This is a genomic window from Sporosarcina sp. FSL K6-6792, from assembly GCF_038004885.1.
GTDB lineage: Bacteria > Bacillota > Bacilli > Bacillales_A > Planococcaceae > Sporosarcina > Sporosarcina psychrophila.
This window is the reverse complement of the sequence record NZ_JBBOSA010000001.1, coordinates 2,231,028-2,282,500: the sequence shown is the minus strand read 5'-3', so window position 1 is coordinate 2,282,500 and position 51,473 is coordinate 2,231,028. Positions and strand designations below refer to the sequence as shown.

Here is a 51,473-nt window from a genome sequence, read left to right as displayed (position 1 = left end):
AGTGGTAGGAGAGCGTTCCAAGGGCGTCGAAGCTAGACCGTAAGGACTGGTGGAGCGCTTGGAAGTGAGAATGCCGGTATGAGTAGCGAAAGAAGGGTGAGAATCCCTTCCACCGAATGCCCAAGGTTTCCTGAGGAAGGCTCGTCCGCTCAGGGTTAGTCAGGACCTAAGTTGAGGCCGAAAGGCGTAGACGATGGACAACAGGTTGATATTCCTGTACCACCTCCCCGCCGTTTGAGCAATGGGGTGACGCAGTAGGATAGGGTGAGCGCGCTGTTGGTTATGCGCGTCTAAGCAGTGAGGTGTGGAATGAGGCAAATCCCGTTCCTATAACATTGAGCTGTTACAGCAAGGGGATTTATCCCTGAGTCCCTGATTTCACGCTGCCAAGAAAAGCCTCTAGCGAGGCGGGAGGTGCCTGTACCGCAAACCGACACAGGTAGGCGAGGAGAGAATCCTAAGGTGATCGAGAGAACTCTCGTTAAGGAACTCGGCAAAATGACCCCGTAACTTCGGGAGAAGGGGTGCTCTGGTAGGGTGTTAAAGCCCGAGAGAGCCGCAGTGAATAGGCCCAGGCGACTGTTTAGCAAAAACACAGGTCTCTGCAAAACCGCAAGGTGAAGTATAGGGGCTGACGCCTGCCCGGTGCTGGAAGGTTAAGAGGAGAGGTCAGCGCAAGCGAAGCTTCGAATTGAAGCCCCAGTAAACGGCGGCCGTAACTATAACGGTCCTAAGGTAGCGAAATTCCTTGTCGGGTAAGTTCCGACCCGCACGAAAGGCGTAACGATCTGGGCACTGTCTCAACGAGAGACTCGGTGAAATTATAATACCTGTGAAGATGCAGGTTACCCGCGACAGGACGGAAAGACCCCGTGGAGCTTTACTGTAACCTGATATTGAATTCCGGTGCAGCCTGTACAGGATAGGTAGGAGCCTTGGATTCCGGAGCGCTAGCTTCGGATGAGGCGTTGGTGGGATACTACCCTGGCTGTATTGGACTTCTAACCCATGCCCCTTATCGGGGCAGGAGACAGTGTCAGGCGGGCAGTTTGACTGGGGCGGTCGCCTCCTAAAGAGTAACGGAGGCGCCCAAAGGTTCCCTCAGAATGGTTGGACATCATTCGTAGAGTGCAAAGGCATAAGGGAGCTTGACTGCGAGACCTACAAGTCGAGCAGGGTCGAAAGACGGGCTTAGTGATCCGGTGGTTCCGCATGGAAGGGCCATCGCTCAACGGATAAAAGCTACCCCGGGGATAACAGGCTTATCTCCCCCAAGAGTCCACATCGACGGGGAGGTTTGGCACCTCGATGTCGGCTCATCGCATCCTGGGGCTGTAGTCGGTCCCAAGGGTTGGGCTGTTCGCCCATTAAAGCGGTACGCGAGCTGGGTTCAGAACGTCGTGAGACAGTTCGGTCCCTATCCGTCGCGGGCGCAGGAAATTTGAGAGGAGCTGTCCTTAGTACGAGAGGACCGGGATGGACATACCTCTGGTGTACCAGTTGTCTTGCCAAAGGCATCGCTGGGTAGCTATGTATGGACGGGATAAATGCTGAAAGCATCTAAGCATGAAGCCCCCCTCGAGATGAGATTTCCCATTACGCAAGTAAGTAAGATCCCTCAAAGAAGATGAGGTTGATAGGTCTGGGGTGGAAGCACGGCGACGTGTGGAGCTGACGGATACTAATCGATCGAGGACTTAACCAATTTTGAAAAGGGCTTGATTACCCTGATTCGTGTAGCACAATGTCTGTTTTATTCAGTTTTGAGCGAACAAAATTAATTATTTTGTAAAAACGCTTGCAAGTAACAACAAGACATGATATAATTAATCTTGTCTTGTGGAAAATAGTTCAGTGACGATTGCGAAGAGGTCACACCCGTTCCCATACCGAACACGGAAGTTAAGCTCTTCAGCGCCGATGGTAGTTGGGGGTTTCCCCCTGTGAGAGTAGGACGTCGCTGGTCTGTTAGTCCAAAAGAAGATACTTAATGTATGTTCTTAATATTATTCCGCAGTAGCTCAGTGGTAGAGCAATCGGCTGTTAACCGATCGGTCGTAGGTTCGAGTCCTACCTGCGGAGCCATTTAGGAGAGCTGTCCGAGTGGCCGAAGGAGCATGATTGGAAATCATGTAAGCGGCTAACGCTGTTTCAAGGGTTCAAATCCCTTGCTCTCCGCCAGATTCATATAAATGATAAATTAAGGCCCCTTGGTCAAGCGGTTAAGACACCGCCCTTTCACGGCGGTATCACGGGTTCGAATCCCGTAGGGGTCACCATAACTTTTTAGAAATTCATCATTAAGCACGTAGACTTTAATTCAGTAATTCGAGCATAGCACACTCTCGTTGAAATTGAGAGAAGGAAGGAGCGTACATTAGTACGTGACTGACTGAGCGAATGAAGCTGACAAAGAGATGCGACGCTTATCGCAATTTTACCCAGGAGGATTAGCTCAGCTGGGAGAGCACCTGCCTTACAAGCAGGGGGTCGGCGGTTCGAGCCCGTCATCCTCCACCATTATTTAATTATATAAATACTATTGTCGCGGGGTGGAGAAGTGGTATCTCGTCGGGCTCATAACCCGAAGGTCGCAGGTTCAAATCCTGCCCCCGCAACCAAATTTTATCATGATACAGCAGATCATATAGCTGACATGTAAATGATTAGCTCTTTATCAAATGAATACATTATATTGTTGTCGCGGGGTGGAGAAGTGGTATCTCGTCGGGCTCATAACCCGAAGGTCGCAGGTTCAAATCCTGCCCCCGCAACCAAATGGTCCCGTGGTGTAGCGGTTAACATGCCTGCCTGTCACGCAGGAGATCGCCGGTTCGATCCCGGTCGGGACCGCCATTTTTATTTTTCTTATAAGGTTTAGAATAAGCTAATATCTTAATGTAAACCAAATATGTGGCTCAGTAGCTCAGTCGGTAGAGCAAAGGACTGAAAATCCTTGTGTCGGCGGTTCGATTCCGTCCTGAGCCACCATTTTAATATTTGTGCCGGAGTAGCTCAACTGGTAGAGCAACTGACTTGTAATCAGTAGGTTGAGGGTTCAAGTCCTTTCTCCGGCACCATTTACACCTATATGGTGGGGTAGCGAAGTGGCTAAACGCGGCGGACTGTAAATCCGCTCCCTACGGGTTCGGCGGTTCGAATCCGCCCCCCACCACCAGTTTTAGGGGCATAGTTTAACGGTAGAATAGAGGTCTCCAAAACCTTTGATGTGGGTTCGATTCCTACTGCCCCTGCCATTTTTTTTAGTATAATCTAATATTATGGCGATTGTGGTGAAGTGGTTAACACATCGGATTGTGGTTCCGACACTCGAGGGTTCGATTCCCTTCAGTCGCCCCATTTATCTATCCAATTAAAACAAACTTATATATCATGGCGATTGTGGTGAAGTGGTTAACACATCGGATTGTGGTTCCGACATTCGAGGGTTCGATTCCCTTCAGTCGCCCCATTTTATATTCAATTAAAACAAACTAGATATCATGGCGATTGTGGTGAAGTGGTTAACACATCGGATTGTGGTTCCGACACTCGAGGGTTCGATTCCCTTCAGTCGCCCCATTTATCTTTTTGGGGTATAGCCAAGCGGTAAGGCAACGGACTTTGACTCCGTCACTCGTTGGTTCGAATCCAGCTACCCCAGTTTCGCGGAAGTAGTTCAGTGGTAGAATACGACCTTGCCAAGGTCGGGGTCGCGGGTTCGAATCCCGTCTTCCGCTCCATCTTCTACGGCGGCATAGCCAAGCGGTAAGGCATGGGTCTGCAACACCCTTACCACCGGTTCGATTCCGGTTGCCGCCTCCAATTTTCTTATGTATCGTTGTTCGTGAACTAAATAGTGTTATGCCCGAGTGGTGGAATGGCAGACACGTCGCACTCAAAATGCGATGCCGTAAGGCGTGCCGGTTCAAGTCCGGCCTCGGGTATTTCCTGGTCTTTTCCAGTTAAGTTGAGTAAGACCTAAAGCATCTATAAACGTTGATAACACAGCGTTTGTAGATGCTTTTTCTTTTTGGTGAATACGATAGAAAACGATAGGTTTTGAAAAGTTTATGCACAAATAATGCACAAGGATTACACAAACATGTTCTCAAAGATTGAAATTGTTTCTTCTTCATCTTTTTCTCTCATCTCATCTAAGATGTGCGAATAGGTCTTCCAAGTTGTCTCTACATCCTTATGTCCAAGTCGTTCGCTTACATAGTTCATAGAAACCTTTTGATTGGATTCGCCACCATATAGAAGTACACTTGCATGCGTATGACGTAAGCCGTGCAAATTTAATTTTTTAATCTTTAATTCATCTAGTACTTTGTTTAATAATTTATTTACATTGGCATTGCTGATCACTTTATATTTTGAGGCTTGGCTATAGAAGACAAGATCAAAGTTATTTGTGGGAGTCGTGATAAATAGCTGTTCAAAAGTATCCATAGTAAATTTGTTAACTTTAATAACACGTATAGACTCATCGTTTTTTGTTGGTCCAAATCCTTCAGGCGAGTTCTTTGCATAGCCCCAAGTCTTTTCAATGTTAATTGTACTGTCCTCGAAATTGAAATCCTTCCTTGTCAGTCCCACCATTTCACCAAAACGCATACCTGTTGATAGCGCAAGTAACAAAACATAATATCCCAAACCCTTATCCAACCGATTGACAACTTCTTTAAAAAGCGCCTTGCTTTCGTAATAGCTAAGGTGTTTTTCTTCTGATCGCTTTGCTTGAACTTTCCACGTTAATGTAACTTTCCTTGTAAAGTCAAAGGGAATAATCATATCTTCTACAGCATCACGTATACAAGCCCTGCAATGATAATTTAGTTTCTCTACAGTTTCTTTACTGCGTGTGCTGCCGTAGTCATTAATGAACCCTTGATAATCTTGCCGTGTGATTTTTTGTAAAGGGGTATCTTTAAAGTATGCTTCTACTATTTCTAAGGACCGACCATAATGATATTTAGTTTGACCTTTTATATTCTTCTTATATAAATCAATCCACTCTTTGAAGTACCAAGCAAAAGGTTCTTCTTTTAAATTAGCTATAATGCCCCTAAGTAAACTTGCTTCGACTTCTCCAGCAGCCACTTGTGCTTCTTTTTTTGTTCGGAAACCACCTTTTCTAATTTGGTTTCCTTTATTACTAACTATATACTGCCAAGTTTTTCCCCGTTTTTGAAATGACGCCATTATTACTCTATCCCTTCAATTAATTTACTTTATAATCTATCCAAATAAAAAACTTCTTGATTTAGTAACCACTTTTCCAATCTAGCATCTGCAAATGTAGGTTCAACATTGAATAAAGTTGCAATAAATCCAACAGCTTCGCATTTAAGTCTTGGTAACTCTAAATGATTCAACATAAACGTTGGAATACAGAAGTGGAATGCAAATTGCTCTGCCTGCCATTCCTGATACTCCCGGAAAGGCTTGTTCATTGACCACTGATATCCTTCATGGCGCAAGATGTGAGCCAGTTCATGAGCAAAGTCTTGCCAAATTGCCTGTTTAGATTGGTTTTCATTTAAAAAGATCCGATAATCTCCACCTAAATTATTTGCTTCACTTGGTTCATCAAAGTAATAAATTTTTATTTTTAACATGGTAGAAAGATCTTCGATAAGATTGACATGATAAATCTGTGATGGCTCTGAGATTTTCAGAGAATCATAAATCGAAAAAACCTTTTCTTCTAATGAAGATAGATATGATGTTTTCAAATTTAATTCGACACCTTTACAATTTTTAGGAATGTATGTTCGTACGTTGGTTATAATAATACCCTATCTTGAATAAAAAGATAGGGTTAGTAACTCATATTTTAAAAGGTGTTTCATTTGTCCTCATTTTTAATAATATCCCACATTTTTCTCAACTTTTGTAAGTCTTCCTCATCAGAGTTAGGTAATTCTGAGTACCAACGTTTTAAGTCGGGATCTGAAATAGCTTTTTTAAACTCCTCGTCCTCTTTATCAATAGGTGAAGGGTTGTCAGTATTTTCAAGTAGGTAATCAATTGAAACATTAAAAAAGTTAGCTAACTTTTTAGTTGCTTCGTGGTCCGTTTCTCTCTGGTTGGTTGCACTTTCGTAATAACCATAAGCCTGTCTGGTAATACCTAAGTGTTTGGCCATATCATCTTGTGTGAGCTTTTTTTCTAATCTTAGTTTTTTTAATCTTTCTTGAAAACTCATAGTGTATCTCCTCAGAAAGTAATATTAAATATATTATACAGCAACAAGCTGTTGCTTTGTACTAACAGAAACAAAGTGTTGCAATTAACACTTGACAGAAACAAATCGTTGCGTATAATACAGAGTAGGTAATGCAACAAAATGTTGCTAATGGGTGGTGAGGTGAATCAGAATTAGATCATGGCTAAAAAGAGAACGTGAAAAGAAAAGAATTACTCAACAAAGTATAGCCAACAACGTTGGTGTTGAACGGCAATATTATGGAATGATTGAAAAAGGGGAGCGAAACCCTAGTCCGAAAGTGGCCAAAAAAATTGCAGTAGTTTTGGATATAGATTGGACTCTTTTTTTTGAAGAAGAAGGCAACAAATTGTTTCCCGTTGAATAGTGAAGTTAAATGGATAAAAGTTAGAACACGTTCTATAAAAGTTATCAATCCGTACTAGGCTTCAAATAGTGATTTATGCATGTAATTCAAAACAAGGAGGATTAACAAATGGTACAACAACTTTCAGTCAATCTTACAATTCCAATTCCACAAGATTCTGTATTGATTAGAAAGGTGGAACTAGAAGAACTAAGAAAACTAGAACTAAGTGGTGTGTATTGGAACATGAAAGAACTAGAACATCGTACAGGCAAAAAACACGAATGGTTGAAAGAAAATATTCTCTTTCGGCAGCAATTCCGAAAAGAGCTTGATAGCGAGAATGGGGGCTATGTTTATTATCCAAAAGGGAAAGGTCAGACTTGGTCTTTTCAAGCATCAAAGATGTCAGCTTTTCTTGATAAAAACTTTCATAGATTTTTCAAGTAACCGGGATAAGAAAAAATCATTAAGTAGTTGACATGCAATTCACATTACAAACGCAGAAATTAAGAAAGGATGAAGAGACATGACTTACTTTGTAGTTCAGGTTCGTAGCGGAGCGGAAATTGAAGTGAAAGAGATGTTGAATACTGTTTTGAATAGGGCAGGAGATTCAATGGTTAAAGCGATCTATGCAATGGAAACATTCACAGAAATTATTCGTGATGACAATACTGCTGTAGATCTTTCCGAGTTAAACACAAGTGATATTTCTGAACACTTGTATGTAAAAAGAATCCAAGCAGGTTTAAACAATCTTCGCATCGCTTGCGACAAACTGAAAGAATACAAAGATGCCAATTCTCTTGCCTTGCTGGAAACGTACAAAGACAGCATCCGTGAACTTTCTAAAGACTTGAGGGAAGTTCGAAAGAATACGAAGAAAATTAGCAGCGTAATTAGTGGATATATTTTAGTAGAGTTAAATGTAGATTTTTATTACTTCCCAGATAGTTTATGGCACTTAGTAAAATCTGTGCCTAACGTAACAGGAATACCAAGTAAGTACAATGTTCCACAAGAAGAAATCGATGCTTTCTTCCAACAGGTAGATATTACACCAGAAGTGGAAATGCAATTTGAAGAAATTCTATCAAGTGAAGAGTTTGTTGAAGCAAGAAACGAAATCCTGCATGAAGCGAATCAAGTAGTTGGTACTGTTGAAGAAAAAGTTTTACTCGAAAAAATTGATATTATTGCAACTAAAGTTGTTGATTCTGTAAATGAAATGAAAAATGACATTGATTCCTCTAACCCAATTATGAGAAACGTAGAACGATGTAAAGCGTTTATTCGTCGTAAACGTCAAACAGTAGTGATGCCTATGGATTTATTCTTGGCTCTTTATAATGATATTGAAAAACAAAACCTTATCCCAGCCCAAAGTTCTTTTGCATTTCTTAAACGCTTTAGATCCATATTGTATAGAGACGATAAGATGGTGAGTTTGGAATGAATGAATTCATTGGAATAGTTGTAAAGGTTCTTTATAGAAATGAGGATTTTCTGATTGCCAAATTGCAAACGGATAATGAAGAACTCACAATCAAAGGAAGCATTTATGGGGTAAATAAAGGTGAAGAAGTAAAGGTTCGTGGGACATGGGAAAATCACACGCAGTTTGGGAAGCAGTTTGTGGTAGAGTTTTGGGAAAGGCCGATTCCACAAACAAAAGATCAAGTGATTGCATTCCTAGCATCGCCCCTAATAAAGGGATGTGGGCCAAAACAGTCAGTGGTCATTGCTGAAAAGTTGGGTGAAGACGCTTTGATGATAATCAGCCAACAAGGCGAGGCGAGTTTACTAGGGATTAAAGGAATCGGGAAGAAACGCGCTAGTAACATTGTAGAAAGCGTTAGGTCTACGTTTGAGGTACAGAAAATCATTTCGGAACTACTTGTGTTCGGAATATCCGTTCGTATGGCGATGCGGCTGTATAAAGAATACGAGTCTAATACGGTAGCAGTAGTTACAGAAAATCCATATAAGCTAACAGAATTAAACTTGATAGGGTTCTTAAAGGCTGATGAAATTGCTCAAAAGATTGGTATATCACCCTTATCAGGATACCGCATTGATGCTTGTGTGAACTATGTTCTAAAAGAAACATGCTTCAGTTCAGGCCATTGTTATGTGTTGGAAGAAAGTCTGCTTGCGGAAGCTGCACGTGCATTAAACCATAATACGATTGAAGAGAACAAAGTTTCGATGGATGAATTAGCACAAAGTATTTACCGTTTAGAAGAGAAACATATCGTTATTGAAGACAATTGCGTTTACCCAAAGTTTTTATTCACATATGAAGACAGGTTAGCTCGGAAACTTTCAGAAATGAAGGGTTCGCGGGATGGCGTAGCATTGCCTTCGTTAGAAAAACAGATAACCAACTATCAAAAGAAGCAGGGAATCATCCTAGCTGAGAAGCAACGTGATGCGATTAGGCGGTTATTTGAAGAACAGATGTTAATACTCACTGGTGGTCCTGGAACAGGTAAGACAACCGTTATACGTGCCATGATTGACGTGTATAAAGAGTTGTATCCAGAATTGATTATATGCTTAGCTGCCCCTACAGGAAAGGCGAGTAGACAGTTGTCAGAAGTAGCTGGACATGACGCTTCTACAATCCATAGGCTCATAGGGTATCAGCAAGGTGAAATACCTACCTACAATTGGCAAGATAAACTTTCTTGCGATTTATTAGTCGTTGATGAAATGTCGATGGTGGATGTTCAGTTAGCAAGTTTACTGATGGACGCACTTGAAAATGATACGAAAATTCTCTTTGTAGGCGACACGGATCAATTGCCATCGGTTAATCCGGGAAACGTTCTAAGCGACATGATTCAGTCGGGATTACCAACAGTGGCTCTTACAGAAGTATTTAGACAAGCACAAGAAAGCCAAATCATAAGTAATGCCCATAGGGTTAATCAAGGTAAATCACTTCTTATCGATAGCGATAAAGGTGATTTTTATTTTATTCATCAAGAAGATCCAAAACGAATCGCAGGCTATATTGTAAGAAGTGCTTTACGTTTTCAAGAATTAGGTTATTCCATATCGGATATTTTGATTTTAAGTCCCATGAAAAAAGGACCTGCTGGAACAATTGCATTGAATGATCAGTTGAGAGACGCTTTAAACCCTGCTGACTCGACCAAAAATGAATGGAAGATAGGAAAAAACCTATTCAGACTCGGCGATAAAGTTATTCAGATTAAAAATAATCAATCTAAAGGCGTTTTTAATGGCGATATTGGTGTGATTACTAAAATTTCAAAAGAAGTAATTGAAAATAGTGAGACCGTTGAGAAAATGACATGTGATTTCATGGGAATAAAAGTATCATACGAAAAAAGCGAAACCAAAGAATTAGAATTAGGTTACGCAATCACGATTCACAAATCACAAGGCGGTGAAGCACCTATTGTCATAATCCCTGCTACGACAAGCCACTACGTTATGTTGGCTCGGAATTTAATGTATACAGGCATGACTAGGGCAAAAGAAAGACTCGTTTTGATTGGTACAGAAAAAGCGATGGAGATTGCTATAAGAAATAATAAACTGACAGAAAGAAACAGCGGCTTATCAAATCGTATCACCTCGTATACAGAATATAACAGCCGATTCAGTACGGGCAATGCAAGCGGTGAGAGGGGGTGATATAGAAATGGACATGCAGTACGCATTAGAAGCAGCAGAGAAGCATGCTAGACTTCGTGATGGTGAAAGTTTAGTTGATGTGGCTGCTGTAGCAATAGAAGAACAGAAAGCGAATGAGCAAGGTTACGCTCTTTACAAGTTGAAAAATAAAAACAAGGCATTATTTGTTCAAACAATTCAAGAAAACCTCGATGTGCTTATCAGGAAAGAATTCCTGACAAATGCAGAGTTAGGTTTTCTTTTTTCTTTGATGCCGTTGGTCCAACTACATTCAAATGGCATTACCGATAGAGAAACCGGACAATTTATGACAGTCTCAGAAATTGCAAAGTATTTAAATCGTGATCGAACAGGAATCAGTGCAACAATCCAAAGTCTTTTAGTAAAAGGGGTGTTATTCGAACTGGTAGATTCACAAGAGATTAAGGAACATAAAAGAAGCGTTACGCGAAGACCATTATTTATGAATCCCGAAATTATTTATGCCGGAGATCGGAATAGAATAAATGCTACATTATCAAAGTTAGTTATCGAATTTGACAAATTGGAAAGAAAAAAGGTATTGCTTTCCTGGAAATTATGGATAAAAAATGGAGAAGAGTTCGGAAGGTTGTACAGCAGAAAAAGCTATTTGGAATTCAAAAAACTTAAATGAATTAGCCAGGTGTCGAGAAAATACGTCACCCATTATTGTTGATTTATATAGAGTTTCAACACTTCTTTTAGAGGGTGTCGAAAAAAATCTACACCTTCTATGCGCATATTGAAGGGATTAATATGAAAAAGGGGTGTCGAAAAATATCGACACATGTGTAGATAAATCTCTACACGTAAAAGTCTGTGTAAACGTTGTTGTGAAAGGGTTTTTTGGGAATTTCAGGAAGTCTCTCTATCTCACTCTTATATATACAACTGCCATACTAGAATTTCCACCTGTATATTGAGCGTAAAGTTCGGAGGAAATTAGTTGTAATTTAAAGCGTATGATATGTCATTATGTTTTATAAAAGATTGCAAACCCTATTATTTTGCAGTAGTTTTGGAAATAGAAATTGGAACGAATTAAAACCTGGGCTGGAAAAAAGGGAAGGATTGCGATGTCTGCTCTTTCAGCTCTTCAATTATTCAGCCCATGTTTTAACGCATTCAACGCCATGATCCAAATTTATTATAGTGAATATTTATGTGAATCAAACCCGTTCAGTTGAGTGGTATAAAAGTTGAAGTAACGATTCAATTAGCATCAAGTTTAGAATGCTTTTCCTTTTTTGAAAGGTTATTTAGGGTATCTTTGCTATAATGATATTGAGTATTAGAAAAGTTCTTGAAGTTCAACAATCGGGCCAAATCGTGGAGTTTGCCTTCGATTTACATAACGATCAGGTAATTGACGAGGGAGAGCGATCATTTGAAAAAACTGTTACTTGTTTTAGTTATGATTATTGTGATGTTTTTTTTATACTCATATCAGTTACCAATTATGAGTACAGGGGAAGCGATAGATAGTGCAGAAAAACACTTGCAAAATCCACCAAAGGAGTGGGGAAAAACATTTTCAGATTATGATTGGAATGATACTGCATTAGAAAATGTTGTTGTATCACTAAATCAAAAGAATGGTTTCTGGAACAACTTAACAAATAGAATGAATTGGGAAGTCACGATAAAAAATAACGGCTCAGAGCCAACAGTTGTTATAGATGCTTATACGGGTAAACTTATTGATATATATGGACCATTAAACTAAGTATCCTATTTTACTGTTCAAGTAACGGGTTCATTTAAGGAATAAGTTTAGAAGCGACACTTAGTTGATTGGAGTGGAAGGCGGTGACTCCTGCGGGAATAGCATGAGCCTTGAGACCCCACAGGAGCGAAGCGACGAGGAGGCTCAAGCCATGCCCGCGGAAAGCGTCAGGGAAAGATTGAACTTTATCTTTCCGCACTTAGAGCCTGGAACGGAAATCAACGGGTTCATACTGCTATCTCGCTAACGGGCGCTATTGTTGAACATCAAAAGCCTAATTCCCACTAAACATACAAGGGATTGGGTTTTTTATCTTTCAAAATCCATTGACGACAAGTCGCACATTCTTATAACCACAATACAAAAGCAAAAAGACAGGTACAGTTTTCAACCTGTCTCTTTTGCATTCACTTTTTTAATCCAGCCGCAAAAAAAGGTCCGTTGATTGCAATTGTTGAAAGAACTTGTGCCATTTCTTGTGGGGATTCTTTCCTTCCGCTATTCAACCATTGCTGTATGACGCCTATATGAGCAGATGAGATATAGGAAGCTAAATACTGCTTGGGGACAAGTAAGTTATCCTCCTTAATAAATGGGTTTGGAATGTTTTCAAATAGTGTTTTCCACATGAAGTCTTTCAGTTTTGTCTGGAAAGATAAATCTCCTTTTGAACTTAACATTGCTTTCATAAAGCCGCTATTTTCATCCAGGTATTCGAAAATAGACACAGCGATGGGAAATGGGGTAACCGGTGTCGAATTAATTTCAAGTTCGGCAATGACACCTGGAAAATCACGTTCTACAATGTTAAACATGTCTTGCATCACTTCTTCCAAACATTTGTTTATAAGGTCAAACTTATCCTCATAGTGCGCATAAAAAGTGCCACGATTTATTTTTGCTTTATTGGTAATATCTTTGACTGTAGTTGCTTCAAATCCTTTTTCTTCAACTAACACTACTAAGGCATCGCGAATAGCAGTTTTTGTTCGAACCACTCGTAAATCCATTTTATTATCTTCCAAAGTAAAATCCTCCTTCCTTATAACCAACGGATGTATAGAAAGTGTTGTGTAACCAACACTTCTGCGGTTTTTGACTGTTGAATAAGACGCAGTCTCTATATATACTAAATATATAAACAACACGTTGTTCATTATCATAACTTAAATAGAAGGAGGAATAAATCAAAATGTTTAAAAACAGACTTGTTCTTTTAACACCTATCATTGCATTGGCCGTTGTTTTTATTTTCTCGCTCACATTATTCCCGTCAGTCCAAGTTCAGCCGAAAAAATTGCCCATAGCAATCTTTAATGAAGACCAAGGCGTAGAAATTCCTGATCAGCCAAAAATGAATATGGGAGAAACCATTGTCGAGATGATGACAGAAATGGCAAAGGCTGAAAAAGAGCCTGCTGTTAAATGGGTGAACGAAACGAGTATGGCGTCTGTTCAAAAGGGGTTAGATAATCAAAAGTATTATGCAGCCTTCGTGATCCCAAAAGATTTTAGTGCAAAGCAAGTATCCTTGCAGTCACCAGCGCCTGAGTCACCTGAAGTTGAAATCTATATCAACCAAGGAATGAACATGGCCGCATCAACAATAGCAGGTCAAGTGTTAAATGGCGTAGTTGACAACATGAACAATACGGTTCGTACGCAACTGCTAGAAGGATTTGAGGCACAAGGGGGGACTTTAACGGTAGAACAAGCATCAAGTTTAGCGATGCCTATTACAAAAACAGTAATACATGTAAATGAGGTTGGAGAAAACAGTGCAGGCGGTAACGCCCCTGTAACTTTATTCCAACCATTATGGATGGCAAGTTTGATTAGTGCTGCAATCATTTTTATGGTTGTTAGTAAAATGCCAGTCAGGACGAGAAATGAGAATATTAGGATGAAGTTTGGTCAAATTTTGATGGGCGCAATTGCTGCTTTGTTCATTGGATTTGGCTTAACTTGGATAGCGGATGGCATGTTGGGCTTAAATATTCCGAAGTTCATGGATACTGCTTTATTTTTATCAATTACATCCTTTAGTTTCTTCCTGATGATTTTGGCTGTCGTTTCATTAGTCGGGATTCCGGGGATTCCGCTCTTTATCTTAATGCTGTTCTTCGGTGCACCTTTATTGGCCTTGGCACCTGAAATGATGTCTTCATTTTACCAAAACTGGATTTATTCTTGGTTACCCATGCGATTTATGATCGAAGGGCTTCGAGAGTTGTTTTTCTTTAGGAAAGGCTTAACTTGGAGCACGCCTGTTTCCACGCTTGTTTGGATTGGCGTCGTAAGCATGTTAGTCGTAGTAGGTACTGCTTGGAAACAAGATAAGGTAGAAGTTCAAGATAATGAATAGCATCTGCTGCTAAATATTGCTTTGTCTTATGTAAAAGCCGTTTCCTGTATAGGGAACGGCTTTTAAAATTATGTAAAAAAATGATGTACCCCTTCTCCCTTTCCGTCAACTTGGCGTCAGAAACGGTATTGATTTTCAAGTTCGAGTTAACGAACTGAAAAACTATGATGTTGTATATTTGCTTAGAAGTGAATTTAAGTAGTTACTAGGTGTTATTCTACAATCGGGCGCGATTGTTTAAGAAGCACGATAAAATAATAACCAAAAAACGCTGAATAATTTCAGTGTTTTTTTGTTGCAAAAATCCCATGTATCACTCTTCAATTTCCCTTAAGCAGTATTTTGTACAACACAACTGAACGGGAATATGTGAAACGTAAAAACTTTTGTACCTGTCAAAAGCAATCGAAATGTTTTGGTTGTTTTTAAGAGGAACAAAATCATTAATAGGAAGGAAGGGGATATAAATTGGGATATGAAAAAATGAAGGAAGTAAACGATAATTTAGAATCGAGGTTGATTCATGGAATGGTCCACACATGTTTTATCAGGAATTGTAGCCGGATATACAGTTACGGGGGGTGATTGGCGAGGAGCGGTGGTAGGAGGAATTGCAGGTGTGCTGCCGGATCTTGATGAACCGAAGTCTAAGTTTGGAAAGTTGTTCTTCTTTATAGCTATACCACTTAATTCTATATTTGGTCATCGGACTTTTACACACTCCCTGCTATTTACGTTATTAGCAGGGATTTTTATATACCCGTTTACAGAATTATGGGTGGCTTTGTCAGTAAGTGCAGGGATACTTGCCCATATTGCAGGAGACATGTTAACCGGAAAAGTGAAACTCTTCTATCCGTCAGCTAAATCTGTCGGGATTGCAATTCCATCATTCAGTTTTATGTGGATAGACAGAATCACGAGACTGTTGCTTGTTATAGCGATAGGTTGGGTTGTACTTAAAAAAGTAATTTGAATTTATAGGAGGTAAAAAATTGGAAAACGTTGCAGTGGATTTAGGTTATGGCTATGTCAAAGCGATTTCATCATCAGGAAAGAGAATAATTTTTCCTTCGTTGGTTGGGAAAGGATACGACAGGGGAATTACAAATATCCTCGGAGATACACCAAACGACTTAGCGAATATACATGTATCAATCAAAGGTGAAGATTATTTTGTGGGAGAACTAGCAAATGAATCACGTTCTTTATCTCGTATCTTTGAACGTGAACGCTTTAATCATATGTACACACACATTCTACTTAATACGGCTATTCAACTTGTCACCGACGGAAGAGGGGGTTCTGTAAATTTGTCAACGGGACTTCCACTGGATTTCTACCAAGCCCAGGCAAAGGATTTTCAAACGTCTATTACGGGGATCCAATCCCAAATTGAATGGAAATCAGGTCCACTAATAGATGGCGCTAAACAAGTAAATATTGAACGCGCTTTAGTGTTTCCACAAGGTGCTTCAGCTATCTTTTCAGCATTAATTAATCACGATGGGAAATATACCTATCCCCATCTAATGAATCAAGGAACGCTTATCGGATTGGTTGATATCGGATTTAGGACAACGGACTTTGTTGTAGTTGAGATTCAACAGAACGGTTCATTTGTTCCTAAAGCAAAGCTATCTGGAACGGTGGACGACGGTGTAAACAATTTATATAGGGATATCCGTCAAGCCTATAAAACCAAAACAGGTGGTGCTGATTTAAGTGAACATTACATTTCACGCATTTTAAAAGACGAAAAATTGACATACAAAGGAGACAAAATTGATTTCAGTAATATCATTCAGTCGAGTAAGAAATCCATTGCCACTAATATTGTTGACCGATTAAAAAATGTATGGGCTGAAGAATCTGATCTATTTGATGCGATATTCTTGGCCGGTGGTGGAGGAGAACTCTTTGAGCCATTCATCCAGCCTCACTTTGATAATCGATTGGTTAAGATTACTGAAAGCCAGTTTGCAAACACCATCGGTTATTTAAGATTAGGAAAATCAGTATTTGAACAATTAGAGCGTCGAAATTCAGTGATTTGATATGAGTGTTAATTGGGAGAAGCGATATAGCTTTCGTTTGCAAGAAGAGGATAGAGAAATTTATAAATTACTTCAACAAGTCCCGGATAATAAGCGAAGTGAAACAATTCGGCAGATGCTGAGGTTCGCTTTTCGTACGATGTCGGAAGGAAAGAAAACGGAGCAAGGAATCCAAGATCTTTTGGCTGAAATAAAGTCGTTAAAAGAAAATCAAGAATTGCAACATCAGGAGTTGCTAGTGAAGATAGTGAATGCTGTAGCAATTAAAAGTGAAGAAGTAAACAAACCTGACGACAATAAAATGAATGAACAGGCGATTGACGATAGCGCGAGTGCGATGCTATCGTCTTTTGGTGTTAATTTTGATTAATTAAAGGGAGGTGTTGAAATGGGTAGGACAAAAGAAGAGTTGCGTGAAAGAAAAAAGAAAAAGTTTTTGAAAGTATCTGAAACGCTGAGAGTGTGTGACTCCTGTGAATATAGAGGTTTAGTAATGACGGGGGATAGCTCACAAATCAAGACACTTGTCGAAACGATTTGTGGGGGCTGTCCCAACTATAAAAGAATGCGAAGCGTAGGTGACGAGCTATGGCATACAGATACGAACATCGAAGCAATTCTGGAAAAGAAACAAGAGATTACAACTCAAGAAATACGAACGCTGCTTGAAGAAGGCGTAACAAAAAAGAAAATTAGAGAGGCATTAGGGTTCCACTCAGTTATTGAATTTAGGGAGTTCATATTAACGATTGCGAATAAATAAGAGGGGGGATTTTAAAATGAAGTTAGTAGAAGATACCGTAGGAAGCTACCGCAAAGCAGGTAGTACAATAAAACGGCTTTTGAAGGAAATGGATGAACTGATGGATAACATCAATGTTTTTAATTTGAATGCGGAAGATGTGCAAAGGTATTTCACGCTGTATAAAGCTAAATTAGGACTTGAAGAAGCATATGCATCAATTGTTGATTTGAGTAAGGAAATTCAAATTGAAGGCTATTTACGAAGAAATAGTAGGGACAGGTATGAATTAAATAGCTTTGAATTAACAAGTGGTGCTTTTCTTGATCTTTGGCAAGAGGATTTAGAAATGAAAGAAGGAGGCTATTACAAGCTCTGTAGGATTGAGCATCACGGAACAGATTATTACTGCGTAGAAATGCCAGAAGTAAATTTAGAAGGATTGAAAGCGCGTTACAGAGTATCATTATTATCAATTTAAATTGAAAGGAGTAATCTCGTGCTATTGAATATAGAAGAAACCTATAGAACTGTGATACTAAAAGAAATGTTAGAAAATGAATTAGTAGAATTGGAAACAGCTTATAAGAATCCAATGGATGAAAGGACCGTAAGTAAAGCAACAGTACGCAAAATGGTAAAACACCTTTTCATATGGGTGCCGATTTTCATGGTGCTTGTTAATTATATCCGCAATGGTGTGGATCTTTTTATTTTCATCTACACACCTGTTTTTCTGTTCTATACAGCAATATATACTGCGATAATTGTTCTGTTTATTTATGCCTATAACTTTATTGTTAGGAAATATAACAAATCCAGAGCAGGAGCAAATGAAACATCACTTTTCTTTGAGCAAAATATAGCAGCGCTTCAAACAAATATTAAGACGGTAGAAAATGCGTTAATGACTAAATCTACTATAATCCCTTTGTATCATTCAAAAGAGAAGTTGGTGAAAATGATTGAGTATATGAAGAAAGGACGAGCAAGAACAGAAGAGGACGCTATAAAAATATTTAAAAAAGAACATTCGAGTTATATCCAGCCAGATGCTACTAAGCGAAATAAACGTTTTAACAATCAAGAAGGACTAACAAGGAAATTGAATCGTTTTGGTCGTTTCATAAGCATGATATTTTTTGCTTCGTTAATTGCAAAGAGTCTAAATAGATCAAGCTCCCCTAAAAGATAGGTTAACTATTCATATTAATAAAAGGGGAAATCATCGTGCAATTCCTTGAAGGGAGGTGAATTCGTGTTTAAAACAATTATCGGAATCATCCTAATGATATTCTTAATCGCTGTTGTCGGTAGTCTATTATTAGAACAGTTTCCAACCTTAGTCCCGTTGTGGGAGGAACTGAAAATGCACATCGGTACTCTTTATGAATCATCCCTTGTTAAATATGGGACAATCACTACGCTGCTATTAATTGTCGCTATTTTTATTATGGTAGGAAGTTCAAAAAGAATGTGATGGGTCGTGTAAAGTTTGAACAAAAAGAAAAGAAGGAGGTCCACAAAACTTGCGGAAGAAGTTAGGGAAATCCAATGGAAAAAAGGATGGTATTGTAAAAAAGTCGATGGATGTATTCAAAAAGTCATCTGAAAATGAAAAACGTAAAAAAGAGATGCGGAAACTTGAAAAGAAAAGCAAACCGAAAGGGTATCGAGCCAAAAAGCTAGGTGCATTTACTTTCTGGATGCTTTTTTTGTTTATGCTTTTTATTGTTGTCGTAAATGTGTTTTCATCCAGTGGGAGTTCGAATGCCGGCAATGAAGCGGATAATCTACAGGTGAATAAAGCTTTAGCTGCTGAGGGGGTAGAGTTTTCAAAAGGCTTTGTAGCAGAATACTTCACATGGAATAATGGTAATGAAGATCGTGCTCAACGAAAAATGAAGTTAAGTTATTATTTGCCCGAAAAGTTAAGTGATCTTGCCGCAACAGGTGATAAGAAGTGGAATTCAAAGATTTTACGAGAAAATATACATTTAAAAGAAGTTGAAGATCTGGGGGACAATCGAGCACGAGTCATTTTTCAAGTTAAAATAAATTTTGAAAATCCTACCGGTAAAGAAAACAAGGAGAATGATAAAGCGACAGAAGATGAACCCGTTGTGCCTGAAAAGATTGAAACAGTGAAGTATATATCTGTTCCAATCTTATATGACGTTGAAGAAAGTCGTTTCGCAGTTTATGAACTTCCAAGCTTCACGTATATGAATGAAGAGATAGTAGGTAAAGGTATTGAGTCTGAAACGGAGGGGTTAAAACCGATTAATGATGGAAGCATGCAAAACATTCGGGCTTTCCTGGAAACGTTTTTCGAAGCGTATGCAAATGATACAAAAGACAAGTTAACATACATTGTTGAGGACCCTAAACATCAAAATGGTCTTAATAAAACAATGGATTTTGTTAGCTTGAAGAATACAGAAATATTTGAGGGTAAGAAAGTGAGTGAGAAAATTGTAAGAACGGAGGTTGTGTTAGCGGACCCCAATACAGGAATCGAATTTATATCGACCTACATTCTTGTATTGGTTGAAAAGGAAATGCGTTACACCGTGTTATTCATAAACAATAAACAATACATTGATGAGTTAAAGAGCAAGAAAAAAGCAGAAGCAGAAGCAGAAATTGAAAAAGGTATGGAAGTCGAGGAAGATAATCAGGATCAAAATCACGATGCTGAAAGCAATCGACTGGATAAAAATGATACAGAAAATGAATAAGCAGTATGTGGGTGCAGACAATTGTGTCTGTATTTTTTTATTTTAAAGGGAGGTGAATTGTATGAGTTTAGAAGGGTTATTTACATGGTTCTCACAAGAAATCAAGTGGGCATTATTCATCGTTCTTTTTGTTGCATTGATTGTGACAGCATTTAAGAGAGCATGGATTGCGATGATTGGTGTTGTTATCGGCCTTGCGTTCATCGGAATCTTCATTGTACAACCAGAAATATTAATTAACATATCCGAATTTATTGCTGAGAAATTGAATTTAGGTAACTGAATTTATTTGCTTTACATGCAAGAGGGCTTGTACTAATAGAGCGCCTCTTGCCATTTGTTTTGAAGTAGACAGCTTGGAGGTGAAAAGACATAAACAAGATTCCGTTATATGTGCTGAATAACTTCATTCGTTTTGAACGTCAGCTCTATCAAATATTCGGGTTAGAACTAGGCAGACCAATCCGGTTAAAAGCGGTTTTGTATTTCTTTGTGATAGCAATCGTGGAGGCTACTATCTATTTTACCCCTGGAATTGGGCGGTTAGTTAATTGGATACCTGTAGGGATCTTAATTCTTATACCAATAGGATTGGCATGGTTACTTGCAGATGTAGGAACGGAAGGTAGATCACCCGTAAACTTCTTTCGTTCTTTTATTTTGTATCAAGCAAGAAAGATAAAGGACAGCTCGGTTTATAGAGGTAGAGAAGTTGATAAAGAAAAGGATTATCAATTTCATAACTACTTTACTTTTAATGAACTTGTACATCCAGAAAGTGATGATGTATCTATCGCAACAGAGGTTGATGAAAAACGAAAGAACGCAATTGAATATATGAAGAGAATTCCAGATAAAGGAAAAATGGCTAGTGTGGAACAAGTCAATTATAAAAATAATGAAACAGAGGTGGTCGAGAAGGTGGCAGATGAACAACTACCAGAAATAGAAACGGAGCAATTACAAGCAGAAAAGCATCCGGAAAAAGTCGGAAAGCGAATAAATCGGAGCCCACTTGTGACAACTGGTATTACTGTTCTTTTCACAATAGTACTAAGCGTCGCATTGGTTTTCGGTTTCCTTTATACATTGACGGATTTTAAGTTCGGTGAAGCTAATGCCATCGCTAACAATTTGGATTCGCCTCATGAGGTAAATAAGGATGGTACAGAAAAAATAGTTTTGCCTATTGATGAAAACCTCATTTTAGGATTACGGGCTGCGGCTATTCAAAAATATGGTGATGCAGTTAAAAACTTCGATAAATTAGACTTTGATGAATTGGAAAAAGCAGATAGAAATGCCGTGTTGTTTACGTATTTAATGTCAGGTAATACACAAAAAGCATTAGATTATGTTCCAGAGTTTGATAAATCAATTGTTGGTTACTATGTCGTGAAAAAAGAGCTCAAGTTACTACTAGATTTACAAACTGATTCTGCATTAATCACATTTGAAGTTGCTGCGTTAAATAACGATTACGAAAAGGTAATTGAATATCAAAGTGCAGAGAGAATGGAGATGGATGATAGACGAGCTTACATTATTGCTGATGCCTATATCGCTTTAGGACGTGAAGATGAGGCTCTTGAATTTGCGAAAAGCATTGATGATAACTCATTACACTCATATATCAAGGAGAAAACGGATGCCAAAGGCATGGAAGAAGAGAAAAAAGAAGCTGAAGAATCTAAGGGGAAAGTATAAAAAGGTATTTCATAGGAGGAGTTTACTTGTCAATTGAAAATAAAGATATGAAGAAGAAAGTGACGGTGGTTGGAGCAATTGCCCTGTCAGCCGTATTAGCTAGTGGTGTAGGATATACCAGCTATAACATATTGAAAGAAAAAACCACAGAAGAAAAAAATGAAGAGCAGATCAAGAAAGAGGATGATGGTGAAGTCGTTGAGAGGTATACTTTCGACGAGGAATTAACAGAAACTGAAGATGTCCTTGAAGTGATGATTGCACAGGCCGCTAAAAATGAAGAATCTGATGTAACATTCTTTGATGATGAATACTTGGATTTGGACGATTCCATTGCGAATGTTAAAAAGAATGATGTCCAAAACATATCTTTCTTTAATGAGGAAGATGATTTTAAAGAACTGAATGACTCCATTATTGCTGTTGCAAAAGAGGAAAAAACTAAAATATCTTCCAACGATGTAGCAATGACAGAACCTGTGCTAAAGGATTCCGTTGTGCCGGAAGAAAATATAGAGACAGTGGAGCTTGAAAAGCCAATTGAATCCGTGCAATCAACTAAACCAGTAGATTTTAAGAAGCCGATAGAGCAAGAGAAACCATCTAATCCGGTTATTTCGGAACCGGTAGAACAAGAAGAAACAACAAACCCAATTGAATCTCCGAATCCAGAAGAACAAACTGTACCGCAAAAACCGCTAGTTCCAGCAAAGCCAATGGAACCTGAAGTACCGACAATTCCGGAAGAACCAGAAGCACCAACAAATCCAGTGTTACCAACAGAGCCTGAGAATCCAGTAGAACCTGACGTACCATTAGAACCCGAGGATCCTATAATTCCAGAAGACCCAACGGACCCTGTGGAACCAGAAGAACCGGAGGAGCCAGTAGTTCCTGTTGATCCAGCAGAACCAGAGGAACCAATAGAGCCAGCTGAACCAGAAGAACCGACAGACCCGGAAGAGCCAACTAATCCAGTAGAACCTATTGAACCCGAATACCCGACTGATCCGGAAGAAACGGAGGATCCAACTGAACCTATTAATCCCGAGGAACCGGTAGAACCAGTAGAACCGTCAGAACCAGAAATACCTACTATTCCAGTAGAACCTGCCGATCCTGAAGTTCCCACAGAAACAGAAGACCCAACGGAACCTGTACACCCAGTGGAACCGATTGACCCAATTGAACCAGAACTTCCAACAGTTCCAGTAGAACCTGGAACTCCAAATACAGAACTGGAAGAACCAGCAGAACCGACAAACCCTACAGATTCGGAACAACCAGAAGAACCCGTTATTTCTATCGGACCGAACGAGGATGCAGAATAACGATAACGAAAGAAGCTGTGTTTAATTTGCGGCTTCTTTTGTTATTAAAAAACTATGAAGGAAGTGGAACACATTGAAAATCGAGTTTCCGATTAAACATATAGAAAATAATTTAATATTTGCCCATGATAGAACAGTTTGGGCATATTACAAAATAGACGGATTTAATTATGACTTCTTAGAAGACGATGAGAAAATAATCCCATTTCAACAACAGATGTCTTTTCTAACAAACATCGGTCTTGATTTACATTATTTAGTGATTCCTAATCCGACGAATATTACAGGTATTTTGAACGCTACAATTAATGAAATGAATATGAAAAGTTATCCGTTGAAAGAAAATGGCATTCAGTATATAAATCAAGTCAAAAGAGCTTTAGAAAATGAACGAGAATTGAATGAGTCCAGTGAGTATCATCACTACATTGGTATTCAGCTAGATCCCGAGAAAAATAAATATGCTTCAGGTAATGCTGGTATCAACGCCCTTACATCTGTTAAGAAGTTTATTGAAGGCTTCAGTTCACCGTTATATCAAGCGGTCGGTTTGTATCCCGATGACATTTTAGAAAGCCAAATAAAAGCTTTTCAAAGCCAAGCGGTGTCAATCGAATCAACAATAGCTAACTCATTCGGTTCACGGATTCAAAAAGTAACGACGGAAGAATTAGTATTTATTATTGAAAAAAGTTTTAGCACAAGAAATAACAATACGGATGTTCAGCTTCGTAATTCATATGAAATTGGTAAAGAAGTTGAAGGGATTGATAAACAAGGAGAGAAATATAAAGCGATTCGTAATAATAAGAAGGAATTCTTTGATGTGCAAAATACGAATATCAAAGAAATTGGTCCTAAGACATTGATGTTGAGTCGGATTACTGATGCGAATGAGATTGAAAGTCTGTATTGTCAATACTTAACGATTGAATATATGGACGATGTTCAGCATCATCCCGGTAGTGAATGGCTATACCGGATTCAATTGCGAATGCCTTTTCCGTTAACTGTTTCGATTCGCGCGGAAAATCAACCGAATGAAATAATTAAGAAAAAATTAAGTAATGCAAAGTTGGAATTCAAAGATCAACGCAATGAAGCTCAAAAGGGCGGTCAAGACGTGGATATGAGTGTCGATGTTTCACAAAGTGGAACAATCCAAATGGAAAATTATTTTAAGCAAACAGGATTTCCTGGATTTGCTGTATCGTTCGTCTTTAAAGTAACTGCCGAAACCGAAGAACAATTAAAGACGAGGGTTGGTTTGTTGCGAAATGAATTATCAAAGTACGGCCTGAAAATTGTCGCTCCTTATGGTGAGCAAGTTCATTTCTTATTAGAAGCTATTCCCGGTTCAAAAAAGTATCACGATGATTATAAGATGGAAGTTGCTCCTGGTGTGTTAGCTGGAATGATGTTCGGTGCTACTACAAACATTGGGGATAATCGAGGATTCTATATCGGACATACTTCACAGTTTTCAAAGCCAGTCTTCATCCAGCCCGATTTAGCAGCCAAGGCATTTGATGGGCTTGGTAACGTAGTAGATTCAATTTCAGTTCTCGTTGCTGGGATGACGGGACGAGGAAAATCCTTCTTTATGAATTTGTTTATTTATCTTGCAACACTTACTGGCTCCAAAGGGTTAATCATAGATCCTAAAGGTGATAGAACAGGATGGGATAAGGGACTCCCGTTCATTCCGAAAGAGTTCATAGAAGTTTGGACGCTCGGTTCTGATCCCGACGATGCCGGTTCACTTGACCCATTTAGAACAAGTACAAGTATTGAGGAAGCGAAAGACATTACTATGGACATTCTTTCGTATCTGGCAAACATTAATTTGAACGAAGATGCTTACAATATTTTGAGTGAAGCAGTTGAAGAAGTATCAAATGAAGATGATCCATGTATTGGAAGGGTTCTAACCTATTTACATGAGTTGTATGACCGTCGTCCAGAAAGTATGTCGAATAGCCGCTATGAAGCACTAGAACGGCTGAAAGGTACGCTAGAGACGTTGAAACGCAATCAACTCTCCATGTTGTTATTTGGGGAAGTGGGGCAAAACTTTAAAGTGTTAGAACATGACAAACCGATTCAAGTACTTATGATTCAAAACCTTAACTTGCCATCATCTAGTGAGAAGAAGAACGCTAGAACGATTCACAAAATATCGGAAGCAATTATGATTTCAATCACTGCTTGGACAAAGCAATACATGTTTAAAAGCGATAGAGGTACACACAAGTTCATTCTACAAGACGAAGCAAGTGCAATTGAACGAAGTCCAATTGGGGCTGAATTAATGGACTTTATTGTCCGAATGGGTCGATTCTATAACACGACTTTGATTAAGGGGTCGCAAAATGCTTCTGACCATGGAAATGATGTTGCGAACATGGGAATGAAATTTAGTTTTGGATTGCGTAAAACTAGTGAAGCGGAAGAAATGTTAAGTTATTTGAACCTACCCAAAACAAATGCAAATATCGAAACGTTAAAAGCATTGGATCGTGGTGAAGCTTTATTTCAAGATATTTATGGTCGTTCTGCCGTTGTGAAAATTAATCCGGTGTTTGTTGAGTTATTAGATGCATTCGATTCTTCTACGTCATCAGAAGAGGAAAGGGAGCGTGAAAAAGATAGAGTAGTATGATAATATACAACTCAACGAAAGGAAGTGTCATATTGAATAAAAAACGTATACTAAGCCTAGCAGCAGTGTTAGGTATGACTATTCTAATTGCGGGCTGTAATTCGGATGGGAAAGAAAGCGAAACGATAGAAAAAGAAGAAAATGCTAATGCGAAGAAATATGGAGAAGTATTTAAAGAAACTGATGAAATAGCGCATGACTTTATGGTGGTTAAGATAGAACAGAACTATCCTGAGATTCTTAAATATTTATCGGCTGAAGGTATTGAAGAATTGGAAGAAGATAGAGATTACCTTTTAGATAGACATAGGTTGCCAGATGAATTTGAAAAACTCAATGGAATGTATGAATTGAGAAGATACGATAACTTGTATGATGAGGGAAATGGGGAAGTATATTACAGGTATCGTGCTCCAGATGACAAAGATGTTTTAATTAATAGCTGGATAATAGTTAAACAAAATGATGAGGAAAAGTGGACAGTCGAATCGTTTTATGGACAAAAGCCAAAGGTTATTACCAATGATAATACTGAAACAGGTACTGTCCTTCATGAGTTACCGATAAAAGATAAAGAATAAGGATACGAATTAGAAATTAAATACGGAAGGAGGTAACAGGCTATGAGTAACCCTTGCTTTGTGCAAAGGGTTATTTTTTATTGCCTAAAATTATATGAAGTTTAATTACAAAATAATATTCATAGTATTCATGATGATATTTTTGTTTTTTAGTATGGGGGTAACTCATTCCGGTATAGCAAATGATGGTGAAGAAACGAATAAGATGTCTGATATCATGGATATTATTACGGATCAATATGGTGAGTTTAAAGATGATGGAAAATCATATTACCATTTAGATGCAGTATCTGATAAAGATGTGGAATCGTTTGATGATGGGGAAAGTTTTTGGGCAGATACTTATGATAAACTTTTCGGTTGGGCAGATGTTAAAGAAAATGTAGGAAACAAGTTGAGTGAAATGGTCAATTTGATTAACAATATTGTTCTTGATATAAATATATTTTTGACCTACACCATGTTGGTTTTGTATGACTTGGCTTACACTGCTGACTTTACCGAGAAAATAATCGTGGAATTGGAATCTGTAATATCTAATATAACAGGAATTTCTGGTGGAACGTTTAGTATCGGAAACGGTCTTTTTGGAAATTTAGTGAAACTTATCGCGATTATAACAGGGATGTATGCGTTGTATGTATTCATCCTAAAACGTGCTTTCTTTGAGTCGTTTTCAACAATTTTTCAAACAGTTATTGCATTAACAATAGCAATATTAATGTTTGCAAACTATACAGCATTATTAACGGGAGCCAATAAAATAACTACAGATTTGAGTGGATTTGTTGTAAGTCTTCCAAATCAATCTGGTGACCCAGAATCAAATATTAGTGATCCCAGAACCAAAATGAAGGATAGCATCTGGGGAATGTTCGTCGACAGGCCATACCTGTATATGCAATACGGTACACATGATGTAGAGGCTTTAGGCGAAGGAGATAGGAATGCGGGAATTACTCGTGTGAAAAGTATTTTAAAAGAACCGGTTGGTGAGGAAAGACAATCTAAAGTTGTGAAACAAGAAGCTTCGAAGGATAGCTACTCTAATAACATGATGAAGTACTCAGCAGTAAATAGCCGATTAGCTTTCTCATATTTCTACATGATGATTAATGGACTTGTCTCACTACCAATCTATTTATTATCACTTTGTTTAATTCTATTTCAGTTCTGGTTTATGGTCATTGCAGCTCTTGCGCCCTTTGCTTTACTGATTGGTGCAATTCCAGGACAATTCAATGTTTTGAAACGATATTTCATCGAGTTAGGTATCCCGTTAGCTTTGAAGATATTTGTATCATTCATTGCGTTAATTGTATTTGTAATTTCAGATATTATTTACGCTGGTGATTTTAAATCGATAAATGGAGCTTCCAATCCATTTTATAGCTATGTGGGTGCAGCAACCTTTAATTTATTATTGTTCGGAACAATTTTCATCCTACGGAACAGAATTAAAGATATATTCTCGTCTGGATCGAATGCAATTCGTGATCTAAGAGAAAGTTCTGGAACGTTCACAGCTCCATTTAAGAAAGGTGTACAAAACGTTGCTACCGTTGGCGGTGCTGTTGCGGGTGCTGCGGTTGGTGGTCCAGCTGGTGCTATGACAGGTGCAGCAATTGGTGGTTCCGTTGGTAAGGTTGCAACAGGTGAAGGTGGCATAAGTGACGTTGCTGGCTCTGCCATGAAAGCCCAACATCTTGCTCACTTGAGTAAGATGACAAAAACTCAACAAGCTGCAAAGCTATCAGCTACTGACAAGGGGAAGTTAGACGGCTTTATGGATGACAAAAACTTGACCCCTGAAATGAAAGAGGAGACGAAGGAAGCCCTTGAAAAAGAAGGGATAACTAATTTAAGTGATGAAGAACTGAATGAGCAATTTGCGAAAATTAGTAATAAAGGTGATTTAGACGGTAATTTTGCTCAAACGTTTGCTAAAGGTATTTCAGATGACCGAAGAAACAATGCAATCGAAAAAGAAAAAGATTTATTATTTGCCGGAAGAGAACAAAAACGAGAACAAACAAAAGCAGTTCTGTCTGACAAAGGAATCCCGTCAGAAATGGTTGATGCAACAATTACTGCTTTAGATCAGCAAGGTTTGCATGATGTAAGTCCAAAAGAATTGCATTCGCAACACGACAAATTGATGACACAAGGCGAATTGAATGATGACTATGCTACGACATTTGCAAAAGGGATTGCGGATGAAAGAAAAACGATTCAACTACAGAAAGAGAAGCAAGATGTATACGGTGAAGTGGAATATGAACTTCATTTGAATAAATCAATGGTGACAAATGGGCTTGCGAATAAAGGTGTGCCACCCGAAATGATTAATCAAACCCTGGACACATTAGGTGATCGCGGTTTAAACAATGTCAGTCCAAGTGAAATGAACAGACATTTCGATTTGGTAGTTGAACAAGCTGAAAAAGGCGAATGGAAAAATGGTTTTGCAGACACGTTTGCTAGCAACATTGAAAATGAAAGAAGGGCCATCGAATTGGAAAAGGAAAGAAAAGCTATTATTGAAGGCAATAACCTGAAATCGTTAGATGATTTTCCAGAGTAGTAAATGAGTTTTTTGAAACTAGCATAATAACTAGAAAAAGGAGTTGACACTTTCAGTGAGTGAGCAAACAAAAAGAATAGTTTCTTATGGCGTGATGGGTCTAGCTGTCACGCTTTTATTATTGGGTTTTATTATCGGTTTTGTCGATAAAGGAAAAAAGGAAAGTGAAGATGATAATTCAATGCAAACCCCCAATGGAAATGAGGAAGAAAATATTTGGCAATATGCTTCAAAAGAAGGAACCAAAGAAAAAAGTTTAGATGAAAACGAAGGGGCTGATTCCGAGAGGAAAGAAAGTGGAGATAATAGTGTTGTAGAAGAGAATCCTGAAAAGAACTATTTGAAAGTGCCTGAAGAAGTTTCAAAAAAGCCTACTCAAAATGATATGTTCAGCAATAAGGATTTGGAGCAAACAATGGAAATTGCAAATGAATTTGCTTTAAAGTTTCATGAGTTTGATAAGGACTCACCTGTTAAACATTTGGAATCCGTTGAGGGACTGCTGGATCAAGGATATATCAGTTACCTGAGGGATAGTGAAGAAGAAATGATTACGGGGTTAAAAGATGTGAAAGGAATCGTTTCAAGAAAAGTACTGTCAGTGGAGATTAAAGAACCTGTTGCCCCGACATTAATTGCTATTTCATGGGATGCGGTAGTTATAAGTGAAGTGATTACTAGTGATGGAAAAACCAGAAAGGATACAGATATTTATAGTTTGATGTTTGAAAAAGACGACAGCCGTAAATTTCAAATTGTTGAGTATTACTTGAACTATGAAGATAAAAGATAGGGAGGAGGGAGCGAACAAAACCTCTTTTTAAGAGTAAGTAGTTCGGTGAATGATTATGAAAAAGTTGTTATGGATTGTACCAGTTATAGCCAGCCCAGCTTTGCTATTAATGTTTTCGCTTCTTGCCCTTCTTCTTTTCTTCGGGGTATTTGTAATTTTCACAGAAGAAGATGATGAACAGATGAACTTTGGGGGTGGTGCGATATGTCGTGCTGATGGAGAAATTAGTGAAACAGTATTCTTCGCTCAATTTAATGATGCTGGAAAATTTACAGGCAAAGGGCAAGTATTTATTGATGTTGCAGAAAAGTACGGCATAGACCCCGTGTTGATGTCCGCAGTAGCTTTTCATGAAACGGGATTCGGAACATCATCGGCGGTTATGGTGAAAAACAATCCCGGTGGTTTGATGGACCCCGCAACAGGAAGTAAGTATTTATATTCATTCCCTACAATTGAAGATGGTTTAAATGCAATGGGGAATACGCTGCACAATCGTATTATTAAGGACGGTTTAACAACGATTGCAGATTTAGGTAGCGTGTATGCCCCAATTGGAGCAGACAATGATCCAACCGGATTAAATAAACATTGGGGACCAAATGTTACTACGTTGGTAGCTCAATTTGGTGGGCTAACGATGAACTGCGAAGTACATGTTGTAGGCGACTGGATGCTTCCTGTATTAAATGGATTAAGAATTACGAGTCCATTCGGTTATCGAACACACCCTGTGCATGGTGATGTAAGACTGCATACAGGTGTAGACCTTGCTTGCGCAAATAATGACCCCATCCTTTCAGCCCAAAGTGGTAATGTTATTTTTGCCTCTGGAACAGGTTGGTCAAACGGATACGGGCTACATGTAATCGTCAATCACGGTGAAGTCTCTACATTGTACGCCCATCTAAACTCCACGAAAGTAAAAATAAATGATGTAGTTTCTCAAGGTGATGTACTTGGCACATGTGGTTCAACGGGAACCTCAACCGGAAACCATCTGCATTTTGAGATAATTCGTGCCGGTGGAAAAGAAGATCCGATGCCGTATTTGACGGAATACATGGCTGTTGGAAAGTAATAAATATAAAAATATGATTTGTCCGACGTTAATCGGAGGTATAAACGTTGATAGAACAGTTTTTCGGATAAGCAACGTCGGACGTTGAAGAAAATGAACGTCCGACGTGAAAGTGCCCTACAAACGTTGCTGTTATAAGGTTCTGGAATCCTAACGTCTGACGTTAGGTTATTCGTGTTGGAAAAACTTTATAAACGTCCGACGTTGAGTTTCAAGAATGCTTCTGTATTAAGGGTTTAAGAGGTGAATTTACGTCCCCAAACAAGAAAGGAATGGATTTTGTGGAATCTGAAAAGAAGATGCTATTTAAGCAATTAAAAAACATCGAGGAAATGAAGGTGTACCTAATGTTACAAATAAATAAGTTAGGTGGAAATGATGCTGCTATTAAAAGAACATCCGTATACCCAATGGCGAAGGTAAAACCAATGGTTCTCAATGGTTATCCTGTCTTTCAATTCTCATATGAGGGCGCATTACCCGTTTATAAAGAGGATGACAGAGATTACCTGGCGTTGATTAGACACTATTATTACCGTGCAACGTTGGATGCGTATGATTTTTCCAAGATAGATATTAAATTTGATCAATCGGTCATTATTACAGCCCATTACTTTAACAACATGCAGATACGCGATTTAGACAACAGGAATAGAAAACTCATTCAAGATGCTATACGTCAAACGGGTTTAATTGGGGATGATAGCTGGTCCAAAGTATGGAATGTTGATGTAGGATTCCTTGACCCTAAGGAAAACCACGTTCAAGTTTATGTAGTATCGCAAGACAACTTCTCGAACTTCATGTCTTACTTGCAAGACGGGCACCGGAACTTGGTAACTGTTGTAGAAGAGTTCAGAAAAGAAACGATAATCGACGAATATAAAGCAAAGGAAATCAAAAAGAAAAAATTAGTCGAGATGGACAGTGAAGAAAAAGGCGGTGTCTCCGCAGCGGTTTTTTGGGGTTAATCTATGTCTGGAAAACATCATATTGCACCTAGATAATGATGCTAAGATTCATATCCAATATTAAGGAATTTTGAAACCCCTAATATTGGATACAAGAAATCAGCTAATATTGTACCCTGTTTATGCTGTATAAACATTTGTGGATACAGCACAATCATTCATTACTTGCGAATTAAGAAAATCAAAGCAAAATCCAAGTAGTTTAGTTGAATCAATTCGTAGCGCAGTGTAGAAGTGACCGAAAATAAACAGCCGGGGCGAACAATCAAAAAGGAGGGGAACGCATGTCGAAGACGGGTAATAAACAAGCGGTGAAGATTCTGCAAGCTCGTGATATTGAGATACTCACTGGTCTCTACGAACATCGAGCGTTGAGTACGGAGCAGATCATGCGACGCTACGAAATGACGAAGTGGTACACGTACAAGAAATTAACATTGTTGCGAAACAGTAAATTAATCAGCACCCATCCAATCCGTGGATACCTTGCGAATCAGAAACGACAAGGGAACTACCATAGAATTAGTGAAACGGGCATCACCTGCTTACGCAAGCAGGGGGTGGTTGTTGAACGGAGTGCAGACCAACTGCGTGTGAACATACGGCATCTTCCGTTCTTGTTATCCAGTAACGATATAATGATTGACTTAGAAAAATATCAATGGCTCATGAAAGACAGTCGACAGGTCAAAGTAGAGTATGAATTAAACCGTGGGGCCAACGTACAGGGGATGTTAACGAGTCCTAGAGAAGTAGGCTACTTATTTTATATGTTCATGCACGGTATCAGCAAAATGAATCTCAACAAAACAGTAAAAGAGATAAAGGAATCCAATTATCCAAACTATATGGTATTTGCAAAAAGCCAAAACAGTTTTACCACAATCGTCAATGTATTTTCAGCAGATGACGGTTTGATCGTGAAATGCGAGAGTTTGAAAATATTCCCATTTGTCTTTGCCAAATACTATCTCCGTCTATTTGAGGATGAAAATAATGTCATGAAGTTTCTGGAGGACTACGAAATCTACGACTTGTCCTTCAAAACATCTTCTGTAAGTGGAATGAAGCAACATGATGGATTAAAGCGTGTAGTTAGACACAATGGCGAAGAAAAGTATTTGGTGAATTTGCTGGATACAGATTTAGTTAAAGTTTATAACATCAAACAATACCGGAAAGAAATGTACGAATTAGACGGTCGGAAAGTGCTGGTAGTCACAACTTCAAATACACGGGCTTTGCATGAACAGTTATTAGCATCGATTCATCATGTTGATTACCTTGAAATTGATACAGGGGATCTCGTGGATTATCTGTCCGCAATCTAAACGACTATTTATATAGAAGGAACTGTTCTTCAAAAGACATTTTAAAACCAAATAGTATAAACAAGAAAGGGGAAAACATAATGCATAATACTAATCAGGTTATACCCGAACTACTGGAGATGACAAAACTAACGGCACACGAAAAGGGACTTAACAATGAAATAGCGGTGCATCTAGGGGAAGAAGAGCAAAAGAGAATGTACAGAACTATGCGTGAGCTACTAGCTGATGAGCTTGTATTTGTGTTGAATTTGGAAGTGTCGAGTGCCCGAAGCAGAAAGGGGTGATCTAGTTGCAAGTAATTATAGTGGTGATTAGCTTTCTTTCGGCAGCGTTGGGTGTCACAATCATGTACAACGCTGTCTATATTCCCTCAGCAAAATTAATCCTGGTTTCTGGACTGATAGCTCTGGCCACCTACTTCATCGTGAAGCAGTTGCAGCAGTCAAGAAATAAGAAGTTAGACAAACTAATGTCAATCAGTCTGACGTTGTTCGGGGCTATGTTCCTTGCTAGTCTTGTCTATTCAATCTGGGACATGGAAAAATTTCTATCCCGATTGACAATGATGAAATTAACTTTGGTATTGCTTGGCATAACGGGAATATACCTGAATATTGTCTTCATACGAGCCGAGATCTCCTACAAGAAAAAACGGGGGAACCAGCGAATCGAGGAACAGCCGAACAAAAGCTATTTTGAAAAACGGAAAGAGGAAAAGGAAAGAATTGAACGGGGAGAAGTAAGAATCATATTGGGTGCATCAACGGATACCAATGATAATTAAGTTGGAAATGGACTTTTTATGGAGTTATCATAGTCATTTACAATTAACTGATTTACCATTATTTCAACAAAATATGATATTTGCTGTCTAGGAATAGACTTTCGCCATCGATTTGAATATAGATTAGTGATTGTACCGATTGAGGTGTATTTTTCAAAGCTAGACTCTGGGTGTTAACGGGGCAAAAAAGGATATTGACTTTTTATGTCGAAGGATGAATTAAAGGGAGGTGGGCGGTTTAATGGAGTATAATACAGACATATCAGTGACGGTTGAGAATGGCAAAGAGAAATCTGATCATTTATTTAAAAATGAATCTACAAGTATCACGAGAGCAACGAAATTATGGATTAAAAATGTAAGTGAAGAAGAATCGAATTTCTTTGAAACGATAAAGATGTGGTATGGCATTGATAAAAACACAAAAACGACATCATACTATTCGATTACCACAAGTGAGTCTACGCCAGTTGAAAGCTTTAGAAAATACTATGTGGAGAAAATTAATGAAGAAGTCCAAGCGGTAACATTTGCGTGGCATGGCTATTGATTTGTCGGAAAAGAGTTAGTGAATTTTTTAGAACGTTTATCCGAGCGTTTTTTTGAACGCCGAAACGGAGTATGCTTATTGGATATTAGGAGGCTTAAGCTAGTGGTTAAAATTCATGAGACAACCACCAAATCAATTGCGATTATGTCAGATAATGATTTATATAGGTATCAATTAACTAGGTCTTGGGATGATGATAAACAAAAAGCTACGGTGATTATGCTTAACCCGAGTAAAGCAGATATGTTAAAAACAGATAGAACAGTAATGAACGTTAATAACTTTATGGTAGATAGTGATTATGGTTCAATGACCATTGTTAATTTGTTTGCTTACATGACTACGGATCCAAAATTACTTACTCAAAGAGATAATGATTATGAGTCCTTAAATAATGACTATTTAGTAGAGGCATTTAAAAGTTCTGACGTAATAGTTGTAGCTTGGACAAGGAGTAATCATATTAATAGAAAACGAGAAGTAGAAAGATTGTTACAAAGTTTTCAAGAGAAAGTTAAATGTTTTGCAGATGAAACTGGAAAAAAACCCAGACACCCAAGAGATTTGGGGGAAAGTTGGACGCTTGAAGATTATGTTTTTGAGTTTAATTGAATTAAAATAGTTTTTCAGTCAATCAATCCCTAACACGTTTTATTCAGCATTTGAATGAAGCGTGTTATTTTTATTGCCGTTTTTACGAAAGGGGAGTCGTAAAGTGTTTTTTAAGAGTAAGACTAACAGAAATAATCTGTATATCTTCCCGGAAGTAGAAGTTCATATAGCTAAGCAAAGCCCAACCAAATTAATCGAGTTGGGTTTTCTTATACTTGAAACATCTCATTTATTATTGAAGAGAATAAACAGCCGAAACTACAAAAAGGATATGCAATTTTGGATAAAGCGTATTTCGCACAATGTTCATGAGTTGCCTGAATTATTATGGGAAGAAGGTGAACTGACCAATCAGCTGATAATTAGAAAACAGAGTAAAGAACACTTAGAACTACTCAGGTTCAAAATCTCGAAAATAATTCAAACATTGTTCAGCTTTGAAGAAAATGACCACACATTATTCAAAATGGAACAGATCCATGCTTATTTTGGGAAGTGGGATTGGATCAAGAGGTGAAAATGAAAGGAGTTGTGGCAGATGGGAATGCCAATTGTATGGCAAGGGAGCGACTGTTTTACACATATGCTTGCTGTAGGACCCACACGTTGCGGAAAGACGGCAACAATATTGAAACCAATGATTTATCAATTACTACTTCAAAAGAAACGCGGAGTCCCTTTGGGCATATCAGTTGTAGAACCAAAAGGTGATGTAGCAGCGATGGTTGCCGAAATGTGCGAGGAAATGGATATCCCGTGTACGCATGTTGATCCTGAAAAAACGAATTCAGCTAGATTTAATCCAATGGAAGGTGACACGGACACAGTAGCGGAGGCAACAGTCGTTGTATTAAAAGGCTTGTTCGGAAAGCAGGATGCATTTTTCGCTACCGTTCAGGAACTTTCGGCACGTAATGTTACAAAACTACTCAAAGAACTACACGGGAACAACATGGACATTATAGATGTAATGAATACGCTTCGTGATCAAAACGTCTTACAGCAGAAAGTATCGGAATTAAAACATCGTGATGGTATGACGGATTTGGTTCACTTCTTCGAGGCGGAATTACTCGGTAGTATGCGTGAGAAATATCAGCAGTTTGTCATTGGTTTAAGAGCGCAACTCGAAAACATTGTTAGTAATGAATCGCTAAGAACTATCATGACGGGCAAGAGCGACGTTAACATTGACGAGCATCTAGCAACAGGCGGCGTCCTAGCGGTCAATACTGCACTTGGTAAACTACGGAAAGCAGGTGATGCATTCGGACAGTTTATGATTATGCATTTACAGAACGGAACATTTAGGAGGCCAGGAACAGAAGATACACGTATTCCCCATTTTTTGATTGTCGATGAATACAGTCGCTATATTAATCCAGATGTAGAAATCTTCTTATCGCTCGCTGCTGAATATCGGGTAGCGGGTATTTTTGCGACGCAATCTCTTGGCCAACTTGAAATCGAGTCGGGAAGTCTTGGTCCAAAGGCGATGAAACAAGCGATTCTTACGTCATGTCGAAACAAAATCTGTTTTGGAGGTATATCAGCACAAGATGCCCAAGATTTTGCGGATGAATTTGGTAAAGATAAAGTCATTATGCGGCAAAGCACATATAAGAACCGGATATTGTTGCCACGACTATTTCCAGACTCTTATCGAGATACAGAAGATGAAGAATATCGTTTTGATCCAACAGATTTAATGGATGGAATCCCGAAGTTTAACTTTGTCCATAAACTTTTAGAAGACGGCACACCACAGAAACCAGCACTAGCAAAAGGAAACTTTGTTCCACGAAATTGGAAGGAGTTGAGGGAGTGGGAAGACAAAAAGACTTTTAAAAATGCGAAGAGTAAAAAGACGAAGGATGTATCGAAGGATAATCTGTTTGTTCGTTTTCAGGTACGAATGAATAAAACAAAAGTGAAAGGGGCTGATAAATTACAAGAAGAACAATCAACAGATATCGCGAATGTTCCTATCAATCAACCTGAACTTGAAATCCCTAATTCTGAAAGGCCAGATGATTTAACAAAAGTAGAAATAGAATTAATGCCAGAAATACAACCATGTTCATCTGATAAACTGAAAGAGGATGTTAGTCATACCTTTAAAGAAACTCATCTACAGAGAAGGTCTTCTGAGGTTACTGCTACCGTGAAAGGGGATGAAAATACTGTTCGGGAGGATGTAAAACCTGAAAAGAAAGAAACAAGTAATGTCGTCAAATCAAATGATGGATTTTGGGATTAGTTATAGCTAGTTAAATTTGAAACACCTTTCGTTAATCGACTCAAATCGGTTAAGGGGCGGTGTTATTTTATTACAAAAAAATAAACGAATGAAATGGAGAGAATAAAATGACGGAAAATAACATGCAGGTTCTAATTGAAGGTTTTGACCCATCGAAAGTACAAACAGAAAATAAATTTAATAATGACTGGAAAAAAGTTTATGGTGCTTACCAAAACAATTCTATTTTACAGGCTCCGATCACTGGAATTGAAACGTTGCTTGATAAGCCTTGTGCTGTTGTAACCCTTAGCAACATCCGCGGGTTCATTCCACTGGAGTTTACGGGCGCAGCCAACTTGCGTCAGCTTCGAGCGATGACGGGGCAGTCGGTAGCGTTTAAAGTGCTGAATTATGACCGTGAAGCGGAAGTGTTCACTGGATCACGTATCGCAGCATTGGATCAGATGGCATCAATCACATTAAAGAAGATTGATGTAGATGATGAAATCATTGCCGTTGTCCGTAGTGTCAGCCCATCACTTGTTCGGGCAGACATTGGGGGAATAGAAGTAAAAATCCCTCTGGAAGAAATCAAATATGGTTGGATTGACGATTTAACGGAAGAAGTGAAGCAAGGCGATCATCTGAAAGTTAGAGTCTTGGAGATTGATAAAGAAGCGAAGAAAGTCGTGGTCAGTGCGAAGGCGACACAAGAGAACCCGTGGTTGCGGTCAATTGGTCGATATTCGTCAGGTAATGAATACGTGGGTACAGTTTCAGGAGTCCGTGAATACGGTGTGTTCGTCAATTTAGAAGCCGGTGTAGATTCATTGGCCCGTCACTTGAAATTCCAAAACGTTAAGAGGGGTGATCGGGTATTGGTCCGTGTGTTGGAAACGGATGCTAAAAAAGAGCAGATTCGTACACGTATTACGCGTGTGTTGTAAAAGGATATTGTTGAGGGGGTATGTCATAGTGCATTCCCCTTCTAAATTAAAAATAGAGGAGGATAACGATGACAATTAGCCCTTATTCTTTATCGCATGAATGGAACTTGCATTGGACACGGATACCATCGAACATAAAACGTTCAGATTATATCAACGGGGAATCACCGAAAGAACGAGAAGCATTGGACGCACTTGCAGCAGTGGGGGTAATCGAGGGAGCACAACTCTTTCGGTTATTTTCTCTGGATAAGAACCGATTAAAACGAATGGTTGCGGAAAAGAAACTAGTAAGGCATGAATTGAAAAGGAATATACAGGTCATACCGATTTTTACACTTGGGATAAATGGAGCAGTTATTGCGGGTCTAAGTGATTGCTATGAAAGCAACTACTGGGTTGAATACAAAATAGAAGATGTTTTGAAGTGTCTTCTGTTCTTCCAATTGTTTAAACATTTTGCTGGTTCGAAAATATTGCCGACGCAAGAACCTTTTAGTGGAGCGATTGATTATAAAGGGAAGCCTATTTATGTGTATGTGGTAAGGGGAGATGTAAATGATTTGCTTATGTATTTGAAGTGGCGTGGTAAAAAAAATAATGAACGACTTATTGTTATTGTTGAGGCAATTAGACATTTGCAACAAATAAAATCGTTTTTCCAGATGTTTAAGTTAAGGATAGTTGTAGAATCTGATTTATTGAGTGAGGTTAAAGATTTACAAATACTATTTTATAAATTTGATGAATTAGGTGGGTTTTCTAAAGAGATAAGTAACCAATCAAAGTAGGGATGTTGTGTTATAATGTTCTGAATGTTTATGTTTACAAGAAGTTTATTTTGGATTTGCATAAAAGAAACAGAAGCTAGCACAAGAAATTATATTTCTGTATGTAGAACTAGAAATTGTAACTTCCGAAATCGTCATTTCTTGTGTCTTTAATAAATTAATATTTGACGTGAATTTATCGGGAAAGTTGAAAGGGGTAAATTAATTGCTTGGAAGGAACTTAGGAGTAACTGAATTGAATAATCTGTCGTTAGAAAGTGAAATAAATGCTTTTTTAAATTCACTTCCATACTGTGTGAAGTTTTTATCAAGGAAATTGATAATAGGAGAAATGCCAACTGATGAAGAAGTTATGGTTGCTTATAATTACTTTCTTGAAGATTTAGGTCTGAAAGTAAAAAGTAAAAGAGAGGAAATATTATTCGAAATACCAGATATTGACGAAGGAAAATATAACTCCCATTTATACCTTGATGAACTTAAGAACGTAAAAGGTGTAAATGCACTTGTAGAAAATCAAACAATAAAATTTAATCCTAATATTACAGTAATATATGGTGCGAATGGATCTGGAAAAACAGGCTACATAAGAATGTTAAAGAAAGCTTTCTTTAATAGAGCAAATGAAGAAATACTACCCGATGTTTACAATGATAAAAGTGAACAAGAATCTTTATCGGCTGATTTTACTTTTAAAACTGATAACAATTCCTATTCATTAAATATTCCAGGGAATCATGCAGCTCCAGAATTTTCCCGATTTGCTATATTTGATAACAATAGTGCAACAGTTCATCTCAATAGTAAAAATGAGTTTGAATTTAGACCAGCTAGCCTCAATATATTTTCCCGATTAACTTTAGCGTTTAAAAAGATTGAAGAAAAGATTTCTTTAGAAATAACTTCGAAAAGTATAGAAAAGGATTTTTCTGCACTTTTTGATGGAGATTCAGAAATAAAAACATTAATTCAGAATTTAGATGTAAAGACTCAGCTTACGAATTTAGACAGGTATACTCCTTATTCAGAATCTGATAAACAAGAAAAGAAAAGGCTAGAAGAAAAGAAGATTGATTTACTTACTCTGAAAAAAGATGAAGAAGTAAAAGTTCTGAATGAAACAAAAGAACTTATCGGTAAATTAGAAAAATCCATCGAAAATCTTAATGAATATTTTACAACTGAATCGATTACTAAAGTTTATTCTACTATAGAAACTTTAATCGAAAATGAAGATAAATCAAAAAAAGAAGAGATTCAAAACTTTAAATTTGAACGAATTACCAATACAGATGGTGAAGAATGGAAAGTCTTTATAGAGGCAGCAGCAGATTTTTCAAAAAAACAACCCAGTGTGAATTATCCAGAACAAGGAGATAGCTGTTTGTTATGTCAACAAACCCTATCTAACGATGCTGTCAAATTAATTTCAAGTTATTGGGATGTAATAAAGAGCCAAACAGAAAAGGAAGTGAAACAAACGAAAGAAAAGATGAGCCATCTTAAAAGTTTTTATGGAAAACTAGATTTTAATTTATTAAGAGATAATGATATTTTAACGAAATGGCTAATAGAGAAATTTCCAGAAACAGCACAAAAAATGAGAGAAGATTTAAGGACACAGCAAGAACTTCTAAATATGCTGATTATAGATATTGAACAAAAAGTGCCTTTTGTTCGTCAAAGTTTTCAAATTGATAAAACTCTCTTGAATGCCATTGATTTGTATATTGATTCAAATATTATAGAAATAGAATTAAAGGAGCCAAACGAAGAAATAGCATTGATTAACAAGCAAATTATATACCTTACACATAAAGAAAAATTAAATGAACATATCCCGAAAATAAAAGAATACATACAAGATTTACAATGGTTAAAGATAGCGACAGAAGCAAAGAAACAACTTTCTACTAGAAAGGTAACTATCAAAGAAAAAGAGTTATCGGAAAAATATTTTAATCAGTCATATATAGATAAGTTTAATGAGGAATGTTGGAAATTAGATGGTGAATTTGGTGTGGAAATAAATCATTCGAGTAACATTGGAACTTCATATCGTGAGTTGAAGATAAAAGAAAATATGCCATCAAAAGTTTTGAGTGAAGGAGAACAAAAAGTTATTGCAATCGCAGATTTTCTTTCGGAAATACAGCTTTCAGAAATTAACAGGGGTATTGTTTTTGATGATCCTGTTACATCATTGGATGAGGGAAGAAAAAGTGTCATAGCAAATAGGCTTGTCAAAGAAGCTAAGAATAGACAAGTTGTAATTTTTACCCATGATCTTGTATTTGTTTCATCAATATTAAGAGAGTGTGAAGAAAGTGATACATTGTTTGATTGCCATTGGATTGAAAAAATTGAAGGAAGTCCTGGTACTATTTGGTTGAAAAATACACCGTCGTATGAAAAAGATTATAAAAAGTCAGGAAAAGCTCAGAAATATTATGAAGAAGCTTTAAAACTTGGACCTGAAAATAGAGAAAACAATATTAAGAATGGATTTGCATCACTTCGGACTAGCTATGAAGCGCTTGTTGTTTTTGACCTATTCGCAGGTGTAGTACAAAGATTTACAGAAAGAATAAGTCTAGATAGCCTCAAGGGGGTCTATTTTGATAAGGTAATTATAAAAGAGATAGTGGATAGTTATGGACAATGTTGTAGATATATGGAAGGGCATTCGCACAGTGACAAATATGCTTATAAAAAACCAACACTTGAAAACTTTAAAGAAGAAATTGATAGGTTTAATGAAGTTAAAAAGAAATTAAAGGATTTGAAAAAGGAGGCTATAAAAACTTAATGAACGAAGCTTTGTAAAAACTTGTATTCTTTAAATTTGATCAAATACTGACCAAAGATAATATAAATAAATGATTTGCTAACTCGTTTTGAATTGGATATAATAAACACATATTATAGTAAACTTTAAGTCACCATTTATCCTGGGTGAAAGTCGCTAAACCTTTTATTAATTACCAAAGGAGATTCGACACAAATGTTCAGCCTTTGTATTTTCATTCTCTTTGAGAAAAGTTAGGCAGACGTTTTACGTCACAAAACTGCTCTTCGCACACTAGATACTTACGCATTATTTGCGTGAGATATATTTTTTAAAAGCCGATTGATCCCGCTATGGGTGACATCGGCTTTTTTTGTTTCAAAAATTTGAAAGGAGTGCTGCAATGAAATGGCATGAGAACAAAACAATTTTCGTTTTCAGTTACTGTGGGTTACATAAAAGTCGATTGATCCCTTATGGGTGAAGTCGGCTTTTTTATTTATAAAAAATACAAAAGGAGATGGTTTAAGTGGAAAAAGTATTGACGTTTACAAACGAACAGAAGTCGTTGATTTGGAATCGGTTTGTTCAGCCAGCAAAGGGAACTCAAGAAGAGGCCAATCATTTTATTGAAGTGTGTGAAACATTCGGCTTGAATCCTTTGCTTGGTGACATCGTTTTCCAACGTTATGAAACGAAGAATGGCCCGAATACATCTTTCATTACGACTCGTGATGGGTTGCTCCGTGTAGCTACTACACAAGAAGGCTATGTAGGACCCCCAAACGCTAACGTAGTTAGAGAAGGAGATACATTTGAGTTCATCCCTTCGGAGGGAAGTGTACGGCATGAGTTCGGTCAGAAACGTGGCCCAATACTTGGTGCTTATGCAGTCATGCATCATAAACGTTTTAGACCAGTTGCTGTATTCGTTGATTTCCAGGAATACTTTCAAGCGAATTCAGGAGAACTTAATTCGAGGTATAACAATAAAAACGTTTGGGATAAAATGCCCTCGGCTATGATCCAGAAAATAGCTGAAGTCTTCGTCCTTCGTCGTCAGTTCCCGCTGGGTGGTTTGTATACTCGTGAAGAAATGTCACTCGAAGAAAACGATAACGGTAATAGTGGAAATGCAGACATTCCGAACCAGTCTAATCCAGCCCCAGAAAAACAAACCGAAGTGGCTGAGCAGCAACAAACTCCAGTAGCACCTGTTCAACAGCCAAAGGAAAACGCTGTCGAAGGGGTATTCATCCTACAAAGTTTTGAAAAAGGCGTAAGTCCACAAAATGTTCCGTTTGCAAAATTGAACGTAATGAACAAAGCAAGCAGTGAAGTAAGTCTTGTTTTGGTAAAAGAGAACGAAGAAACAATTGATTCTCTAAGCCAGGTTGAGATGGGGCAAGAGTTGTCATTGGTCATTAAAAATGAAAGTGGCTTTAATTTTCTTGAAACGTTCACTCTGGTTCAAATGGAAGAACAAAATGTTCAAGTTGAATCAGCGCCCGAGCAAACAGAACCTGTTCAAAATGAAAGTCAATTAGTTTCTAATTCAGCAGAACCACTTGAAGCATTCATTATGGAAAAATACGAACCAGGTACAACACCAGCTGGCGTATCCTTTGCGAAAATGTATGTGAAAAACATTGCGGACGATAAGCAATCTATGGTTTTTGCACAAGGTCAAGAAGCGGTTGAGAAAACAAAGCATCTTTCCGAGGGTAGCGAATTTGCAATGCAGACTCGTATCGAAAATGGATTTACGTTTTTCGTGAAATTGGAAGATGCAGATAAAAGGAGTGCTTAATTATGCTCCCAGAGATCCTAAGGGTTGCCGAGGAATATGGACTAACATTCAATCCTCGGTATCACGGTAAAAAGGAGACACTTTGCAAATGCACGTTTTGCGAAGAAGATTCTAAGCCTGGAAAAGGTAATAAGTTTTACCTATCTTTAAATACACAAGATCAAGTGTACAAATGTTGGTATTGTGGCGTTTCCGGTGGCGTTTTAGACTTCGAAGCAAAGTTGTCAGGCCTTCCTTATAACAAAGTGCGTGAAAAATACTTTGGTAAAAGGAAGAAACCAGTACATCCTGCCGAAAGTTTAAATGCACGTCAGCTTCGATTAATCGGTTGGGCTGAATACAAACGAAAAGACCGTAACGATTTCAAAAAGAATCGAGAATCGGTTTTAAAAGATTGGAAAAAATATGAGCACGGAGAACTGGTGAAACACTTTGCCATGTTCATGGTGATTGCTCATATTGAAAATCAAACAGAACGCCAAAATGAACTTCTTCAATACGTCATTCAGTCGTGTCATAAAACACGAATTCATTTGTTGTTCAATCAACTGTTGGCTGAATACGTGAAAGATGAAGAGGAACGTAGCGGTTGGGCTAAAGAAGGTACTGAAATAGCACGGGGGGCATGGAAGGCGTCGTTATCAACCTATGACTTCGGAATGGATAAGGTCGTGTACAACGTCGTATTTCTTTATTACATGCTAGAAATGTATAAACTACAAACGCCCATAAAAAGCACACATAAAAATGAAACATTCGTGAATGACAAAATGTCTTTCGCTAATTAAAATATCCGTCACCCTTTACGGAGGAGAAAGAGGGACGTGGCTGTAAAACAGTTACGAGAAATGGAGAACAGTATGAATAACGTAAGTCTAGTGGGTCGTTTAACGAAAGAGCCAGAATTGAAATATACACAAAACGGTGTGGCAGTATGTAACTTTACACTTGCGATCAATCGTCCTTTTAAAAATGCGAATGGTGAAAATGAAGCTGACTTTATCATGGTTCAAGTTTGGAGAAAGTCGGCTGAAAATGCAGCCAACTTTCTTAAAAAAGGTAGTCAAGCCGCTGTGAATGGTCGTATTAATACTCGACATTACGAGAATGACAAAGGAGATCGTGTATATGTTACAGAGGTGGTCGCTGATTTTGTACAGTTCCTAGATCCTAAACCACAAGGTCAGGGCAATCAACCACAGCAAGGACAGGGGAACTACCAGAAACAACCCAATCCATATGTTGGTAACAGTAACGCTCAAAATCAAAATCGTAATCAATTCGAAACAGGTGGAGGTCCTATTGCGGTAAGCGATGATGACTTGCCGTTTTAGCACCTAAGAGTAATTAAGTAGAAGGAGATTGGATATCCAGTCTCCTTTTTTACCTGAGAACAATGAGAAGAAAGGAGAGATCATATTGATTTATTCTTTTTCACGTCTAAATCTTTACACAGCCTGTCCTTACCGATTCTTTAAGAAGTACATTGAAGGATACGAAGAACCGACCACCTATCCATTAGCTTTGGGTAAAGGGGTTCATAAAGCAGTCGAGGATAAAATTAATGGGGTGTCCCATTCAGAAGCCGTTTTAAACGGAATGATTGAAGCTGAGTTTCATCCGGAAGTTACTATGGATGAAATGTCAAAGTTGGTGAGTCATGCACCGATTCAAGAGAATATGGGTAAAACGGAGATTTATTTCCAACTACCTCTTTCTGATGCGGATTCTGCCCCGATGTTGCAAGGTTATATCGACCTCATATCACCAGACGGAAGTAAGATAGTCGATTGGAAAACAAATAGAGTTAGATACGATGTTCGGAATAACCATCAAATAGGATTGTACGCATGGGCTGTTGGTCAATTAAAGAACAGAACGCAGGTTGAGGGAAATTTGTATTTTCTTCGGTTCAGGAGAGTAAGCAAGCATGTATTCAATCAGTTAGATATGGAGAGGTCCAGACAGTGGGCTTTGGGTGTAGCAAACGAAATCAATTCCAAACGAGAGATTTTAGACTTACTACCAGAAGAAGCGGAAAACTTATTCCTGTCAACACCTTCTAGTCATTGTAGGCATTGTCCGTTTGTTATTGAATGCTATCGCAAGTTTAGTAGTTATTAAAAAATGAAGACAGAACAGAATTAGCACCGATGTGGATTATATCCTTCGGTGTTTTTTTGTTCAATTTACAGTAGAGGAGGTACTTACATGACTATGCTTACAATGATGGAGACAGTCGCAGTTATTGCTACAGGCTGTGGTATTGCAATTCTGTCGTTTTTAATGGGATTGAATCAAGGGAAAAAAGAATCGAATAATCATTAAGTAGTAAATCAAGCCTTCAGTTTTCAAGTCGTAAAATTTTGAAAAATAATAGACAATCGATGAAGAGACGGCTGTCTATTTTTGATTTATATGTGTTTGTGGCTAGAAAACATTATTGAATGCGAACTATATTCTTTACTGGGAGATAAATATTTTATAATTTGATGTATCTCTTACTTTTAAGGAGCTATTCAATTGCAACATTTTTAATATTTAAATATGCTAGAATGAAGCTAATATGTATTTCTTTACAATTACATTATGGATTATAGTTGGACAGGCTACATAATTGAGGGGGGAGAAAAATTGGAAAGAATAGATGAGCAGCTTTTGAATAAATCCAAAGAAGCTTTTATCTTAGGTATTGAAATATACAATAAACCTACAATTAAATATCGTGTTGAAGGATTCAGTTTTTTTATTTGTAATGCATGGGAGCTAATGCTTAAATCACATATGATAAAAAAGTATGGAGAAACTAGCATTTACTTTGATGATAATCCTGGAAGAACTATCTCATTAGAGGCTTGTATAAAAAAGGTGTTTACAAATGATAAAGATCCACTAAGAATAAATTTAGAGAAAATAATAGAACTTAGAAATACAAGTACTCATTTTATTACTGAAGAATACGAAATGGTTTATATCCCTTTGTTTCAATCTTGCGTAGTAAATTTCTCTGATAAACTAATGGAGTTTCACAGCTTCGATATTACGACATTAATACCGCAAAACTTTTTAACTTTAACAATTAGTATGAAAGCCATTGAAGACACATCAATCATCGCGAAATATCCTGAGGAAATCGCTAATAAGTTAATAGAAAAAACTGAAGAAATAGAAGAGATGAGTAATATGCAAAATGAAAAATTTGCTTTGAAAATTGTTCATCAACATTTTATAGTTAAGGATGAGAGGCAAGCCACTTCTAAAGTTAAGGTTGATAGTAGCGCAGACGTTGGAGTTAAGATTATTAAAGATGTAAAAGATCCTAATCAAACCCACCCATATAATACAAAACGTGGAATTGAGGTTGTTAACAAAAGGTTAAGAAAGGATAATATTGCTATAAAATTAAATCAGTATGCTTTTTTGCTATTTGTTGACTATTATGAATTAAAAACAAAAGAAGATTATTGTTATGTCTATATGGGTAGTAGTAATCCTTTGTTTTCCTATTCGCAAAAAGCGATTGATTTAATTACCGCAGAAATAAAAAAAGACCCTGAAAATATTATTCAGAAGCTAAAAGAATTAATTAAAAAAAGATAACCCCAGGGGCAAAGGAATTCTAAACGCCTACTCAGCGCCTACTCCCATTCGGGAACCCAGCCGTATCCTTCACGAGTTATCTTTTACTACATATAGTATACACCAAAATTAAATTTATGTGCAAATGTTTTTACTTTTAACAAATTGACTCTCGTCATTTTCCAAAGTGTTGCGACCCCTACTTTGATTTGATAAACTTAAACTATAATTTATTAGTTTCCAAGTCATCGTATTTTGATGAAAGTCGTTATACCTTTTCATTATACAAAAGGAGATACGGCACAAATGTTGCAGCCTTTGAATTCTCGTTTCGGGAAAAGATAGGCAGATGTAATTGTACGTCACAAAATTGCTTTCGAGCATATTCATATGGGTATTTCCGCATTATTGCGTGATATATATTAAAAGTCGATTGAATCCTTCGGGGTACGGTCGGCTTTTTTTGTTTTGAAAAATAAAAAGGAATGGAGTGATTTAAATGGTTGGAAAACAATTAGAAAGTCTTATTTCCAATGTTGAAAAGGGAGGTACAAAGAAATCATTCATCTGCTATGTAGATGAAAAGAAGGAAAGGAAATTCCTTGTCTTTAAATTTGGCGGTATCTACCAACTGGATGACAAAGGAGAAGTTAAAAAGTTAGATTTGCCTACCGATATTCAAGACATTTTCTTAGCCATTGAAAAAGGTGATGTGAAAGTTATTGGGAGCGGAAATATTGGAATCTAAAGGAGGAGTTCAATCATGGTACTGGCAAAGACAGAAGAAGTTAAAAGTATGGATCATGCAATAAGTTTAGGTAAAGAAATTGAACGTGTTGAAGCAGCATTAAAAGCGATGAAAGCGGAATTGAAAGCATTCGTTGATGTAAATGGTCCAGTTGATACAGGTGATGTGATTTGGGATTACAGCATATCCGCATCGTGGAGTTTCAATGAAGAAGGACTGAAAGAATTAGCGCAGAACATGGTTCTTGAAGGCGTCAATCCATGGAAAGTGTTGAACATTACTGCTTCTAACTTAAAGAAATTGGGTTGGGATGATGCTGTTGTAGCAAAAATGGGCGAAAAAAAAGAGACAAGAAGATTCTCGTCTCGCAAAAAGTAAATCTTTAAAACAATGTAGATTGATTATAACATAAAAAACCCTCCACCGGGTAGGAAAGAGTGGCACATGAAAGCTAGTGCCACTCGGCGCTAGCTTTGTGTGAGAAGGGACAATTAAAATGAATACTAAAAAATATATTACATCTGCTCGTGAAGCAGTAGCAACATATGATGCAGTCGGTTCTGAAGCGGTCATAGAGTTACAGGACATTCTTGCTGTCTTAATCGGGCCATCTTCAACGCCTGAATTGACAGGTCGTTTAGCAGGCCGTGGGTTAAGGACTTTGGTAGAAATGACAGTTTCCGAATTAGAAGAGGAAGGCATGACACATAATGAAGCTTTGAAAGTTCATTCGGGCATGCTTCTTGCTAAAAAGGTACGAAACGTTGGCAAGAATGAAACACGTTATACAGTCAGATCCCCAGACGATGCAGCGTCGTATATGATGGCGGAAATGACAGCACTAACGCAGGAGCATTTCGTAGTCTTGTATCTAAATGTAAAGAATGAAGTAATTCATAAAAAGACTATTTTTATTGGTTCTCTAAATTCTTCGATAGTACATCCGAGGGAGGTGTACAAAGAAGCTGTGAAGCATAGTTCAGCCTCAATAATTTGTCTTCACAATCATCCGAGTGGCACAGTTATAAACATAGTATCCTAAACTAGAGTACTCTAAGTACTTAAAGTTTAGGATTTTTTTAATTCAATACTTTAACTAATGAATAAATATAGGTATTATTTATAGGAGTTAAGGTATTTAAAGGTGGTGGAGAAATGAAAGTTCAAAAAGTAGTTGTTGAGGAAAAATCATATCCATTATACATACTATTAGACAAAAATTTTGAAGTGGTAGAACCGGTTAAGAGATATATAAAGTACTTGGATAATACGGGGAAAGCGCCAAATACGATTAAAACATATTGTTATCATCTCAAGCTGTTTTATGAATTTATGAGCCAAAGAGGAATTAGATTAGAAGATTTGAAATTCGAGGAAATGTCAAACTTTGTGGGATGGTTAAGAAATCCAACGGGGGAGGTAAAGGTAATAGATTTACAACCAAAGAAGGCTAAAAGAGAAGAAACATCTGTTAATGCCATACTTAATGCTGTAACTAGTTTCTTAGAGTATTTAAATCGTACAGGAGATTTTAAAGCTATAGATATGACTAAAGAAGCGAGGGGAAGAAATTTCAAGGGGTTTCTTCACCATATTTCTAAAGGTAAATCTTATCAAAAAAATATTTTAAAGCTTAGGGTCAAAAAGAAACTTGTACAAGTATTAGAACACGAACAAGTTAAAGCAATAATCGATGCGTGTCATACAAAAAGGGATAAGTTACTTATTATGCTTATGTATGAAGGAGGACTTCGGGTAGGAGAGGTATTATCCCTTCGTATCGAAGATATTTCTACTTGGGATAATCAGATTAATATCATGCCAAGAGATCACAACGAAAATGGGGCTTATATTAAGCTTAGAAAAGAACGAACAATCGATGTTAGCAAGGAATTAATGGCTTTATACACCGATTATTTAGTTCATGAATATGGGGAAGATTTGGAGCATGATTATATATTTATAAATCTCAAAGAATCTTATTTTGGGAAACCTCTAAAATATCAAAGTGTATTAGATCTTATAAGGCGATTGGTGAAACGGACAGGGATTACCTTCACTGCCCATATGTTGCGTCATACGCATGCCACAGAACTCATTAGAAGTGGATGGGATGCTGCTTACGTACAAAAAAGGTTAGGTCATGCACATGTACAAACAACACTTGATACATACGTTCATCTTTCTGATCAAGATATGAAAAATGAATATAAAGCGTATCTCCAAGGGAGAGAAACATAAAAAATGAAATTTCCAAGCGTTGCAACAAATCGAAAGCTCGTCACTAACACAGAGATTAATAAAAAAATAGCGGATATGACTAGTGTCTTACAAGGGTTTTGGGCAGCAGATAGATGGGATATAAGAATTTGCCCACATCCTAGTGCGATAGAGTTAAGTAAGAATCCTTCGTTAAGAAATCGTTGGGTAAATTTTGATAAAGTAGAAAACATCTGGTTAAAAACAGAATTAAAATACTTTTATTATGTTCTCTTAAATAATGGAACTTGGAGTGCAAAAACTGTTTGGATTAGAAAAGGAACAGTGATAAGTCGAATGTTGGGGTTTTTAAATTTAAAATATCCCGATATTACCTCTATAACTGAAGTACCTATAGTAAAAGCTTTGACGGAATACCGAACTTACTTAGTAGAACAAGGAATAAAATCTACGACTAAAAATTACAAGCTTGATATAAATCAAAATAAAATTTCTGTGCAAGCGAACTCCTACTACGTTACTAATTTAAAACAGTTTATGGAGTTCTATGAGGATTTCTATTTTGATGGTGAAGAATGGGATAAAGATGTTTGGGATCTAAGAAAACTTTCATTGCCGGAAGATAAGATAAATCCAACGTCCTACGAATATACAATCAATTTCAAGGGTTTTGAAAATGATTATTTTAAAGAAATCGTCAAGCGATATTGTAAGTTAATGTTAAATACACGTAGCTTTTCCCATGTAGTTGATATGGCGTCAAAATTAAGAGAGTTTTTTAATTTTATAAATACAAATTGTGAAGGCATACGAAGGATTCATCAATTAACTAGGAATGAAGTTGAGCAATATTTAAATGAAATTAATTTAAAAGGTTTAAAACCTAGTACTGCGACTGGACGAATATCTACTTTAGAAGTTTTTTTCTCTACACTTCAAAGGTTTGATTGGAAGGATTCGCCTTCCCAAATCCTTATCTTTCGAGAAGATTATCCTAAAGTGCCGAAGGCACAACCACGTTATATAGATGAACATGTCCTTGAACAATTAAATGTTAAATTGGATAAATTGGAACCTTATATGGCTGCAATGGTTATGGTACTTCAAGAATGCGGAATGCGTATCGGTGAACTTTGTACATTGAAAAAAGGGAGTGTCATAACAGATAAAGAAGGGGATTGCTTTTTAAAGTATTATCAGTGGAAAATGAAGAAAGAACATACCATTCCTATTTCTAAAGAAATTGCTGCATTGATATTGGTTCAAGAGCAAAGAGTGGCTTATGAACTTGACGATGGATGTGTATATGTATTTCCACGGAAAGATGGTTCTCCATTGAAGCAAGATACCTTTAGAGTTAAATTAAATAAATTAGCTTATGAAGAAAAGATAACGGATAATAAAGGAGAGATTTTCCGATTTCATGCTCATGCCTTTCGGCATACAGTTGGCA

At 37.6% G+C, this 51,473-nt stretch carries 48 protein-coding genes, 18 tRNA genes and 2 rRNA genes (2 of these 68 cut by a window edge); 64 read left to right on the top strand and 4 right to left on the bottom strand.

Translation table 11 applies throughout. The features are described 5' to 3' along the window. The 20 genes from MKZ26_RS11160 to MKZ26_RS11065 form a co-directional block, all read left to right on the top strand. Positions 1-1,705, top strand: a 23S ribosomal RNA gene (locus MKZ26_RS11160); it begins 1,227 nt to the left of the window's first position. Between the two features lie 145 nt (positions 1,706-1,850). Continuing rightward, positions 1,851-1,966: ribosomal RNA gene (gene rrf / locus MKZ26_RS11155) — 5S ribosomal RNA — on the top strand. A gap of 44 nt (positions 1,967-2,010) precedes the next feature. Continuing rightward, positions 2,011-2,085: transfer RNA gene (locus tag MKZ26_RS11150), tRNA-Asn, on the top strand. 4 nt (positions 2,086-2,089) lie between these two features. Continuing rightward, a tRNA-Ser gene (locus MKZ26_RS11145) sits at positions 2,090-2,181 on the top strand. Between the two features lie 23 nt (positions 2,182-2,204). Continuing rightward, positions 2,205-2,279: transfer RNA gene (locus MKZ26_RS11140), tRNA-Glu, on the top strand. A gap of 165 nt (positions 2,280-2,444) precedes the next feature. Beyond that, positions 2,445-2,520: transfer RNA gene (locus MKZ26_RS11135), tRNA-Val, on the top strand. Positions 2,521-2,546: 26 nt separating this feature from the next. Beyond that, positions 2,547-2,621: transfer RNA gene (locus tag MKZ26_RS11130), tRNA-Met, on the top strand. 81 nt (positions 2,622-2,702) lie between these two features. After that, positions 2,703-2,777, top strand: a tRNA-Met gene (locus MKZ26_RS11125). Positions 2,778-2,780: 3 nt separating this feature from the next. Next, a tRNA-Asp gene (locus MKZ26_RS11120) sits at positions 2,781-2,856 on the top strand. A 59-nt stretch (positions 2,857-2,915) separates the two neighbouring features. After that, positions 2,916-2,991: transfer RNA gene (locus tag MKZ26_RS11115), tRNA-Phe, on the top strand. Positions 2,992-3,004: 13 nt separating this feature from the next. Further along, positions 3,005-3,080 (top strand) — tRNA-Thr (locus MKZ26_RS11110). Positions 3,081-3,093: 13 nt separating this feature from the next. Continuing rightward, a tRNA-Tyr gene (locus MKZ26_RS11105) sits at positions 3,094-3,178 on the top strand. A 5-nt stretch (positions 3,179-3,183) separates the two neighbouring features. Next, a tRNA-Trp gene (locus MKZ26_RS11100) sits at positions 3,184-3,257 on the top strand. Between the two features lie 27 nt (positions 3,258-3,284). After that, positions 3,285-3,360: transfer RNA gene (locus MKZ26_RS11095), tRNA-His, on the top strand. Between the two features lie 36 nt (positions 3,361-3,396). Continuing rightward, a tRNA-His gene (locus tag MKZ26_RS11090) sits at positions 3,397-3,472 on the top strand. Positions 3,473-3,506: 34 nt separating this feature from the next. Then, positions 3,507-3,582 (top strand) — tRNA-His (locus tag MKZ26_RS11085). A gap of 10 nt (positions 3,583-3,592) precedes the next feature. Continuing rightward, positions 3,593-3,664: transfer RNA gene (locus MKZ26_RS11080), tRNA-Gln, on the top strand. 4 nt (positions 3,665-3,668) lie between these two features. Next, positions 3,669-3,743 (top strand) — tRNA-Gly (locus MKZ26_RS11075). Between the two features lie 8 nt (positions 3,744-3,751). Continuing rightward, positions 3,752-3,825: transfer RNA gene (locus tag MKZ26_RS11070), tRNA-Cys, on the top strand. A gap of 41 nt (positions 3,826-3,866) precedes the next feature. Further along, positions 3,867-3,947, top strand: a tRNA-Leu gene (locus MKZ26_RS11065). 148 nt (positions 3,948-4,095) lie between these two features. On the opposite strand, the gene MKZ26_RS11060 is transcribed toward MKZ26_RS11065, so the two are convergent. The 3 genes from MKZ26_RS11060 to MKZ26_RS11050 all read right to left on the bottom strand — a co-directional run bounded on the left by MKZ26_RS11060 (position 4,096) and on the right by MKZ26_RS11050 (position 6,214). Then, positions 4,096-5,208, bottom strand: coding sequence for a tyrosine-type recombinase/integrase (locus MKZ26_RS11060; RefSeq protein ID WP_340766235.1), 1,113 nt, complete (start codon positions 5,206-5,208; stop codon positions 4,096-4,098). Between the two features lie 29 nt (positions 5,209-5,237). Further along, complete coding sequence (locus MKZ26_RS11055) at positions 5,238-5,741, bottom strand: ImmA/IrrE family metallo-endopeptidase (protein ID WP_340766234.1); 504 nt, start codon at positions 5,739-5,741, stop codon at positions 5,238-5,240. Positions 5,742-5,854: 113 nt separating this feature from the next. After that, positions 5,855-6,214 carry a helix-turn-helix domain-containing protein gene (locus tag MKZ26_RS11050; RefSeq protein WP_340766233.1) on the bottom strand — a complete coding sequence of 120 codons (360 nt, stop codon included), beginning with the start codon at positions 6,212-6,214 and terminating at the stop codon, positions 5,855-5,857. Between the two features lie 166 nt (positions 6,215-6,380). On the opposite strand from MKZ26_RS11050, the gene MKZ26_RS11045 reads away from it, so the two are divergent. The 6 genes from MKZ26_RS11045 to MKZ26_RS11020 all read left to right on the top strand — a co-directional run bounded on the left by MKZ26_RS11045 (position 6,381) and on the right by MKZ26_RS11020 (position 12,000). After that, positions 6,381-6,602 (top strand): helix-turn-helix transcriptional regulator, encoded by a 222-nt coding sequence (locus tag MKZ26_RS11045; RefSeq protein WP_340767643.1) that lies wholly within the window; start codon positions 6,381-6,383, stop codon positions 6,600-6,602. Between the two features lie 108 nt (positions 6,603-6,710). Next, positions 6,711-7,031 carry a DUF771 domain-containing protein gene (locus MKZ26_RS11040; RefSeq protein WP_009499463.1) on the top strand — a complete coding sequence of 107 codons (321 nt, stop codon included), beginning with the start codon at positions 6,711-6,713 and terminating at the stop codon, positions 7,029-7,031. A 79-nt stretch (positions 7,032-7,110) separates the two neighbouring features. Then, positions 7,111-8,040 carry a transcription termination/antitermination NusG family protein gene (locus MKZ26_RS11035; RefSeq protein ID WP_340766232.1) on the top strand — a complete coding sequence of 310 codons (930 nt, stop codon included), beginning with the start codon at positions 7,111-7,113 and terminating at the stop codon, positions 8,038-8,040. Next, a complete protein-coding gene (gene recD2, locus MKZ26_RS11030; RefSeq protein ID WP_340766231.1) occupies positions 8,037-10,253 on the top strand; it encodes an SF1B family DNA helicase RecD2 in 2,217 nt (738 codons plus the stop codon). Before MKZ26_RS11035 ends, recD2 begins: the two co-directional genes overlap by 4 nt. Before the next feature lie 7 nt (positions 10,254-10,260). Then, positions 10,261-10,908: a MarR family transcriptional regulator gene (locus MKZ26_RS11025; protein WP_340766230.1), complete on the top strand. Its 648-nt coding sequence runs from the start codon at positions 10,261-10,263 to the stop codon at positions 10,906-10,908. 753 nt (positions 10,909-11,661) lie between these two features. Further along, positions 11,662-12,000, top strand: a complete 339-nt coding sequence (locus MKZ26_RS11020; protein WP_340766229.1) for a PepSY domain-containing protein — start codon at positions 11,662-11,664, stop codon at positions 11,998-12,000. Positions 12,001-12,407: 407 nt separating this feature from the next. On the opposite strand, the gene MKZ26_RS11015 is transcribed toward MKZ26_RS11020, so the two are convergent. Beyond that, positions 12,408-13,025 carry a TetR/AcrR family transcriptional regulator gene (locus tag MKZ26_RS11015; protein ID WP_340766228.1) on the bottom strand — a complete coding sequence of 206 codons (618 nt, stop codon included), beginning with the start codon at positions 13,023-13,025 and terminating at the stop codon, positions 12,408-12,410. Positions 13,026-13,192: 167 nt separating this feature from the next. Here MKZ26_RS11015 and MKZ26_RS11010 point away from each other — a divergent pair, with 167 nt between their 5' ends. The 38 genes from MKZ26_RS11010 to MKZ26_RS10825 form a co-directional block, all read left to right on the top strand. Beyond that, positions 13,193-14,365, top strand: coding sequence for a YhgE/Pip domain-containing protein (locus MKZ26_RS11010; RefSeq protein ID WP_340766227.1), 1,173 nt, complete (start codon positions 13,193-13,195; stop codon positions 14,363-14,365). A 523-nt stretch (positions 14,366-14,888) separates the two neighbouring features. Further along, on the top strand, positions 14,889-15,341 hold the full coding sequence (locus MKZ26_RS11005; protein ID WP_340766226.1) for a metal-dependent hydrolase: 453 nt from the start codon (positions 14,889-14,891) through the stop codon (positions 15,339-15,341). 19 nt (positions 15,342-15,360) lie between these two features. Beyond that, on the top strand, positions 15,361-16,422 hold the full coding sequence (locus MKZ26_RS11000) for a ParM/StbA family protein (RefSeq protein ID WP_340766225.1): 1,062 nt from the start codon (positions 15,361-15,363) through the stop codon (positions 16,420-16,422). Position 16,423: 1 nt separating this feature from the next. Next, the gene (locus tag MKZ26_RS10995) at positions 16,424-16,792 is read left to right on the top strand and encodes a hypothetical protein (protein ID WP_340766224.1); all 369 of its coding nucleotides are present in this window, start codon (positions 16,424-16,426) and stop codon (positions 16,790-16,792) included. A gap of 18 nt (positions 16,793-16,810) precedes the next feature. Continuing rightward, positions 16,811-17,185 (top strand): hypothetical protein, encoded by a 375-nt coding sequence (locus MKZ26_RS10990; protein ID WP_340766223.1) that lies wholly within the window; start codon positions 16,811-16,813, stop codon positions 17,183-17,185. A gap of 16 nt (positions 17,186-17,201) precedes the next feature. Continuing rightward, positions 17,202-17,645, top strand: coding sequence for a DUF5348 domain-containing protein (locus tag MKZ26_RS10985; protein WP_340766222.1), 444 nt, complete (start codon positions 17,202-17,204; stop codon positions 17,643-17,645). A 24-nt stretch (positions 17,646-17,669) separates the two neighbouring features. Continuing rightward, on the top strand, positions 17,670-18,359 hold the full coding sequence (locus tag MKZ26_RS10980; RefSeq protein WP_340766221.1) for a hypothetical protein: 690 nt from the start codon (positions 17,670-17,672) through the stop codon (positions 18,357-18,359). A gap of 63 nt (positions 18,360-18,422) precedes the next feature. Continuing rightward, complete coding sequence (locus tag MKZ26_RS10975) at positions 18,423-18,644, top strand: hypothetical protein (RefSeq protein ID WP_099630314.1); 222 nt, start codon at positions 18,423-18,425, stop codon at positions 18,642-18,644. A 49-nt stretch (positions 18,645-18,693) separates the two neighbouring features. Then, on the top strand, positions 18,694-19,905 hold the full coding sequence (locus MKZ26_RS10970) for a conjugal transfer protein (RefSeq protein ID WP_340766220.1): 1,212 nt from the start codon (positions 18,694-18,696) through the stop codon (positions 19,903-19,905). Positions 19,906-19,966: 61 nt separating this feature from the next. Beyond that, complete coding sequence (locus tag MKZ26_RS10965) at positions 19,967-20,188, top strand: hypothetical protein (protein ID WP_340766219.1); 222 nt, start codon at positions 19,967-19,969, stop codon at positions 20,186-20,188. 110 nt (positions 20,189-20,298) lie between these two features. Beyond that, on the top strand, positions 20,299-21,612 hold the full coding sequence (locus MKZ26_RS10960; RefSeq protein WP_340766218.1) for a TcpE family conjugal transfer membrane protein: 1,314 nt from the start codon (positions 20,299-20,301) through the stop codon (positions 21,610-21,612). Positions 21,613-21,638: 26 nt separating this feature from the next. Next, complete coding sequence (locus MKZ26_RS10955) at positions 21,639-22,943, top strand: hypothetical protein (RefSeq protein WP_340766217.1); 1,305 nt, start codon at positions 21,639-21,641, stop codon at positions 22,941-22,943. A gap of 73 nt (positions 22,944-23,016) precedes the next feature. Further along, positions 23,017-25,605 carry an ATP-binding protein gene (locus MKZ26_RS10950; protein ID WP_340766216.1) on the top strand — a complete coding sequence of 863 codons (2,589 nt, stop codon included), beginning with the start codon at positions 23,017-23,019 and terminating at the stop codon, positions 25,603-25,605. Positions 25,606-25,637: 32 nt separating this feature from the next. Continuing rightward, positions 25,638-26,186: a hypothetical protein gene (locus tag MKZ26_RS10945; protein ID WP_340766215.1), complete on the top strand. Its 549-nt coding sequence runs from the start codon at positions 25,638-25,640 to the stop codon at positions 26,184-26,186. Between the two features lie 94 nt (positions 26,187-26,280). Next, positions 26,281-28,770 (top strand): CD3337/EF1877 family mobilome membrane protein, encoded by a 2,490-nt coding sequence (locus tag MKZ26_RS10940; protein WP_445683416.1) that lies wholly within the window; start codon positions 26,281-26,283, stop codon positions 28,768-28,770. 55 nt (positions 28,771-28,825) lie between these two features. After that, positions 28,826-29,563, top strand: coding sequence for a hypothetical protein (locus tag MKZ26_RS10935; RefSeq protein ID WP_340766213.1), 738 nt, complete (start codon positions 28,826-28,828; stop codon positions 29,561-29,563). Positions 29,564-29,612: 49 nt separating this feature from the next. Beyond that, positions 29,613-30,644 carry a peptidoglycan DD-metalloendopeptidase family protein gene (locus MKZ26_RS10930; protein ID WP_340766212.1) on the top strand — a complete coding sequence of 344 codons (1,032 nt, stop codon included), beginning with the start codon at positions 29,613-29,615 and terminating at the stop codon, positions 30,642-30,644. 347 nt (positions 30,645-30,991) lie between these two features. Next, complete coding sequence (locus tag MKZ26_RS10925) at positions 30,992-31,615, top strand: hypothetical protein (protein ID WP_340766211.1); 624 nt, start codon at positions 30,992-30,994, stop codon at positions 31,613-31,615. Positions 31,616-31,899: 284 nt separating this feature from the next. After that, on the top strand, positions 31,900-32,946 hold the full coding sequence (locus tag MKZ26_RS10920; protein ID WP_340766210.1) for a replication-relaxation family protein: 1,047 nt from the start codon (positions 31,900-31,902) through the stop codon (positions 32,944-32,946). A gap of 80 nt (positions 32,947-33,026) precedes the next feature. Next, complete coding sequence (locus tag MKZ26_RS10915) at positions 33,027-33,233, top strand: hypothetical protein (protein ID WP_340766209.1); 207 nt, start codon at positions 33,027-33,029, stop codon at positions 33,231-33,233. A gap of 5 nt (positions 33,234-33,238) precedes the next feature. Then, complete coding sequence (locus MKZ26_RS10910) at positions 33,239-33,733, top strand: hypothetical protein (protein ID WP_340766208.1); 495 nt, start codon at positions 33,239-33,241, stop codon at positions 33,731-33,733. A 241-nt stretch (positions 33,734-33,974) separates the two neighbouring features. Further along, positions 33,975-34,283 carry a hypothetical protein gene (locus tag MKZ26_RS10905; RefSeq protein WP_340766207.1) on the top strand — a complete coding sequence of 103 codons (309 nt, stop codon included), beginning with the start codon at positions 33,975-33,977 and terminating at the stop codon, positions 34,281-34,283. 102 nt (positions 34,284-34,385) lie between these two features. Continuing rightward, positions 34,386-34,895: a DUF1643 domain-containing protein gene (locus MKZ26_RS10900; protein WP_340766206.1), complete on the top strand. Its 510-nt coding sequence runs from the start codon at positions 34,386-34,388 to the stop codon at positions 34,893-34,895. 103 nt (positions 34,896-34,998) lie between these two features. After that, positions 34,999-35,412 (top strand): hypothetical protein, encoded by a 414-nt coding sequence (locus tag MKZ26_RS10895; RefSeq protein WP_340766205.1) that lies wholly within the window; start codon positions 34,999-35,001, stop codon positions 35,410-35,412. Between the two features lie 21 nt (positions 35,413-35,433). After that, positions 35,434-37,155: a type IV secretory system conjugative DNA transfer family protein gene (locus tag MKZ26_RS10890; protein ID WP_340766204.1), complete on the top strand. Its 1,722-nt coding sequence runs from the start codon at positions 35,434-35,436 to the stop codon at positions 37,153-37,155. A 107-nt stretch (positions 37,156-37,262) separates the two neighbouring features. Further along, positions 37,263-38,084, top strand: coding sequence for a S1 RNA-binding domain-containing protein (locus MKZ26_RS10885; RefSeq protein ID WP_340766203.1), 822 nt, complete (start codon positions 37,263-37,265; stop codon positions 38,082-38,084). Positions 38,085-38,152: 68 nt separating this feature from the next. Then, positions 38,153-38,875 (top strand): hypothetical protein, encoded by a 723-nt coding sequence (locus MKZ26_RS10880; protein WP_340766202.1) that lies wholly within the window; start codon positions 38,153-38,155, stop codon positions 38,873-38,875. A gap of 205 nt (positions 38,876-39,080) precedes the next feature. Next, positions 39,081-41,684, top strand: coding sequence for an AAA family ATPase (locus tag MKZ26_RS10875; protein ID WP_340766201.1), 2,604 nt, complete (start codon positions 39,081-39,083; stop codon positions 41,682-41,684). A 508-nt stretch (positions 41,685-42,192) separates the two neighbouring features. After that, the gene (locus MKZ26_RS10870) at positions 42,193-43,473 is read left to right on the top strand and encodes a RecT family recombinase (protein WP_340766200.1); all 1,281 of its coding nucleotides are present in this window, start codon (positions 42,193-42,195) and stop codon (positions 43,471-43,473) included. A 2-nt stretch (positions 43,474-43,475) separates the two neighbouring features. Then, entirely contained in the window at positions 43,476-44,261 is a 786-nt protein-coding gene (locus tag MKZ26_RS10865) for a hypothetical protein (RefSeq protein WP_340766199.1), read from the top strand. A gap of 72 nt (positions 44,262-44,333) precedes the next feature. Next, positions 44,334-44,807, top strand: coding sequence for a single-stranded DNA-binding protein (gene ssb / locus MKZ26_RS10860; protein WP_340767642.1), 474 nt, complete (start codon positions 44,334-44,336; stop codon positions 44,805-44,807). An 85-nt stretch (positions 44,808-44,892) separates the two neighbouring features. Next, positions 44,893-45,597 carry a RecB family exonuclease gene (locus MKZ26_RS10855; RefSeq protein WP_340766198.1) on the top strand — a complete coding sequence of 235 codons (705 nt, stop codon included), beginning with the start codon at positions 44,893-44,895 and terminating at the stop codon, positions 45,595-45,597. Between the two features lie 510 nt (positions 45,598-46,107). Further along, complete coding sequence (locus MKZ26_RS10850) at positions 46,108-47,073, top strand: DUF3644 domain-containing protein (RefSeq protein ID WP_340766197.1); 966 nt, start codon at positions 46,108-46,110, stop codon at positions 47,071-47,073. 478 nt (positions 47,074-47,551) lie between these two features. Further along, on the top strand, positions 47,552-47,800 hold the full coding sequence (locus tag MKZ26_RS10845) for a hypothetical protein (RefSeq protein WP_340766196.1): 249 nt from the start codon (positions 47,552-47,554) through the stop codon (positions 47,798-47,800). A 15-nt stretch (positions 47,801-47,815) separates the two neighbouring features. Next, positions 47,816-48,178 (top strand): hypothetical protein, encoded by a 363-nt coding sequence (locus MKZ26_RS10840; RefSeq protein ID WP_340766195.1) that lies wholly within the window; start codon positions 47,816-47,818, stop codon positions 48,176-48,178. A 118-nt stretch (positions 48,179-48,296) separates the two neighbouring features. Further along, positions 48,297-48,842 (top strand): JAB domain-containing protein, encoded by a 546-nt coding sequence (locus MKZ26_RS10835; RefSeq protein ID WP_340766194.1) that lies wholly within the window; start codon positions 48,297-48,299, stop codon positions 48,840-48,842. A 113-nt stretch (positions 48,843-48,955) separates the two neighbouring features. Then, complete coding sequence (locus MKZ26_RS10830; protein ID WP_340758916.1) at positions 48,956-50,041, top strand: tyrosine-type recombinase/integrase; 1,086 nt, start codon at positions 48,956-48,958, stop codon at positions 50,039-50,041. A 3-nt stretch (positions 50,042-50,044) separates the two neighbouring features. Continuing rightward, a protein-coding gene (locus MKZ26_RS10825; RefSeq protein WP_340758915.1) for a tyrosine-type recombinase/integrase crosses the window boundary here: on the top strand, positions 50,045-51,473 show its 5' portion. 485 nt of this gene lie beyond the right edge of the window; the window shows 1,429 of its 1,914 coding nt (coding positions 1-1,429); it begins with the start codon at positions 50,045-50,047; its stop codon lies off the right edge, out of view.

Coding starts and splice junctions, on each gene's coding strand:
- MKZ26_RS11060 (WP_340766235.1), bottom strand. CDS start 5,208: ATGGCGTCATTTCAAAAACGGGGAAAAACTTGGCAGTATATAGTTAGT.
- MKZ26_RS11050 (WP_340766233.1), bottom strand. CDS start 6,214: ATGAGTTTTCAAGAAAGATTAAAAAAACTAAGATTAGAAAAAAAGCTC.
- MKZ26_RS11040 (WP_009499463.1), top strand. CDS start 6,711: ATGGTACAACAACTTTCAGTCAATCTTACAATTCCAATTCCACAAGAT.
- MKZ26_RS11035 (WP_340766232.1), top strand. CDS start 7,111: ATGACTTACTTTGTAGTTCAGGTTCGTAGCGGAGCGGAAATTGAAGTG.
- recD2 (WP_340766231.1), top strand. CDS start 8,037: ATGAATGAATTCATTGGAATAGTTGTAAAGGTTCTTTATAGAAATGAG.
- MKZ26_RS11025 (WP_340766230.1), top strand. CDS start 10,261: ATGGACATGCAGTACGCATTAGAAGCAGCAGAGAAGCATGCTAGACTT.
- MKZ26_RS11010 (WP_340766227.1), top strand. CDS start 13,193: ATGTTTAAAAACAGACTTGTTCTTTTAACACCTATCATTGCATTGGCC.
- MKZ26_RS11005 (WP_340766226.1), top strand. CDS start 14,889: ATGGAATGGTCCACACATGTTTTATCAGGAATTGTAGCCGGATATACA.
- MKZ26_RS10995 (WP_340766224.1), top strand. CDS start 16,424: ATGAGTGTTAATTGGGAGAAGCGATATAGCTTTCGTTTGCAAGAAGAG.
- MKZ26_RS10990 (WP_340766223.1), top strand. CDS start 16,811: ATGGGTAGGACAAAAGAAGAGTTGCGTGAAAGAAAAAAGAAAAAGTTT.
- MKZ26_RS10985 (WP_340766222.1), top strand. CDS start 17,202: ATGAAGTTAGTAGAAGATACCGTAGGAAGCTACCGCAAAGCAGGTAGT.
- MKZ26_RS10965 (WP_340766219.1), top strand. CDS start 19,967: ATGAGTTTAGAAGGGTTATTTACATGGTTCTCACAAGAAATCAAGTGG.
- MKZ26_RS10940 (WP_445683416.1), top strand. CDS start 26,281: ATGAAGTTTAATTACAAAATAATATTCATAGTATTCATGATGATATTT.
- MKZ26_RS10930 (WP_340766212.1), top strand. CDS start 29,613: ATGATTATGAAAAAGTTGTTATGGATTGTACCAGTTATAGCCAGCCCA.
- MKZ26_RS10925 (WP_340766211.1), top strand. CDS start 30,992: ATGTTACAAATAAATAAGTTAGGTGGAAATGATGCTGCTATTAAAAGA.
- MKZ26_RS10920 (WP_340766210.1), top strand. CDS start 31,900: ATGTCGAAGACGGGTAATAAACAAGCGGTGAAGATTCTGCAAGCTCGT.
- MKZ26_RS10915 (WP_340766209.1), top strand. CDS start 33,027: ATGCATAATACTAATCAGGTTATACCCGAACTACTGGAGATGACAAAA.
- MKZ26_RS10905 (WP_340766207.1), top strand. CDS start 33,975: ATGGAGTATAATACAGACATATCAGTGACGGTTGAGAATGGCAAAGAG.
- MKZ26_RS10890 (WP_340766204.1), top strand. CDS start 35,434: ATGGGAATGCCAATTGTATGGCAAGGGAGCGACTGTTTTACACATATG.
- MKZ26_RS10885 (WP_340766203.1), top strand. CDS start 37,263: ATGACGGAAAATAACATGCAGGTTCTAATTGAAGGTTTTGACCCATCG.
- MKZ26_RS10880 (WP_340766202.1), top strand. CDS start 38,153: ATGACAATTAGCCCTTATTCTTTATCGCATGAATGGAACTTGCATTGG.
- MKZ26_RS10865 (WP_340766199.1), top strand. CDS start 43,476: ATGCTCCCAGAGATCCTAAGGGTTGCCGAGGAATATGGACTAACATTC.
- ssb (WP_340767642.1), top strand. CDS start 44,334: ATGAATAACGTAAGTCTAGTGGGTCGTTTAACGAAAGAGCCAGAATTG.
- MKZ26_RS10845 (WP_340766196.1), top strand. CDS start 47,552: ATGGTTGGAAAACAATTAGAAAGTCTTATTTCCAATGTTGAAAAGGGA.
- MKZ26_RS10840 (WP_340766195.1), top strand. CDS start 47,816: ATGGTACTGGCAAAGACAGAAGAAGTTAAAAGTATGGATCATGCAATA.
- MKZ26_RS10835 (WP_340766194.1), top strand. CDS start 48,297: ATGAATACTAAAAAATATATTACATCTGCTCGTGAAGCAGTAGCAACA.
- MKZ26_RS10830 (WP_340758916.1), top strand. CDS start 48,956: ATGAAAGTTCAAAAAGTAGTTGTTGAGGAAAAATCATATCCATTATAC.